Origin of the sequence: Microbulbifer sp. TYP-18, assembly GCF_040932045.1 — a bacterium.
In the GTDB taxonomy this organism is placed as follows: Bacteria; Pseudomonadota; Gammaproteobacteria; order Pseudomonadales; family Cellvibrionaceae; genus Microbulbifer.
The window spans coordinates 1-57,671 of record NZ_JBFRBC010000012.1; the positions used below are offsets into that span (position 1 = coordinate 1).

The window sequence follows — 57,671 nt, forward strand, 5'->3', positions numbered from 1 at the left end:
GGCACGGGTAGATGCCATCGCCAGTGAGGCCCGGGACAAGCTGCCGGGCTATATGTTGCCGGCGTTTTATCAGCCGCTGGAGGCGTTGCCACTCAACGCCCACGGCAAAATCGACCGCCGCTTACTGGTGCAAACTTCGGTGGCCATCGACACTGACAAAACTTTGCCTCGGGAAGAGTGCGAGCATGCGCTCGCCGCTTTGTGGCAACAGTTGCTCGCTGTAGAGACCATCTACCTGGAAGACAATTTCTTCGAGCTGGGTGGGCATTCTCTGCTGGTGGCCCAGTTGGTGAGTGACATACGCAAGAAGTTTAATATCGATTTGGGCGTCCGCGATCTGTTTCGAGTGCAGACCCTGGCACAGCAGGCGGCGCTGATCAGCGAATATATTCATCGGCCGGCATCCGTTAACACTCCAATCCCGGCTGCAGCGGCAGATGAGCGCCGCCCATTGTCTTTCGGGCAGGAACGCTTGTGGTTTCTCAATCAGTTAAACGGTCACCATCCGGTCTACAACATCTTCCTGGCCAGGGAAGTTGATTCTGCGGTAGATGGTGACGCATTGGCCGAAAGCCTACAAAAAGTACTGAACCGCCATAACATACTGACCTCTCAAGTGTTGATCGACGGGGCGGGGCCGCACCTGGTACAGCTGTCATCACCGCTGGTGCGCTGGGAATACTATGAAGATGAGACCGACTTACACCGGCACTGTGTCGAACAGCAGACCACAGGGTTTGATCTCGCCAAAGAACTGCCTTGCCGGCTACAACTGTTGCGCAAGCGGGGAAGTGGCGACGGTCGCCGCGTATTGCTGTTCTGTGCCCACCACAGTGTCTTTGACGGCTGGTCCCTGAATCTGTTGTTCAGCGAGCTGGAACACACCTATCGCGAAATTGTGGAAAACCGGGATTCGTCACCCCAGCCCCTCGCCTTTCAGTACAGCGATTTTTCCCGCTGGCAGAGAGAACGCTGGCGGGAAGATTCTCAGGGGCTCGATTACTGGTGCAAACAGCTCGCCGGATTGCCGCCATTGGTGGCGCTGCCCACAGATAAGATGCGACCCGGTAAGTCTTCCTACCGCGGTCAGTCGGTGCCGGTGATTATAGCCCCGGCTCTGGCCCGCGCCTTAAAACACCTGGCGAAGCGGGAGCAGGCGACCCTATTTATGACGTTGCTGGCGGGCTTTGCCCTGGTGCTGGCTCGCTTCAGTGGACAGCGTGATGTTGCGGTGGGTACCCAGGTAGCCAATCGCAAGCCGCGCGAGTGTGAAAATCATATGGGCTTTTTTGTCAACAGCCTGGTGTTGCGCAACGACCTGTCCGGTGATCCGGATTTTTATGAGCTGTTGCGTCGCACCCGGACCATGGTGGTGGAGGCCTTTGCCCATCAGGACACGCCGTTTGAAAAAGTGGTGGAAGCCCTTAATCCGGCGCGGAGTGAAGCCTACTCCCCACTGTTTCAAACCATGCTGACCTTACATACTCAAAATACGATGCCAGCCAAGGCGTCAGTGCTGCAACCGGCACTAAAGTGGCGCTCCCTGCAGTTTTCCGATCCGGCTTTGGCGCTGGTGCACTCCGTATCCAGGCTGGATCTTTCACTCAGTCTGGAAGAGCGGGAGGCGGTTATCGTGGGTGTTGTCGAGTACAACAGCGATATCTTCATCGCCGGGACTGCCCGCCGGATGGTGGAGGATTTTGTGCGTGTACTGGAACAGGCAACTCAGGATCCCCAGCTAAGGGTGGCCGACTATCCGGCATTATCCGATATCGACCAGGCGCGTCTGCAGGCGGCCTGGATGCCATTTTCCCGGGCAATTGAAGTGCAGGGTCCCGGCGCAGCCATGGATGAGGGCAGGGTGGTGGAACTCCGCTCGACGGACAACTGGCGGTTGCCAGCCGGAGCTATCGGCTGTGTGCACCTGAGGTCCGCCAGCGATACCCGCAATCTGCAGATACGCGCGCGCCTGGAGCCGGACGGGGGACTGAGGTATTGTGGTGAGGACAGTGACTGGGTGTCGGTACAGCAGGTGCCGCTATACCTGCCGGAACTGGAGGCAAAGGTCAGGCAGGCCACCGGTATCGATGACATAGTGGTCAGCCCTCGACCTGGCGGCCCGCAACCGGTGCAGCTGGAGTTACTGCAAACGGCTCCGGTGCCGGCATGTACTGACAATAACGCCCTGGGCTGGCCGGAGGAATACTATATCGCCTGCCGCCAGTCCCTGCTGCCACACGAAATGCCTAGTTATTTTACTGTTTGGAGCGATGATCACAGCGATAGCCTGGCGGTGATTGCCGGTCTGCTGGATTGTGACAGGGAAGTTGCAGGGACTTATGGGCCCAGTGGGGAGACAGAAATACTGCTGGCCCAAATATGGCACAGCCTGTTGCCAAATCTCGACCAGGGTGACAGTTTAAGTCGCATAGACGACTTTTTTGCCGTGGGCGGTTATTCACTGCTGACGGTCAAACTGGCCGCGGAAATCGAAAGTACCTGGCAGGTAAGCCTGGCCATCGTGGAGATTTTTTCCCACCCCAATATTGCCGCCATGGGGCGACTGATTGATAATTTGCGGCAACGATAATGAAAGGCAAATTCCGCCGGCGCCGGAGTCTGTCCCGGACGATCAAAAAATAATCCTTTGGATCACTATGACCTACCAGCAAGCGCTCGATATTCGCGTAGAGAATGTCAGTCACCAGTATCGCCAGGGCATACAGGCACTTAAAAACGTAAGTTTTGAATTGGGCACAGGCCTGCATGGTCTGCTGGGCGAAAATGGTGCAGGGAAAAGCACCCTGATGCGCATCATCTGCTCACTGCTTTCACCCAGTGCCGGCAATGTGTGTATTGCCGGCTTCGATGTTGTCAAAGAACGCCACCAGGTACGCCAGTTGCTGGGATATTTACCTCAGGAATTTGGTGCCTGGAGAAACCATCGGGTTAGCGAGGTATTGGATACATTGGCGATGTTGTCCGGTATGACAGCTTCACGCGATCGCCATAAGCGTATCCATGAAGTCCTGGCGATGGTGGGCCTGGACAAGGTCGCCGGGCGAAAGGTCGGCCATTTATCCGGCGGCATGCTGCGCCGCCTCGGGGTTGCCCAGGCGCTGGTGCACAATCCCAGAATTCTGGTGATGGACGAGCCCACAGTGGGATTGGATCCGGAAGAGCGGCTGCGATTCCGCCAGCTCATTGGCGAGCTGAGCCGCGACAGGGTGATTTTACTCTCGACCCATATCGTGGCCGACCTGGGGGCCAGCTGTGAACAGCTGTGCCTGATGGTTCAGGGCCAGCTGAAGTTTTGTGGCAAACCGCAGGATCTGGTCAACCGGGCCGCGGGGAAGGTGTGGCAGGTGTCGCTGTCCCGCGCCGACGAGGCCTCGGTGCCGGATAGTTTTGAGGTGGTTTCCCGGCAGACCCGCGATGGCCAGAGCCTGGTGCGTGGCGTCTGCCATGATCACCGAATCCCCGAGGGGGCCGCAGCAGCGGATAATATTACCCTGGAAGAAGCGTATCTGGCGTTTACTGTCGACACCGGAAAACACGCAGCTTGAGACTATAAGACTAAATTCAGTCGCCCAGGGCGCAGGCCTGGAATAAACCGCCGCGCAGACTGCGAACTGACAAAAAGGAGCCGCACCATTTTTACCTTCAGCAATATTTTCGCATTTGGTGTATCGGAAAAGCGCTTGACCATGCGCCTGATTCGCTATTGGCTTTTTCTTGTGATTGCCTACTTGGTGGGCCTGGGTATTTATATTTATTACTCGGCCATCCATACTTTTTTATCGTCCGTTTCCGCATCTCTGGGCTTTATGTCGCCACGCTTTTTAATGGCGGCCATCGGCGTCTTATACCTGTTTGTATTTTTGTTTGGCGTCGTATTTTTTGCCTTTGACCTGCGTTCGCGGGACCTGCGGGAGCGGATCTCGGAGGTGCTGGACGCAAAACCCTACAGCAACTGCGATCTGGTATTCGGCCGGTTTTTCGCGCTGGTGGCACTGTCCTGGCTGCCACTGGCGCTGTTTGCCCTATTGCTCCAAGGGCTGGGTTTGGTGTTGCCACTTCTGGGTTCGCCGCTCGGGCGTACCCTTGAACCGGTATCCCTGCTGGGGTTTGTCACGCTTGTGGCTCTCCCGGCCATCCTATTTTGCTGCGCACTGGTGTATTTCATCAGTGTACTGGTGCGGCAGCAATTCGTCGCTTTGGGGGTTTCGCTGCTGCTCCTGGTGGGTTTGTACACCCTTTCCGTGGGCAGGGCGCCTTTCCCGGTCTCCTCCACACTGGATATGCTCGGTGTGACGCAGGTCCCGCTGGGGTCGGACCTTGTGCCCAACATGCTGATCGACGGTTTTGCCTGGCTGCAGCGCCTGGCGGTATGTCTGCTCGCCATCGGCCTGCTGTTTTTTGCCGCCGTTTTGCATCCGCGAATCAACGACCGTTCAAACCTCGGGCCATTGATAGGTGGTGGCGTCTTTGCCGGTATCGCCGTAGCCATGCTGCTGGTGGTTTTCTTTGCCCGCCAAGGGGAGGTTGAGCAATATCTCGCCTGGCAAACGGCGCATCGGGTCGCCAGCGGACCGGCACAAATAGAGATCAAACAGGTTAGCGCGGACGTCGACATTTCTCCGGGTGAACAGATGACGGTGGATTACCGGGCGACCATTGGAATCCTGGCGGATTCGCCTGTGCAAACCCTGCTACTGTCCCTAAATCCCGGTTTTGCGCTGGAATCCGTGGCAGTTGACGATGTCGCCACGGAAAAAACCAGTTTTTCCCAGGGGCTGCTATCGGTGAATCTCGACTCCTCGCTGCCACCTGGTGGGGAAGTGGAACTGCATATTCGCTACAGGGGTCAGCCGGATACCAGGTTTGGCTATCTCGACGAAATTCTCAACCGCTATGCACAGAGTGTTAACAGTGCGGATATAACGCTGCTCGGCAAGCGGGTGGGTCTGTTCGATGGGCGTTTCGTGGCTTTGACACCGGGTCTGCGCTGGTTGCCGGCAGCGGGCAGCGAGTACGGCCGCAGTGATACCCGCATACGCGGCAGGGATACTTATAGCCTGCGTATGAATCTGAGTGTGCCCAAAGGTTGGGATGTGGCGGGCCCGGGCTACGGAAAGCAGCTGGAACAGGATGGCCGGGCAGTGTATCAATTTGTCCCGGCCATCGACCTGTCGGAAGTGGCGGTTGTCACCGCACCCTTTCGCCGATTCGCAACAAAAATTGACGGCATAGAGTTTGCCCTGCTCCTGCACCCGGATCACCTGGACAACCTGGAGTTCCTGACCACCGGGAGCAGCCAGTTGCGGGAGTGGCTGTCCACGCGCCTGGCTCTGGCGAAAGAGGCGGGTCTCGATTACCCATTTCGCGCCTTTACCCTGGTGGAGGTGCCCAATTACCTGCGGGGTTATGGTGGCGGTTGGAGAATGGACTCCATCATGGCCCTGCCCGCTATGGTGCTGCTGAAAGAGACGGGCCTGCCCACCGCGCGTTTTGATTTCGACCCGGTGGCGACGTTTGGCGGTGGAAGGGCCTACGCCGATGCTGAAGGTGGCGCAGCCATTGTGGTGCGCAATCGCTTGGAGGATTTTTTCACCAATGATTTTACCGGCGGCAATGTGTTTACCGGGCTCGCGGGTTCGTTTTTCTCCCACCGGGCCGGGGCTGTGGGGGCCGACGCCCTGGCACTGGATTATGCGCTGGAGCAACTGGCCACACTGGTGATATCGGGACAGCGCAGTTACTTTTCCGCGGCGCGCCTGGTGGATCTCAACAAGGCGCTGGAAGCCTTTATGAAGGTACCCGAAAGGCCCGGTCAGCGATTATCAGATCGCATGTTCAGCGCCCTTGCCTCGGATCCGGAGATACTGGCAAACCTGCGCGATGTACCCCTGGGCGAGGTGGACCCCTGGCAGTCGTCATCCCTGGCAGTGGAGGTATTGGCCCTGAAAGCGGGTGCTTTTGCGGAACTGGTGTACGACCTGCTGGGTCCCCGCGACAGCGGCGTCCTGTTGTCCCGCCTGCTGGACCGAAGCCGCCAAGGCACCTTTTCCCGCGCTGATGTGGAAGCTGAACTGAATGATCTTGCACCACAATTGGCGGACTTGGTGGGGGACTGGTTTGGCAGCAGTAAAATCGCCCGCACGGCCATCACCAACAGTTCTCTCTATCAGCTGCCGGATTCAAAAAACGGTGATCTGCGCTATCAACTCCTGATCGATGTGGGTAACAGCGCTGAAGTGGCAGGCTTTTTCCGGGTGGCCTGGGCTATGGAGAATAATGGTCGCCGGAATTACAGTGAGCCACAAAAAGTGGATGCCGGCGCAGAACTCCGTTTTGGCACTGTGCTTTCGGCACCGCCGGCCCAGGTATTTATTGAACCCTACCTGACGCAGGGAGACGAGGAGGAGGGACAGTTGCAGGTGCTATTGTCCAACCAAAATCTGCAGCGGCGCGATATTGAGCCTGTGGAAGGGACTCTGCAACTCAACCGCGCTGAAGACAAGCCTGTGGCGAGCGCACTGCCAGCTGCGCAACAACCGGTCGCCGCACCGACTCCGGACAACCCAACATAAGATCTTGTTATGCCGCTGAATACATTGCGACGCAGGCGCCAATGCGCACTGCTGGTTTCGCTTTTGGCCCTGTGCGCCTGCCAGCCTCCCGCCGATCCGGAAGTGGTGGACTTCAAGGTGCCGGTCAACGTCTCCGAAGTGCAGGTTAGCACCGTGCAGGAAGTGCTTAAAACGACCGGCACAGTGCGCGCTCCGGAAGTGATTTCCCTCACGGTGCTGACTCCCGGCCTGTTGCAGTTGGGTATCGGCGAAAACGGGCGCCTGGCAGAAGGTGATAGCGTCAAGGCGGGCGATGTGGTCGCCAGTGTAACCGGTGAGGAAGTGCGACTGGCCGCGGCCCTCCAGGTGGCGCGAGAGAAACTCAGTGTGGCGCGCAAGAATCTCGAAGTCACCAGTTCCCTTTACGACAAAAAACTGGTCACCGTGGAGGATTACGGCAGGGCCAAGACTGTCTATGAAGATGCAAAGCTCGCCTATGAACAGTCCATTCACATAGATAGCAGAAACCAAATTGTCACACCTATTGACGGCGTGATCCTGAGTCTGGTCCGCGATCGCCAGGACCGTGTTATGGCCGACGGGCAAATGCTTGATGCGGGACAGGTGGTAGCACAAATCGCCCCCCTGGATACCCTGGTGGTGGACATCGACCTGGTCAGCCGGGACATCGGCCGGGTGCACCCAGGGCTCGAAGCCTGGGCCAGTTACCACGCCTGGCCAGAGCAGAAATTCAGCGGCCGGGTATTGCGCATGGCGCCGACCCTGGACGAGCGCACCCGCGCTCTGCGTGCGGAAGTGGCGATTGATAACCAGGCGGGCTTGATGCGTCCGGGCATGTTCGTTGAAGTCAGCGTGGTAGTGGAACAGCGCGAGAATGTGCCAGTGGTGCCAAGACAGGCCCTGGCGCAAAGGGGTGGCCGGCGGGTGGTCTTCGTTGTGGAGGGCGGCCGCGCCATACGCAGAGAAGTGGAGCTGGGTATCGGCGATGATCACGTCGTTGAGGTTATCAAGGGCGTCAGTGCGGGGGACAGAGTGGTCAGCTTCGGATTGGAGACGCTCGCGGACCAAATGCCTGTACGAGTGGTGGGGAACTAGGCCTCTTGCGTCAAAGAAAGCACCAATCGAGGTACGAGGAGAGAGGTTTGGTTGTTCCAAATGAGCGACGAGCAACGAAGGGTGGCGCCTTTTCGGGCACAACCCGAAGGGCTGCCCTTGGTTTCGCCCCCTGCGGCGTCAGAGATCGCTTGTGTTGGCTAGCCACACTGCGGAGCTTCTGCTTTACAGGCCACAACACCAGTGGCAGTAGGGCTGACTCCACTTGTGTGAGCAGGTCCTAGCCATGCAATACCTGGCAGGACTCGCCATTCGCCGGCCGGTAGCGGTATTGGTGACGGTCATTGTTTTGGCCGTGCTGGGCCTGGACGCCTGGCGCAAGCTGCCGGTGGAGCTGTTTCCCGATTTGCGTAGTCCTACGGTGCTGATTGCGATCACCTCCGGCGATCGTCCGGCGCAGCAAATGGAGAGGATCTACGGAGAGCGGCTGGAACAGCAGTTGTTTACGGTGGCGGGTATCAAAAGCATTACGCAGACTGCCCGCAATGGACGCCTGGTGTGCCGGGTGACCTTCGACTGGGATGTCGATGTGGATATGGCCGTAGTGGATGTCAACCGGGCGGTGGCCCCGATTGCCGGCGACCGGGAAGTGGACCAGCTACGGATTAGCCGCCAGGATTCGCGCCTCAGCCCGGTGATGGTGTTGGGAATCACCGCCGATGCCAGCCAGCTGGATCTGGCGGATCTGCGAAGTCTGGCCAGGAGGGAATTGGCACCGGTGTTGGAACAGCTGCCCGGGGTCGCCCAGGTGCGTGTGGGCGGCGGTCGTGTGCGTGAAGTAAAAGTCAGAATAGATCCGGTCAGGCTCAAGGCCTACGGCTTCACCGTCACTGAGGTACGCAATCAGATTCGCGCCAATAACCTGGACGTCAATGCCGGCACTCTGGAAGAGGGCGGCGAGATGTATCTGGTGCACGGCAAATCCCGTTTTGTGGCACCGGAAGATGTGGCTCAGGTGGTGTTGGGCTATGCCGAGGGTGAAAGGAACAGTCTGCCAGTCAGAGTGTCTGATATCGCCGCTGTTCAGGTGGGCCACGCCGATGTGGACAATACGGTCCGCGTCAATGGCAGCGAAGGTGTGGGGCTGTTTGTTTACAAAGAGGCCGACGCCAATACCGTAGAAGTCTCCTCCACCCTGCGCCAGGCACTCGAACAGCTCAAATCCGATATGCCCGGGTTGCAATTGACCCTGGTGAACGATGAATCCTCCCTGATCCTCGATGCCATTGCCGACGTCGAGGCCGCGGCGCTCATCGGGGTGCTATTGGCGGTATCGGTTCTGGTGGCGTTTCTGCGCAGTGCGGGTGCGGTGGTTATTGTCGCCATCGCGGTACCGGTATCCATGCTGGTGGCTGTACTGGCGCTGGGTCTCACCGGCCGCAGTCTCAACCTGATGACTCTGGGCGGTCTGGCGCTCGGTGCCGGTATGCTGGTGGATAACACTATCGTGGTTATCGAGAGCATTTTCCGCCGCCGCGAGCGCGGGGATACACTTGCGCAGGCGGCGATAACGGGTGTGGGTCGGGTGGGCGGCGCCATCGCCGCCAGTACCCTCACCACCTGCGTCGTATTTTTGCCGCTTATTTTCCTGGAAGGCCTGGCCTCGCGACTTGTGGAAGGTATCGCCTTTGCCGTTGTGATTTCATTGGCTGCATCGCTACTGGTGGCCCTGTTTCTAATTCCGGTGCTGGCATCAGGTCTCTTGCCCCGCGGTGCGGACAGGGTTAGGGATAGTGTGCGCAGCGATAGGGTGGAATTGTGGATCGGCCGTCTGTTGCGCCGGCCGGGCCAGGTAACTCTGGTCGCACTGTTGGGCACAGCAACGGCCGCATTTGGACTGTCGCAGTTGGGGACGGAACTTATACCGCCATCCGACCCCCGGCAGTTTTCAGTCCAGGTCCGCGCTGAAGCCGGTTCTGATCTGGAGGCCACCCAGCACGCGGTGGCGCAGATCGAGAACATCATCACCGCCGCAGCCGATACCGGTGTGGGGGCGATACTGTCGGAAGTGGGGCGCCTGAAGGACGACGATCGCATCATTCGCGAGCGCTACAGCGACGAGCATACTGCGGTAATCCACGTGCGCCTGTTGCCTGCCGAGTCCGCCGCAACTGTGGTGGCAGCGGCCAGGCCGGCCCTGGACCGGCTGCACGGCATGAAGCTCGACTGGCAGCTGGGCAACAATGCCATTGGCCGCGCTCTGGGCACCCAGGCTGCGCCCATCACTGTGGAACTGCAGGGGCGCTCACTGGATAACCTGCGGCGGGCCAGCGGGCAGGTGGTGCAGGCCATGCAGCAACTGCCTGCGGTGTGGAATGTCAGTTCTTCATTTTCCGGGGCCCCCAAAGAGGTGCACCTGCGCTTGAAAAGACCCTTGGCCGACGGCCTGGGGGTGGACCTCGAAACACTGCGGACAGTGATCAGCGCAGCCCTGGATGGATTGCAGGCGACGGAATTTGCGATGGGGGATGAGACCCGTCAGGTGGTGATTGAAATGCCCCATATCAACCTGCAATCCTTGCTGGGACTTTCATTTACTGCGCCCAGTGGCCAACTTGTCAGCGTTGGAGATGTGGTTGACCTGCAAATACGGGATGGCGCCCGGGAAATTATCCGGCGGGATCAGCGAAGGGTGGCTCAGGTCACGGCGCTCATCGCCGAGGGCGCCAATGCACCCCAGGCGCGCGCCCAGGTGGCGCAGGCGCTGCTGCAAATTCCGTTGCCACCAGGCGTTCAGGCCAAGTTGAGCGGTGCGGAACAACAGCGGCAGGAAACCTTTTCCGAACTATACAGCATGGCCGCTCTGGCCCTGCTTCTGGTATTTATGGTGCTGGCCGCACACTTTGAATCCCTGCGGGCGCCTTTCATCATATTGTCAACCGTTCCGATGGCGCTGGTGGGGGTAGCTTTGGTGCTACTGCCACAGGGTCAGCCACTGGGCGTGATGGCGGGGTTAGGACTGGTGATTCTGGCCGGCATCGCCGTCAACGATGCGATTCTTTACGCCCAGAGTGTGCGCCAGCTGTGCGCCGAGGGGCTGCCATTTCCCCGGGCGCTGGCCCGGGCAGTGGCCGTCCGGTTGCGGCCAATTGTGATGACCACCGCCACCACCGTACTGTCGCTGCTGCCGCTGGCCATTGCCGGCGACCAGGGAGCGGAGCTGCGAAGCCCCCTCGCCTGGACTGTGATTGGTGGCCTGATTTTTTCCACCCTGGCGTGTCTGACGGTGGTTCCCTGTTTGTTCCTCCTGGTTAAACCCTTCCCCCATGAATCCCCGCAAGCCCGCCATTAAGGGCCCGGCAAGCACAGTGCTCACACTGCCGATACTGCGCCCGGTTGCGGTATCCATGCTGTTTTTGGCCCTGTCCCTGCTGGGAGTGTTCGCCTGGCGGCAGATTCCCGTGGAGTTGTTGCCCATGCTCTCGGGAGAGCGGTTGCATGTGCAGATTTACCGGCCGGGCGCGCGGCCGGAAGTCCTCGAAGAGGATATCCTGCGGCCACTGGAGAACCAGATTGCCACCCTGGCCGGCGTCACTGAGACATCGGCGGAAATCGTCGGTGACAAGACCAGGCTGACGGTGGAATTTGAACCGGGTGTGGACCGCCGGGTGCGGGGGCTGGAGCTGCGGCAAATCGCAGCCCAGATAGTGCGGGAACAACCCGCCGGGACGGTTATCCGGGTCGCGGAGCAGGATAGCTCCCGCATCAGTCGGTTTGTTATGAGCGTCCAGGTACTGGGGCAGGGGGACGTGGATACATTGCGGGATTTTGTCGACGAGCAGATACGCCCGCAATTGGAATCCGTGCCCGGTGTCAGCCAGATACTTGTGCTGGGGGGCGCCGGACGTGAGGTGGCCATCCGGGTCGACGCGAATCGCTGTGCGCAGTTGGGTATTGAGGTGGACCGGATCGCCGCGGTCCTGGAGCAGGCGATGCCCGGCTCGCGGCGCCTGGGTGATCTGGCTGGTGACGCGGAGCGCCTGAGTCTGGTGTTGGACGGCACACCGGAAGCTGTCACTGCTCTGGGAGAGATTCAGTTGCTCCCGGATCGCCCCGTGCTCCTGCGCCACGTGGCCGATATAGAGCTTGCCCCGGCCCCCAGGGACAGTGTTTCGAGGGTGAATGGAAAACCCGCCGTCACCCTGGTGGTGTTTCAGGAGCAGGGGGCCAATCTGCTGCAACTGGGTGTACACCTGCAGGACCTGGTGCAGGGTATGCAGGTGCGATACCGGCCTCTGGGACTGGAGTTTTACCGGAGTTTCGATGCCTCCGAGGTCATTGATGAGCAATTGTCACAGCTCAAGCAACTTGCCCTGTCCGGCTTTGCCATCGCACTGGTGGTCCTGTTTCTTTTTCTGCGCTCCATGCGGGCAATCGCCGTGGTGTCGGTGGCAGTGCCCACCAGCCTCCTGATCGCGGGGGCTCTGCTTTATCTGGGTGGCTATAGTCTGAATTTGATTACGCTGTTCGGGCTGGTAATTGGCATCGGCATGCTGGTGGATAACAGTATCGTCGTGTTCGAAGCCGTGCAAAGGCAACGGGAGAGGGGCGCGGACATAGCCGCGGCATCGGCGACCGGGATTACCCGGAGCCTGCGCGCCATTGTCACCGCAAGTGCCACCAACGCCATTGTTTTTGTACCGCTGCTGTATATCGACGCAGTGCCGCACAGTGTCCGCCAGGTGCTCAATAACATAGTCCCAGCGATAGTGTTTCCCCTGGCGGCCTCGCTTCTGGTGGCCACTGGGCTGGTTCCTATGCTGGCTCGCCATTTCGCTATCGGCCGTCAAGCGGGGTCATCTACTGGCGGCAATGCCGCCCGGCGCGCGCGCGAGCTTATCCTGGCGCTGCTCAAGGTCAGCCTGCGCCGGCCCAGCCCCTGGGCCCTGGGTCTCGCTCTGGTGCTGGGCCTGACCCTGGTATTGGCAGCCCCCTGGGTACTGGTGCAGTCGATTTCCCAGACGCCGGGTGATAGCGAGCAGTTTCGCATGGAGGTCACCTTTAATAGGCTCGGTTCACTGGAGGCCGCCGGTCTGGTGTTCGAGCATCTGGAAAGCGCGGCACTGTCGACCGAGGCAGTGGAGCGGGTGGAAAGTAGTTTTCGCTTCGATCAGGGCACTCTGACGTTGCATCTGTTGGAGGACACCCAGCGCCCGGCCGGTGTCGATGCGGCCTCAGTGCGCCGGGCACTGTATCGGGCCGCCCGGGATTTGGGTAATGTCCGCCTGTCGCTGCTCAACTCTGCCGGGAATGGTGATGACACCGCGACTGGCGTCCTGGGTGAAGAAAAAAGCTACATAGCGCTGTCCGGCCCGGACAGCGGCCTGCTCAGTCAGATGGCCGAAGATGTCGCCGCTCGGTTGGCGGCGCTGCCCATGGTGGAGAGCGCCGAGGTGGACAGGGCCACCGGCACCCGGCAGTTAAGTATAGCGCTGGATTACCAGAGCCTGGCGGCCCACCGATTGACTGTGGCGGATACCATCGATGCACTGAGCCTGTTAGGCCGCGAAGGGCAGCCGTTAAGCCTCGGGTTTCCCCTGCCAAGCGGGAGGGAATTACCAATTACCCTGCGGCGGGAATTACCCGATGACACCCACCTGAACGCCCGTATCGAGCGACTATTTGCCTTCACAGATCGCGGGACCATTTCACTGGACGAAGTTGTCAGCACGGAAAAGCAGGCTGCACCGGCAGCCATTCGCCGCGAAAATGGCCGGCGCGAAATGCGCGTGGATTTTTCCCTGCGCGACGATGCACCGCGCACCGGGCCAGGCCGCACCCGCCTGGAGGCGGATATCGATCGGGTGATTGCGCAGACCTATATCCCGGATGGATACCGGGTAATGAATACCGGTGGCGGTGAGACCAAATCCTGGTTTATGTTGCTGGCCCTACCGATCCTCTTGCTGTTGTTTGCCGTTCTGGCCATTTCGTTTGAGTCATTTACCTTGCCGGCGCTGATTCTGGCCGCAGTACCCCTCACCCTGTTCGGCGCTGTCTGGGCGCTGTTTCTGACCAACATGGGGTTTGCCCTCACCGCCGTGGTGGGACTGGTGGTGCTATTGGGTCTGACGGTCAACCCGGCGGTCCTGCTGGTGGATCGTATGCAACACTATGTGTTCGCCACCAAGCGCGCGAATCCGGGTGCGGCAGCCATGCTGGCAGTGCGGGAGCGGGTGCGCCCGGTATTAATGACTGCCGCGACTACCATTGCGGGGCTCTGGCCCCTGGCATTGAGCGACGGGGGGGAACTGGACATATGGCCGCCTTTCGCCACGGTGGTTATCGGCGGCCTGGTGGCCTCCACCCTGTTGACTCTGCTGGTTATCCCCATGGGCTTTGTGGCACTGGCTCGTGTTGACCACCGTATCCGACGCAGCCGGGGCTGGACTTTATTAATCCCGGCAATGGCCATAGTGGTGGGCGTCGCCTGGGTATGGCAGCTAATGCCTATGGTGTACCCAGACGCCGCAACTGCCGCGTCTTTTTTTGCCAGCTTGGCGTTGGTGTTGGCCATTGCCTGGCTGTGGTGGCGGGCTACCGCAGTTCCCCAAGAGATGGATCTGGCATCGCGCCCCCTGAGCCTAGAAGTGAAATACCTGAGCAAGTGTTATGGCGCTCCGGGCCAGCTGCTGTGCGCCTGGCGCAATCCCCATACACCGGAGGTGGAGGATCGCCGGCTGGGCACTCTCACCTATCTGCTGTTGGGCGCGGCCTGCATTTATATCGCCATCGGGGCCCAGTATCTGATCTGGTTGCTGGTGTTTGCCTACTTGGCCCAGTTCTTTGCACGGCAGGGCTGGATATATTGGAGTGCCGGTAGGGAGGACAACACAGCGCAGCGGGTAAAGAGACTGTTGCCCTGGCTGACACTGTTGTCCCTGGGGGTGCCGCTAACCTTGTGGCCCCTGCTGCAAGAGGAAACCCTGCGACTGCCGCTGCCGGTATTGATCCTGCTGGCAGCAGTGACATTATTTATCCAGCGGGGGTTGGCGCCAGTTCAAACAGTTGGTGAAATAAGGGGCTGGCGTCGTTGGCGGGCTTCCTGGCACAGGTTTTGTCGACGTCTGTTGAGCCCCGGCCAGGCGCTGGATCAGCATCGGGCACTGCAGGGCCTGAATTTTCTCGCCAACCCCGGCATGATTGGCGTGCTGGGACCTAATGGCGCCGGCAAGACAACCCTGTTGCGCATACTCGCCGGTATCCTCGCACCCTCCACCGGCACTGTGCACTACGCGGGCGTCGAGGGGCGCAAAGTCACCAGACAAAAAGCGGGACTGATTGGATTCCTGCCACAGGAATTCGGTCTCCCCGGCCATATGAGTGGCTGGGAGTACCTGGAATATTACGCGCTGTTGTACGGACTGGAAGACGCCGAGGGGCGCCGGCAGCGACTGCGGCAATTACTGGAGGATGTGGGTCTTCTCGACAAGGCCGGGGCGAATATTGGCAGTTACTCGGGCGGGATGCGACAGCGTCTTGCCATTGCCAGAACCCTGATTCACAACCCATCGATCATCATTGTGGATGAGCCCACGGTCGGGCTGGACCCCCGCGAGCGTATTCGCCTGCGGAATCTTTTGGCGAAACTGGCCACTGGGCGGATAGTGCTCTTTTCCACCCATGTTATTGAAGACGTGGCGGTGTCCTGTGATCGTGTCCTGGTCATTCAGCGGGGCCAACTGGTTTACGATGGCAACACCGAGCGGTTGTCGCGCCTGGCCCAGGGCAGAGTATGGCAGTTGGCGGTGCAGCCGGAGCAGGTGAGTGATATCGAGCAGCGATTCAAGGTGGTTCAGCAAACCGTCGATGGCAGCGGTGGTGTAATACTCAAAATCCTGTCTCCAACATCCCCCGGTGACGATGCCGTCGCCATAGACGCCGGTCTGGAAGAGGGTTATCTGCAATTACTTTACGGTGAAGCCGGGCAGGCGGAGCCAGCCATGACAATAGCGACGGAGGCGCATGAAAGCCGTGAGCCTGTATAAGCGTGTTGGCGCCCGAATACGGTTGTGGCAATTGTCGATTCGCTGGCAACTCGGCATTCCCGCTGGCTGGATATTGGCCATTTTGCTGCTCTGGCCGGGCATGCACTTTCTGGTTGCCAGCCTGTGGATGGAAAATGGATACGACCTCCGACAGGTGCAAAATCAACTCATCGGCTTCCCGGCCTATTTGATCGCGGTGTTGCTGGGGGCGCGCCTGATCGCCCGGGAAGTCGACAAGCGCACACTCGAAGTGGCCTATACACTCCCGCGGGGCATTGGCTTTGTATGGTGGCAAAAAATGTGGGCCGCCAGCCTCTTACTGTGTATCTGTACTCTGTGTCTGGCCCTGGCCGCAGCCTTGCTGCGCCCCTATCCCGGTTGGATTTTACTGCAGGCGCTGGCCGGTACCATCTTCTATTTTATTCTGGCCTGTGTTCTTGGAGCCTGGCTGCGCAGCGAATTTTCCGCGCAGTTACTGGCGTTTGTGGCCCTGGGATTTAATCTGCTGGCGAGCCAAAATCACTGGCTGCCTCTGTTCAACCCACTGCGCCTGGAAGATGTCGACAGTCACCAGCAGTGGACCATGATGTGGCAGAACTTCACTCTGGTGACCGCCGTGGTGTTGATTTGCGGCAGCCTCGCCTGGCTGCGTATCCAGAGCAGCGAAAACACCCTGCGCTAGGACCTGTTCCCTCCCCGATATTGAGCGTCAACCTCTATGCAAACCACCTCCAACTCCAGCACCGATACCGCGCAGCAGTTGAGCCAGGCCCAGCGCAGGCTGTGGCAGATCGAGCGAATCTGTGGGCGGAGATCACTGCCCAATTGTATTTTGGCATTGAGGCTGCAGGGCGAAGGTGAACAGTCCCGACAGGCCCTGTCGGAGCGGATGTGGGAAGCCCTCGAGACTATTGTCGGTACAAACTCTCCGCTCAGGTCCCATCTGGTAGTCGACAGCGAGCCCAGGTGGCAGGAGCAACGGAATTTTTCTCTTCCGATACACCGGCACTTCAACGAAGCGGAGAAATGCATTCACCAACAACATCTGGCGGCCTTCGATCTTGAGACTGAACTGCCATGGCGTGCTTTTCAGATAGATGACCAGGGGGCACAGATTTGGGTGCTGGTATTCCACCCATTGGTGATGAATGGGCAGGGTCTGGACGACTTTTTTACACAGCTCCAAAGTCAACTAATGGATCTGGACCGGCCCCGGTTGCAGCCAGCTGAAAAGGCGCAGGACACGGCGCAAGACAGCCAGTCCTTTGCCGACCTAATGGCTAAAGCCTGCGAACTGCAGGCGATGCCGACAGACTTTGCCCGGGATGCGGTAAAACACTTCGACTGCCGGCAACTCTCCTGTGCGCTGGAGGTGGACCCATCCGTTTCCAATGCTACCTTGGGTGAAGCTTTGCTGGGCTGTTTTAGTCTTTTGCTTGCGCGTTACGGACAGCAATCCGAACTGCTTATCGGCGTGAGCGGATTGGGAGAGCAGAGTCATGGCACAGATGCGCTCGCCGCCCTGCGACCTCTGCAACTCCGGGTTGATGAAGATCTGACAGTGACGCAATTCGGTGCGCACATCTCGGCACAACTGGCTACGATGCGAAGGGATTCACCCCTGTCCATCGAGGGTTTTCTGGCGCCGGGTATCAGCGCCAATGCCATGAGCTTTGTGCCTGTCGCTCAGTATGCCTTTGCCTTGGAGGATGGGTGCGGCAGCGATGACCCGGCCTCCTGTGCAAATGGGGTGAGTAGAATAGCGCTGCCGCAGGCAGAGCGGACACTCGCGCACAGCGATCTGGCCTTGCGGGTTCGTCTCTGCGGGCCCAGGGCCGAATGCACACTGGTGTATGCAAAGCACCTGTTTAGCGACCGACGTATCAAGCGTATGGTGGACCATCTGCAGCGGCTCTGGCAGGCAATGCAGAATACCACCGTGCCTTTGTGCTCCCTGGATATGATGACGGATGAGGAACACCAGCTGGTCCAAAAGCTCAATGCTACGGCCGCACCGGCTATTTCAGTGCGCATCGACGAAGCCGTCGCCAGACAGTGCGACCAGGCGGCGTCGCGGACCGCAATTATCGATGGGGATCGCCAATTGACTTACGGGCAATTGGCGCAGCAAATCGATCAGGTGGCTTCAGGACTTTGTGCTTTGGGTGTGGAGGCGGGAACCCCTGTGGGTGTGTTTATGCCCCGTGGTCTGGAGCTGGTGGTCTGCGCCACGGCAATTTTGCGCTGCGGAGCCGTTTACGTGCCCTTGGACCGCCAGTATCCTCCAGCCCGGATAGCTACCATTGCGAGCAAATTCTCACTGGCACTTATCGTCGCTCTGAATCCTGGCGATAGGGAAGCGTTGCCCGGTCAATGTGTGAGCTGGTCGCAACTGGTGGAGCCGATTGGCAGTTTGCGCAAGCCTGAGAATTCGCCACCCACACCGGGAGACGCAGCCTATCTCATGTTTACTTCGGGATCCACCGGGGAACCCAAAGGCGTGCTGGCCAGCCATGCGAGCGTGATGAACCGCATTGGCTGGGCGGAGTCCAGGCTGGATATCAATGCGCAATCCATCTGTTGCTTTAAGACAAGGCTGGCCTTTGTCGATCATATCAGTGAGTTGTTTCAGGCGTTGGTTTGCGGCGCGACTCTGGTAATCGCCGATGAGGACACAGTACTGGACCCGGCGCGGTTCAGTCGCTATTGCCAGGCGCAGGGAATAACCCACCTGACCCTGGTGCCAGGCTACCTGGATATACTTGCCCGTGCCGATGCCCTGGCCGAAATGCAGAGTTTAAAGGTGTTGATCTCCAGCGGGGAGCCGCTGAGTTTCGGAATGGCGCGGCAGGTCATGGGGCAATTGCCGGCGGTAAGGCTGTTCAATATCTATGGAATGACCGAGGCAGGTGCCGACAGCCTGGCTTACGAAGTACCACTGCACAGTGAAGTCTCGCTGGCCAGCTTTTTTTCCTCCAGCGCAATTACCAGCGGGTTTGACTCCCAGGCCCCGGAGGATGATCTGGTGGAAACCTATACCCGGCCGGGAATCAGCCTGACCTCACTGACGGGACAGTTTACCGATACCAATTGCCCCGCCCAGGGGATAAGTGAAGACGAATACCGAAACTATTTAAACCAACAGGTACTCCCCTATACGGTCAATGTGGGGTCGGGTAAATTTGTTGGTCATATGACTTCCGCATTGCCGGGGTTTATGGCCGAATTGAGCGCGCAGATATCCCAAATGAACCAGAATATGGTGAAGGTTGAGACATCCAAAGCGCTAACCTTGTTGGAGCGGCAGCTGATCGCCACGTTGCACCGGATGTTTTACGGGAAATCGGATGCGACTCAGGTGCAGGATCCCGCCTATGTATTTGGCCTGGTGGCCAGTGGTGGCAGCAGTGCCAATATCACTGCCATGTGGAACGCCCGGCAACAGGCACTGATGGCTCAGGGGTTGAGCAAGGCCGATATAGACCGGCTCGGCGCCTTTAACGCACTGTCCCGCACCGGGCATAAAAAATTTGCCATTGTCGCGTCGCGTCTCGCCCACTACTCCATCCGCAAGGCAGTCTCCTTACTGGGGCTGGGGGAAGAAAACCTGATAGTCCTGCGGCAGCACCGGGATCAGCGGGCGGATCTGGAGCATCTTAAACAGACCCTCCAGCACTGTCGCGATGAATCCATTCTGGTCATTGCGGTGATTGGCATAGCCGGTGCCACTGAAACAGGAACCATCGATCCAATTGAGTCCATGGGGGAAATAGCCGGCCAGTTCGGTGTGCATTTTCACGTGGATGCGGCCTGGGGCGGTGCGCTGGTATTCTCCGACCGCCACCGCCATTTACTGGCGGGAATATCCCGTGCCGATAGCATCACCCTGTGCCCCCACAAACAGCTCTACGTTCCGCAGGGGATCAGTCTCTGCCTCTTCCGCAATCCCAGATCGGTGCATGCGAGTGCCGTGCACGCGGTTTACCAGGGACAGGAGGGCAGTTTCGATATGGGGCAATATACCCTGGAGGGTTCTCGCCCAGCCATCTTCCTGTCCCTGCACGCCATGGTGAATCTAAAGGGACGGCGGGGCATCGGTGACCTGATCGATGAAGGTATCGATAAGACCCGCTACTTTGCCGGCCTGATTGACCGCCACCCGGCTTTTCAGCTGATTGGGACCCCCTCAATCAACATCCTAAATTACCGTTATATTCCCAAGGCGATGCGCCACAACCAGTCATTCAGTGGGGAGGAGATCCGGCAGCTGGACCAAGCGGTGGAATTGATCCAGAAGCACCAATTCGAGGCGGGCAGGACCTTTGTGTCCAAGACCAGAATCCTGCATGGTGAATATGGAGATACACCAATCTCCGTCTTTCGTGTGGTGATCGCCAACCCCTTTACCCGCCGCAGTGATTTGATCGATACGTTGGACAACCAACTCTGTATCGCCGAGCAGCAGATTGAACAGCCGATAACAGCTGGAGCCAGAGAGCCCGGCATTCACCCGGTGAGATTGGATCTTCTGGATCGCCACCAGATCTCCATTGGAACCCCCATCGACAATACCGAGGTGTTTGTCGTTGATGCCAATGGCCGCCCTTTGCCGCCGGGAATAGACGGGGAGCTGGCCATTTGTGGCGCTGGTGTGGCTCTGGAAATATCGCAGGAAAATCCGGGCGAAAACACTTGTTTTCCCCACCCCTATGAGAAGGGAAAAAAGCTGCTGCGAACCGGTGACTATGGTCGTTATGGCGAAGATGGTGTTATCGAATTTCGTGGCCGCAGGGATGCCAATATTAAACTGCGGGGTATGCGGATCAATCTTACCGAAATCGAACACCATATTTCGTCGATCAGCGGTGTGAGAGAATGCGCTGTATTGGTGGGTTCCGGCGGTAAGGAGGCCCTGATACACGCTTTTGTGGTTTTAAATTCAAATGAAGGCGCCAATGGGCATGGAGAGCGCAAATTGCGTCAGCATCTATTGCAGCAGTTACCGGTCAGTATGATGCCAGGGGCTCTCCATTTGGTGGATTTTCTGCCCCGTACTATCAGTGGCAAGGTCCATCGCGCAAAATTAATGGAAAATTTGCGGCCTGCCCAGGTTCGGGCAGGCAATGTCGATGCCGGTACACAGCAGAAACTGGCTGCACTTTGGAAGGAGGTTCTGGAGGTGCCGGTTATCGCAAAGGATGATAATTTCTTTGAGCTTGGAGGTCATTCTATCAGTGCCACACTTCTGCATCAGCGTGTAAAAAAAGAGCTGAAGGTAGATTTGGGGTTGCATACACTGTTTGAATTCCCCACTTTATCCCAGCAGGCCGAATTTATTGATGGTTTTGTGTAATCACTAAATAGCGTTAGCTGTCTCTATTAGCTGCCTGAAATTGGAGGCTTTTGATTTTATATAAATCCGTGTTTTGCGCAGGAGCTTGGCCCGCCCAAAATTTCTCGATCTATAGTCAAAAAATTTTTTAGATGGAATGCGCTATTTCGTAATTGGCTTTATGTTAATGCACAGATTTTAAGGAATTGTATGAATAAATATAGTTTGACATTTTTGGTTTTTGTGTTTTCCCTTTCTGCGTATGCCGAAGATTTTGTAAAGAAACTGCCAGGATTCTTTGAAATTACGAATTCTGAGATTTATACAGTCGACTCCAAAGTGCTGGCACGAAAATATAATGTGTATGTCAAATTGCCGGCTGGGTATTCTGATGAGAAGAATAAAGGTGAATCTTACCCGGTTCTGTATTTAAATGACGGGCCTCATACTTTTAAAGTGGCTTCCGGGGTGACTCATCTTAGGCAGATGAATAAAGCCATTGTGGTCGGTATTGATTTTGCTCATGGGGAGAATGGGCAGTATAGCCGGGTTAGGGATCTAACGCCGGAATTGGATGAGAGCTGGACGAGATATAAAACCGGAGGGGCGACTCAATATCTAAAATTTATTGAAAAGGAGTTGATTCCTTTTGTGGAAAGTCACTATCGTGCCGACCCATCCAGGCGAATTCTTTCCGGACATTCTCTGGGCGGGTTGTTTGGTGCCTGGGTATTGGTCACCAAGCCCGAGTTGTTTTCCAGCTATATACTGACAAGCTCCTCCTTGTGGTTCAAGAGTGAGTTGATCTTGTCCCTTGAAGATCACTATGCAACAAAACATAAGTCTCTTAATGCAAATGTATTCTTGGCAACCGGTGCTTTAGAAACTATAAAGAAAAGCCATATGCTCAATGATATGGTGGATGGACACCAGAGGTTTGTCAGGCGGTTGCGCTCGCGTAATTATCAAGGGCTACAAATTCAGGATGAAGTGGTAAATGGAACAGACCATTATTCAACCTTTCCTGTTGGATTGAGCAAGGGCCTTAGATGGATCTATCAGGACCTGTGGAATCTGGGGCAATGAAAAGTAACTTTGGTCGGCCAGGCTCGCTCATAGAGCTTCCTTAGGTTTATCTAACAGTTTTCTCCAAAATGCACTCCCAGGATTTTTCAGTCCGGGTTTGCGGTGCTTGGCCGCAAACCCCTCACTAAAGTTAATTCTCGACTCCAGCATCCCTGCTGGGGACACCAAGATGCTGGACCTGTTAACACCTGGCATATTGGATATTTTTAGTCGTTGACTGCAAGCCCTGGCGTCTGTAGGTTACCTGGTTGTACCCGCCGCCCCATTTTGCCGTTTATTGATATCACGCAAAACCCAGGCCAGGGGCTGGTCCAGGCCCTGTTTATAGTCCTGTAATTTTTGTTTGATCAATACATCCGGCTGTACCCCCTTCGTGTCGGCATCCTGAAACCGATAGTTTCTTTTCGAGTAAGTGATGGTCCAGTCGGAATTGGGCAGGGAGAATTGATCCATATCCTGGTAACCCACTGGATTGGCACCGGTAGGCTCCCCAACCAATTTGGCATTCAACAGCTGCCGATACTGAGCCGCATTACTCATGCCTGCCGAAAAGGTTTTGTTCCCTATCAGGGTGTAGACACCGTGATCCCAGTCTATCGTATCCACCAACACCAGGCTCCTTGCCATTAGCAGTCCAACAAAAAAGTCGCCACCGCCATTGTCACGCAGGTCAATTATCAGATTCTTTATTTTTCTGTCCTGAAGGTAATCGGCTATATCCTCCGCGAAGTCTTCCATATCCGAATAACTGGGATATCTGCGAAAATAGATATATGCTACTTGTTGGCTGTCGTCTGCTGACATCCAGAGATTTTCCGATTCAATGACGCGCTTGGCCCCCAGGGGGATTTTCTTGGAGACCAAAGAGGCAGTAACCTGCTTGCGGTATCTGGACATGGAGGCAGGCTGAGTGGGTACTACTTCTTTTTCTCCACTATCATTAACAAAAGTATAATTCGCCAGATCTGGCCTACCTGTAATGTTCAGTGCGTACAGGAACTGGGCAATATTGATATGCCAGGCGAGCCGGACTTTGAGTGAGTGCGGGTTTTCGACGCCCTGAGCAACCGGAGATAACTTATCCATAACTTTTTCTATCGGCATAGCATCTATAGCGGCTAATCTATAGCCAAGCAGATGCTTGTGGGCAGGCCCACTACCTGTGAGAAAAAGGGCTCCACCGATATTTACAAAACGAAAAGGGTATAAGTCTATATCCTGTTCCCAATAAGCAACTTGTGTGTGCCCATCCCCAATCAAGCGGCTGATTCTCATCAATTCGACCAATAGCCGCGGCTCATCAATCTCCTCTAAAGAAGCTTTCAGCTGGGTTAACTCTTTCTCGAATTGTCTCTGGGTGATTGTATGGTAAAGATTGATATGCCGGGCTTCCAGCTGCTGTTGATAGTGATCGATGTCTTCGATCCAGTCTGGAATATCGGATTCGGGTAGAGCATATGCAGCTTGGCTGGCAAATAGTAAACATAAAAGCAGCGAAAGCCATCTAAAAAGTACCATTTCCGCTCCTTGAATGATGCCTGGCAATAAGGCGGAGAGTGAGTATTCCAAATTGAGTTTGTTTTATAAAGTGGCCCGAGTATAGATTTGCAAGGGAAAATGCACAATAAGAACTCTATAAATAGTACATCTGTTTTAATTTATAACCGAAGCGTTTTAATCCAGGGGTTCGGCTAAGTGATAGATACTTAGTGAGGTGTCGCCAGACCCTAGGTATTTAGGGGCTGGATTACCGAAGAAACCCTATGGTCGGAAGTCGTCAAGGCAGGGCGGTATGGAATTCGGTTCCGGCTATAGACAGAACTCGATCGGTCGATATGGAGCCAAGAGGCCTACAGTTAAAAGCAAAAAACCGGTAAAAGCCGCAGGGCCTTTACCGGTTTTGTTTGGGGACAAGCTCTCCACATTGCGTGGAGAGGCAAGCCTTTACTGGGTGTTTACCATGATTTCAGTTTCAGCGAACACTTGGGTACCGTCGCCGTGGCTCAGGACTCCAAGGGCGCGACTGCCGGGAGTCAGCCCCATCCATTCCAGGGTGACGTTACCCTGCTCGTTGATTCCCACCTGGGCCGGGGCGTTCAACTGAGTATTGCCGTTGTCGCCGGTCAGGTTGAAATTAAACAGAGTGAAAGGCGTTGGCCCTGCCGCTGAAGCATAGTCATCGACAGCTACAGCGTATTGACCGGGAGCCGGATTGCGCAGGGTTACGCTTTCCGTGGAGCTGGCGTTGCCGCTGCTGCCCACTTGGGGGAAGTTAGGCGCCGGTCCGAACACTCTCAGATCCAGGTCGTCACTGCCACTGCCATCGCCTACGTCGGCATCAAACAGCGCCACACGAGCCAGGTCGGTGCCTGCCGGGATCTCGAAGAAGATTATCTCGGAGTCTCCGTCCGCCACGCTGCCTGGAGTCGCCAAGCCTTCAGCCAAGCCGTTAACAGTTGCCTCGTAGTTGCCGTCGTAACCAAAAGTCACCGGCAGGTCGACACTACCGTCGGTGCCTTCACCATTGACCTCTGCTTGTACGGATACAGCCATAGGGCGCACGGCGATAGGACTGCGCGCTTTGAGACCCAGAGATTTCCAGGTCAGGTCGCCGAAAGCCCAGTCGTTCAGTACCGCGTCTTCAGTAACCTTGAAGGTGACTTCAAACTCGGCCGTTTCCCCTTTGCGCAGGCGCAGATATTTGGGGCTTACGCTCACCTCGACACCTTCCGGGGCATTGACTGAAGCCCAGTACCAGCGGGTGCCGAAAGCGACGCTGGTGACACGGCGTTTGACAGTCTGGGTACCCACCAGCTCACCGATGCCGATTGAAGCCAGGTTGAGGTCACTGGAGTCCAGGGAATAACCATCGCTGACGAGGTTGTCACAAGTCTCACTGTTGATGATTTGTGGCTGATTTTCGGCGCCGCAGAGGAACGCCATATAGTCGTTCATTTCGGCATCGTAGACCAACCCGGGGCGGAAGGCAGCGGCGGGCCTGATGGCACCGGCGCCGATATCAAACGGATCCGCGGCTTCTGGGCCAAAAGTTTTGCGCAGGTTCGTGCGGGCTGTACTCATCAGCGCGGACTTGGCCATGGCGGGCGACCAATCCGGATGGGCCTGTTTCAGTAGCGCCATAACGCCGGCCACATGGGGGCTAGCCATGGAGGTGCCGCTCAGGAGACCAAACAGGTTGCCGCCATTAGTAACCGGTGAAATACCGGCGAGAATGCCGACACCCGGCGCGGCCACGTCCGGCTTGATAATGTCCGGCGCGCCAGCGTTGTGGCCGCGGGATGAGAAACCGGCGATACGGTCCTCCCGGGATATCTGCAGGGCAGGGTCCAGCACGCCGCTCACGTCTTCGCTGCCGGCGATCAGATCACCGTCGGTGTGACTGATCATCACTCCAGGGATGGTGGTGTCCGGTGCGGACATCACAATCGGGTTGATACGGTCGCTGGCGGTGCCGTCGTTGTAGACGACAATCGCTACTGCGCCGGCATCTGCCGCATTGTTGTACTTATCGGTGAAGGAGCAGCCTCCGCGACGTACCAGGGCGATATTCCCCGCTATGGCATCGTTGTTGGTCAGTGCAGAACAGCCTTCCAGCGGCTCGCTGACTACCACAGAGCCTGACAGGGAGCCCGCGCCTTCGAGAGTGGCGGGGCCATTGCCTTCGAGGGCCTCGTAGCTGTTGGCAACTGTCACCGGTGAGGTCACTTCAAACGCCTGGCTGAAGCTCTGGTCATCTTCGGCTGCGGCTACGGTGGTGATCCAGGGCACACCGGAGGGGGTGCCGATAGTCTGGGGGTCGGGTCCATCGTTGCCTCCGGAAGTGGCTACGAAGACGCCCGCATCGGCGGCGCGCAGGAAGGCGATATCGTCGGCACCGGTAAAGATGGTGCTGGAACCGCCCACCGAGTAGTTGATGACGTCCACGCCATCCGCCACGGCTTCGTCAATCGCCGCCATGGAGTCTGCTGAGGAACAGCCGTTGTCGTCGGGGTCCTGGGCATCCCAGCACACCTTGTAGACGGCGACCCGCGCGCGCGGTGCCATGCCGGTGATCATGTCTCCATCCGGGGTAGTTACACCATAGTTGCCTGCGGCGGTGGTGGCGGTGTGGGTGCCGTGGCCGTCCGGATCCCGCGCGGAAAGGAATTCGTGGTCTGCCAGTTCTGTCCTGGAGCGGAAGGCTTCGGAGAAGGACTTGGCTTTGATCAGCTTGTTATTACAGGTGAAAGGGGCATCTTCCGGGTTGAAATCGATGTTACCGAAGTCACAGCCTTCGCCAGTAAAGGATTCCGGCACAGACCCGTAGGGGATAGAGTGGCCGCGGTTGCCCCGGCGGGGAGTGGCTATATCGGCAACACTCGGGTGCTCCGGGTGGATGCCGGTGTCGATTACCCCAACGACCACGTTTTCACCGGTGATGCCCCAAAGCCAGGGGCTGGGAAAACGGGTCAGGCCGAGGAAGTCGGCGGTGGAATCGGTGTGGGGCTTGAGCAGGCGATCTTCCCAGACACCCTTTACGTCTTTGTGGTGACGGAGCGCCTCGGCCTCTTTCTCGCTCATGGTAGCGGCGAAGCCGTTAAAGGCGTTCTCGTATTCGTGAACCATACGAGACTTGGGAAGGGACGACATTACCCTATCGCGACGGGATTTCAAAAAGTTGGCGTAGTGGCGGAAAGCACTGCTGCGCCGGTCCAGTTTGCGTCCCATCGCCGGCTTGGTGGCCAATACGCCGGGAATGTTGCCGCGGTAGGAGGACAGGGGTTCTCCATCCAGCTGCACAATATAGACTTTTTTACGTTTTTCTAAACCTTGAGCGACTTGGTCTGAGACCGAGTCGGCGATGCTGCTGCCGGAAGTCAGCAGCCCCGCCAGGATGGTGGAAATGATCGTTTTTTTCATTGAAATACCTTTTTTTTATGTGTGCCGGGTAGAGATAACACTATGCGGATTAGAGAGAGGGGCTGAGCAGGTTTTGCCACTTTGTTGGAAATTGTAAAAAACCCCAAAAACGGCTTACCGCCTCACTCCGCGAAGGTTCAATGATATGGCTGCAGTCCCAGTCATAAAAATCAAACCGGATTGCCCGACGCGGCACAGTTATAAAAGAATCCGAACTACAATTCAATGGCGCTATGACAACTTTTGTTATCGGGTCGAGGAGTCGCACAAACACAGAGAATGAAAGACAGCTAAGTCGGTAATTCGCAGTTTGATCTGTTTTGGCTAAAGGTGACAGTGCGGAATTTTTCGTTATGCTCGACTGTTATGTGGCTCGGGAGTCAATTGGCGCTGGGATGCCATCCGTCGAAATTAAGATGCAAGGTTTGGTTTCCCCCGGTTAAGCTCTTACTAGCCGTCACAATAGATCAGCGTATATCGGGCTAGCTAAATAACGCTTAAGCTGAGGCACCGGCAGCACCAATATCCAGCTCTCCCAGTTTATGCAAACCTATTGGGGTTGTCTCCAATTCAGATGTGACCTGCATCTCATTTTGGAGATAAAAGTATTTTGTGTCGCTTCTAAAGCTGTCCAGTAATTTACCCTTTGCCTCTATAAAGATTCAGCCTGGTAGTATCGGAAGTATGTCAGATTCGGGATACCCTCTTTTTTATGACCAGGATACAAAGCTGACGCCGTTTGGTGCTCGGGGCTACGACACGGAGGCGGGAAGATGGACCGCCAAGGCCCCGATTTCATTTGCAGGTGGCGATCCGAACTTGTACGGGTATGTTTTAAGTGACCCTGTAAATAATCTCGACCCAGACGGAAAACTTATACTCAATATTATTGGTGGAGTAACTGGTGCAATTATAGGCGGAGTTTCTGCCGCTGCTACTGAGGGAGATATTGCTGCCGGTGCTTTGGCCGGAGGGCTATCCGGGGCAATTTCTGGTGGTCCACTGGTTAATGTGCTGATCGGTGCAGCAGCAAACCTTGCGCAGCAGACTAATAATCTATGCTTTAGCGGGTTCAATTTCGGAGAAGTTGCGGCTGCAGGAGTGCTAAATACAATTGGGCTAAGGGATAAATTCCCACAGTTCACTCAGCCAAATCTTATAGGGAACCTTCCCGGGCAGGTCGCAACAGAAGCGGGTGCTCAAGCCGCAGCCCAGATCATAAATGGTGAGGCTGTCGGTGCTATTGGGAAGGTGTTCTAGCGTTGGAGAGAGAATGTGAATTTAGAGAATAAGGCTACCTTTTTATTAGGGCTAGGGCTTTTAGTTTATTTTATTTCCTCTGCATTTAAGGGTGAGATTGTCGGAGCTGGTGCATCTGGTTTGACCCGCTCAATCACTCCTATAGAAAGCCCTATACATTTTTGGTTTTCTGTGTCGTTAGGGGTTGTAGTTGGAGGTCTTCTTATTATGGGAGCTTGGGAGCGCCGTTCAGGCAGAAAAAACAAGAAGCCGAGGAATCCCTTTGACAAGGATATTCGTTGATTTTTTGAAGTTGCTTTCTGGGCACCCACAATGAGGCTCTGGCAGGGGTAATCAGCCGGGGCTTTATCGCTCTAGAAATCTCACTTCTCGGTGCTTTCCTGTCCAGGCAGGTCGACGGTCAATACCCGACCACCCGCGCATAACGCGCAAGCGCACCGGTGTTTTTATGTTGAAATTGATTTGGCTCTTTAGTATTTGAATCTGAAATAGAAAGTCCCGGCTTTCCTGTGGCAGCAGGAAGTGGTTAAGGTTGCAGGATATACAAAATTTTTGGTGGATATAAGATGTTGGGTAGGTGGAGGTATCTATGATATTACTCACTAGTGAATTTGGGTGAGTCACTTCCTATGACCTTTGCGGCGATGGTAATTTTGGTGATGTTTATTTTTGCATGGATAGAGTCCAGAGATTCATTGTGGAGGAGCCTTGCATCGAATTATTCTACAAAGGGGAAGCATCACGGATGGCGCAAGGTGGAAACCCTTTCTATCTGGAGTGATGATGGTTCTAGAAGTTGGTTTAATCATGTTTATATTGAGATTTTAGAGGAGGGAGTTGGAATTTTTTCTCCTTTTTATAAGTGTTATCTGCCTTCTCTCTTGATTCCATGGGCGGATATTGAGGTCGGAGCCAAGCTGTCGATTCGCTCAAGATGGCCATTTAGTTTAGGTGCCTTGTCTAAACAAGAGTTATATATTTCAAGCAAAGGTATTTACTTGGCGATTTTCTATTCCCATAGAGCCGCTATAGAGCGCGTGGTTAAGCAGATACAGTAAGTAGTCGAGGGGTGGGGCGCAGCGGTCGAAACTTTTGCACAGCCAAATAGCCTCATAAACTGATGTATTTTTCGAGTCGATCCGGGAAGTAGGTCGCTAGCTATGCCGGCCTGCTAGTTTCCGCCCGGGGCGGCTGGGTATTCCCCGACGCCGCTGGCCCCGGGTGTCCGGATCAGGGCAGCAGCGCCCGGATCTGCTGATCGTTGAGGCCAAACAGATAGAGCGCAGCGTCCAGGCCGAAACGGGAGATCGCCTGCGGCGCCTCCAGGCGCACCTTGGGCTTGGGGTGAATGGCGATCCCCAGGGCCCCCAGCGACAGCATGGGAATGTCATTGGCACCGTCGCCCACGGCGATCACTCTATCCAGTTCCAGTCCCATTTCCCCGGCCATCCCCTCCAGCAGGGCTCTTTTGCCCATAGCGTCCACAATGGGCTCCACCACTTCGCCGGTAAGTTTGCCCCCGGCAAACTGCAACTGGTTGGCGTGCACCAGGTCCACCGGCAGCCGTTCGGCTTGCAGGAAGTTGGCAAAATAGCTGAAACCTCCGGAGAGAATGGCAGTTTTACATCCCAGCGTCTTCAGCGCCCGCAGTAGTTCACCGGCCCCGGATTTCAGCGGCAGTTGGCGCGCTATCTGTGCCAATTCTGTTTCGGGGAATCCCCGCAGCAGGCCCATGCGTTTTTTGAAACTCTGGCGGAAATCCAGCTCCCCGCGCATGGCCGCCTCCGTAATCGCCGCCACTTCAGCGCCGACCCCGGTTATTTTTGCCAGCTCGTCGATGACCTCCGCATCGATCAGGGTGGAGTCCATGTCGAAGCCTGCGAGTCGGGGCGGGCGCTGGCTGTGACCCGGTTGCAGCACCAGGTCTGCGTTCAGCTCCCCTGCCAGGTGCAGGCAGGCGTGCTTTGCCGCGGCGAACTGGAGTGGCTCCCGCGGCTGTAGCTGCCACCGCAGCACTGTGCGGTCCGGGCGCTGCGCCAGGGTGTCGACGTCGCCGGTATCCCAGCCCTGTGTTGCGAAGAACGCCAGCAGGCGCCGCAGTTGGTGCAGATTGACTTCCGCGCCCAGCAGGGTTGCGCACCAGGGGGCCGTGACCTCGGCGGGCATTGAATTGGCCCCGGCTTCCGGCGTCCGCGTGGCATTAGCCAGCTGCACACCGCCGCTTTGCTCCAGCTGGATATGGGCCATTCCCCCCCTTACCCCCAGGGCGCGTACACGGGCGTCGCCGGATGAGCGCAGGATGCCCTCCAGTGGCAGTTTCAGGGTTTCGGTGGGTCTCTCAGCACACATGGGATCGATTCAAACCAGTGGGAATAAATGGGCGCGCATTATAGCCTCCGGGCGCTAATTCGCTAAAATCCGCCCAGCAGCTTTTAATTCGATCATTTATAAAATGGCCGCCTTATGTCCTCCGGTAAACAATATTTCGCTCAACTTTCCACCCGGATTCCCCTAAGGCTGCGCCAGCAGTTGCTGGCAGCGGTGATCTGGCTGGCACTGGCATTTTTCTGCGCCATCGCCCTGAACCACCACCACACCCAGCAAAAGTCCGCCACCATTGCCCGCGATCGCGCCGAAGCGGAAGTGGCGGCTGCGCTTATGGCCCGCCAGAGCCTGGAAGGCATCGTCGCACGCGATCCGATCAGTTTGCAGCTGCTGGCACAGCAATTGCTGGCATTGCCTGCGGTGACGGGTGTCACTGTGCAGGATGTGGAGGGCAAGCCCCTGGCGCAGGTGGGCGATCTGGAGCACGGAGAGGTGGTCACAGCGCCGGTGGTGCTGCACGACAGCCTGGCGGGCAGCGTCAGCGTCAATCTGCAGCCTGGCAGCGACAGCGGCTATCCCTGGGGCAGCCTGCTGTTGAGCCTGGCATTCGCGCTGCCATTCAGTGCCGCAGCCGCGCTCGCGGCCGGCAATCTGACGTTTCGGCGCGCACTGCCGGTGGTTGAGACGAAAGCTTCCCCGTCCCGGCCGGAACCAGAGCGGGAAGAGCGCGTGGGCCTCTATTTGCGGCCACTGAACTGGGCGCAGCTGTCGAATCAGCTCAGCCGTGCGGCGCTGGATAAACTGCAGCGGGATCTGGACGAGCGGCTGCAGTTGTTGTGCCGCATATATGAGGCGCGGCCTGTGAGGGACGCCGGCCCGCAGCAGGGGCTGGACTTCGGTGGCGAGGATGCGGCGTTTCGCGCAGTCTGCTGTGGATTGCTGTTGTTCGCCCTGCAGCGCGCCAGTCGCTCTACCGGACTGAAGCTGGCACTGGCGGTGGCTCCGGCCGGGGTTGCGGAATTCGATTTTGCCGGCGAGCAGTTGCTGGGTCAGTCAACGGGGCTGGCACTGCACCCGGCGCTGGAACAGGATGAGTCCCTGGACCGCAAGGTGTTACTGCACAGCGCCGGTTGGGGACTGGAGGTGCGGGGGCTGGCACAGGGTTACCAGCAGCTGCTGGACAATCAGTTACGCCAGCTGACCAGCGCCTGATCCCCAACGGTCCCGCCCGACCTCTGTGACTATGGGGCGCTGTGCCCCGCCAATTCACATCCATTGCCAAGCCGCGTCCCCCTTTGGGTGCTAAGGTTAGGTTTACCAGGGTTACGTTTACGTTAACGTAAATCTCTGCTAGGCTCGTCGCCCTGAAGAGGAAGCAGTCATGAAGCCCGAGCAATCCGGGGCCGAATCCCGCAGCTACGGCATATCCGAGCTGGCGCGGGAATTCGGCATCACCACCCGCACCATTCGTTTCTATGAGGACAAGGGATTGCTGTCCCCGCGGCGGCGGGGACAGACGCGGATATACAGCTCCGAGGACCGGGTGCGGCTAAAACTGATCCTGCGGGGCAAGCGCCTCGGTTTTTCCCTCGATGAGAGCCGGGAAATCATCGACATGTACGATCCGGCGCACGGTAATGTCGAGCAACTGCAACGGTTGCTGTCGCACATAGAACAAAAGCGCGCGCAGTTGCAGCAGCAGCTGCGCGACATCCACAGCCTGATGAGTGATCTGGACGAGGTGGCGGTGCGAGCGCACGCCGCGCTGGCGGACAGTACCGACAACTGAACAAAAGACGGAGTGAAAGAGTTCCTATGAATACCTCCTATCGAACCCTGAATTTCGATCTCGGCGAAGAGGTCGAGATGCTGCGCGACATGGTCTACAGGTTTTGTCAGGCGGAAGTTGCGCCGCGGGCGGCGCAGATTGACGAGGACAACCAGTTTCCCGCGGATCTGTGGCAAAAGCTGGGCGGACTGGGTCTGCTGGGCATCACAGTAGAAGAGGAGTTCGGCGGTTCCGATATGGGTTATCTGGCACATGCGGTGGCGATGGAGGAAATATCCCGCGCGTCCGCTTCCGTAGCCCTGTCCTACGGTGCCCATTCCAACCTGTGCGTGAATCAAATCCGCAAGAACGGAACCCAGGTACAGAAGGAAAAGTACCTGCCCAAACTTTGCTCCGGAGAGCATGTGGGCGCCCTGGCCATGAGTGAACCCAACTCGGGTTCGGATGTGGTCAGTCTGCAGCTGCGGGCGGAGAAAAAAGGTGATCGCTATATTCTCAATGGCAACAAGATGTGGATCACCAATGGCCCCGACGCCCACACCTTCGTCATTTATGCCCGCACCGAACCGGGTATCAGTTCCGGCGGCATCACCGCGTTTATCGTTGAAAGGGATTTTCCCGGGTTTTCCCGCGCGCAGAAGCTCGACAAGCTGGGTATGCGTGGATCCAACACCTGCGAATTGGTATTCGAGGATTGCGAAGTACCGCAGGAAAATATCCTGGGGGAATTGAACGGCGGTGTGCGCGTACTGATGAGCGGTCTGGACTACGAGCGCACTATTCTCGCCGGTGGACCTGTGGGTATTATGCAGGCGTGTATGGACCTGGTGGTGCCCTATGTGCATGAGCGCAAGCAGTTCGGCCGGGCCATCGGCGAATTCCAGTTGATGCAGGGCAAGCTGGCGGATATGTATGCAGACCTCAGCGCCAGCCGCTCCTTCCTCTATTCGGTGGCCAAAGCCTGTGACCGGGGTGAGGACTCACGCAAGGACGCCGCTGCGGTGATTCTGTTCACCGCCGAGCGGGCCACACAGATGGCATTGCAGGCGATCCAGACCCTGGGCGGCAATGGCTATATCAACGAGTATCCCAGCGGCCGTCTGCTGCGGGACGCCAAGCTGTATGAGATAGGCGCCGGTACTTCCGAAGTGCGCCGGATGCTGATTGGTCGCGAACTGTTTAACGAAACCCGTTGATCGAACCCATGAGCCAGATACAGAGCAAGATAAACTGCCGCGATGCGGACTTCTGCACCAACCGGGAGCAGATGCAGGCGCTGGTCGCGGACCTGCGTAAAAAGGTCGAAAAAATCGCCCGGGGTGGCGGTGAGCGGGCCCGTGAAAAACACCTGGCGCGAGGCAAGCTGCTGCCCCGGGACCGCATCGACACGCTGTTGGACCCGGGCAGCCCCTTTTTGGAATTTTCACAGCTGGCGGCGTACGAAATGTACGGAGAAGAGGTGCCGGCGGCGGGGATTATTACCGGGATCGGCACCGTTGCCGGCCAGCCCTGTGTCATCGTTGCCAATGATGCGACGGTGAAAGGCGGTACCTACTATCCGCTTACGGTGAAAAAACACCTGCGCGCCCAGGCCATTGCCGAGCAGAACAACCTGCCGTGTATTTATCTGGTCGACTCCGGTGGCGCCAACCTGCCGCGCCAGGACGAGGTTTTCCCCGACCGGGAGCACTTCGGCCGTATCTTTTACAACCAGGCCAACCTGTCTGCTCAAAATATTCCGCAGATCGCCGTGGTGATGGGCAGCTGTACCGCCGGTGGCGCCTATGTGCCGGCCATGGCAGACGAGTCCATCATGGTCAAGGAGCAGGCCACAATATTCCTCGCCGGGCCGCCGCTGGTGAAAGCGGCCACGGGCGAAGTGGTGTCGGCGGAGGAACTGGGTGACGCCGAGGTGCATTGCCGCACTTCCGGCGTGGCCGACCACTACGCCAACAACGATGTGCACGCGCTGGAATTGGCACGGCGCTCCGTAAGCCGTCTCAACCGGGTCAAGGTGCCGGGGCTGGATATCCGCCCGGCGCGGGAGCCGCTGTACCCTTCCGAAGAGATCTACGGTGTGGTGCCGGCGGATTCGCGCCGGCCCTACGATGTGCGGGAAATAATTGCGCGCATTGTGGACGCCTCGGAGTTCGACGAGTTCAAGGCGCTCTACGGCACGACTCTGGTGACCGGCTTTGCACGCATCAACGGCTACCCGGTGGGCATAGTGGCCAACAACGGCATTCTGTTTGCGGAGAGTGCGCAGAAGGGAGCCCACTTTATCGAGCTGTGTGCGCAGCGCAGGATTCCGCTGGTCTTTTTGCAGAACATCACCGGCTTTATGGTGGGTCGCCAATATGAAGCCGGAGGCATCGCCAAACACGGTGCCAAGATGGTGACCGCTGTGGCGACAGCGAATGTGCCGAAGATCACCATCCTGATCGGCGGTTCCTTCGGCGCCGGTAATTACGGTATGTGCGGCCGCGCTTACGACCCCAATTTCTTGTTTATGTGGCCCAATGCCCGTATCTCGGTGATGGGCGGTGAGCAAGCTGCCGGTGTCCTGGCCCAGGTGAAGCGGGATCAGATGGAGGCGCGCGGCGAGCGCTGGAGTGAAGCGGAAGAACAGCAGTTCAAACAGCCGATCGTCGAGACCTATGAGCATCAGGGCCACCCCTATTACGCTTCCGCCCGGCTGTGGGACGACGGCGTGATCGACCCGGCGGATACGCGCCGGGTACTGGCTCTCTGCCTGGCAGCCGCCAGTCACCGCGAGCCCCGGGAAACCCATTTCGGTGTATTCCGCATGTAACTCCGAAGACAGTGTTCGAGCCCGTCGCGGGGCGGACCAGTGCCCATTCCAACACAAGGACAGCCGTATGAGCGAAAAGATGTTGTGCGAAGTCGATAGCCAAGGCATCGCCACCGTGACCCTGAACCGTCCCGATGTGCACAACGCCTTCGATGATGATTTGATCCGCGAGTTGGGGGAGACCTTCGACGAGCTGGCTCGCAACCCGTCGATCCGGGCACTGGTGCTGGCTTCCACGGGCAGAAGTTTTTCCGCTGGCGCCGACCTCGGCTGGATGAAGCGGGTGGCGGAATACTCCGAAGAGGACAACCGCCGCGATGCCGCCACACTGGCGGCGATGCTGCACAAGCTGGACACCTTTCCAGTGCCGACCATAGCGCGGGTGCAGGGTGCCGCCTTCGGCGGCGCCGTGGGCCTGGTCAGCTGCTGCGACCTGGCTGTGGCCAGTGAACGGGCCAGTTTTAGTCTGTCGGAGGTTCGGATAGGGCTGCTGCCGGCTACCATCAGCCCCTACGTCATCAACGCCATTGGCGCCCGCCAGGCGCGCCGCTATTTCGTCACCGCCGAGCGTTTTTCCGCTGCGCGGGCGCGGGAAATCGGTCTGGTATCAGAGGTTTGCGCGGAAGGCGAGCTGGATCAGCAGGTGCGCAGTCTGGCACAGGCCATCTGCGGCAACGGGCCGCGGGCTGTGGCCATGGCGAAGCAGCTGGCCATGTCCATGGCCAATCGGGTGGTCAACGAAGAGTTACAGGGGCAGACCAGTGCACTGATCGCCGCAGTGCGGGTTTCACCGGAGGGGCAGGAGGGGCTGAGCGCATTTTTGCAAAAGCGCAGTCCCAACTGGGTGACTGACACCGACGACTGAGAAGCCTGTTAACCCCACAGCCGGACAGCTTGCGGGGCCAGTGGGTTGCAGGAGGGTGCCGCCTTCCATGGCGGACCGGCGCAAGCTGTTCAAATACAAGTTATCCCACTTTATTGTGCGGAATTTCCAGGGCGATAATCCAACCGGTGAGAATTCACCTGTTGGATTGCCGAGTTAATATACGAGCCAAACATGATTCGCAAACTGTTAATTGCCAACCGTGGCGAAATAGCCTGCCGTATCATCAAGACTGCGCGCCGCCTCGGCATCGCCACCGTTGCGGTCTATTCCGATGCCGATGTCAATGCGCTGCATGTGCAGCTGGCCGACGAAGCGGTTCACCTGGGGCCCGCGCCGGCGAGGGAATCCTATCTGGATATCGACAGGGTTGTCGGGGCCGCCCGCAGCACCGGAGCGGATGCCATTCACCCGGGTTATGGTTTCCTGTCAGAGAATGCGGAGTTCTGCCGCGCCTGTGACGCCGCGGGGATCCTCTTTGTGGGCCCTCCCGCCGGCGCCATAGAGGCAATGGGGTCCAAGTCTGCCGCCAAGCGGATTATGGAGGATGCCGGAGTCCCCCTGGTGCCCGGTTATCACGGTGCCAACCAGGACGCGGATCTTCTCGCCGGCCACGCCGAGCGCATAGGCTATCCGGTACTGCTGAAGGCGGCTGCCGGTGGCGGTGGCAAGGGCATGCGCCGCGTCGACAGTGCGAAGGATTTCCACCCGTCCCTGGAGGCGGCCAAACGCGAAGCCGTCAATGCGTTTGGCGACGATCAGATGCTGGTGGAACGCTATGTGGTGAGTCCGCGCCATGTGGAGATTCAGGTCTTCTGCGACCAGCTGGGTGCCGGCGTCTATCTGTTTGAGCGGGACTGTTCGGTTCAGCGCCGCCACCAAAAAGTGGTGGAAGAGGCACCTGCCCCCGGAGTGGATGAGGAGTTGCGGGCGCGCATGGGCGAAGCCGCTCTGCGCGCGGCCCACGCCATCGGCTATGTGGGGGCCGGCACGGTGGAGTTTCTCCTGGATGCCAACGGCGCCTTCTATTTTATGGAGATGAACACCCGCCTGCAGGTGGAGCACCCGGTCACTGAAATGATCAGCGGCCAGGACCTGGTTGCCTGGCAGCTGTCAGTGGCGGCGGGGGAGCCGCTGCCGCTGACACAGGACCAACTGAAAATCGACGGCCATGCGGTGGAAGTGCGCATTTACGCGGAGGATCCGGACAAGGATTTCCTGCCCGCCACCGGCAGGCTGTTGCGCCATCGCCCACCCCGCGAAACCGACTCTGTGCGGGTGGATACGGGCGTGCAGACCGGTGATGAAATCAGTGTTTACTACGACCCGATGATCGCCAAGCTGATCTGCCACGGCCGCAGCCGCCGCGAAGCGCTCACCAGGCTCGACCGCGCACTGAGTGACTACCAGATTGCCGGGGTGCGCCACAATCTCGAATTTCTGCGCCGGGTGGTCAACCACCGGGCATTTGTCGCGGCCAATCTGTCCACGCACTTTATCGACGATTACGAGGCGGAAATTCTGCAGCAGGAGCGCCAGCTGACAACGCTGAAGTGTGCCGCCATCGCCGCCTGCCTGGCTCAGCGTGAGTGCCGCCACCTGTCTGCCAGCGCCCCGGCGGCGGATAGGGGCTCGCCCTGGCACCTGGGCGATAACTGGCGCGGCAACCTGACGGCTATGCGGCTGCACACGATTGATTACCACGGCCGGCATACACAAATTCACTTTGCCTGGCGCGGCGATACGGTGGAATGGCAATGCCGGGACCTGGCCGACGCCGGGCGCGGTGAGATCCGTATTTTTGGTGAAGGCGCGCTGGTCCTGGTGGCGGGCCGGAGAATGCGTTTTTCCTGTGTCGACACCGACGACGGCGGAACAGTTTTCATCGATGACCTGCAGGTGGATTTCAGGGTGCTGCCACCGGATCTCGGTGCCAGCGAAGACAGGGCCCAGGGGTTGGAGGCGCCCATGAACGGCACCATTATCGCCCTGTTGGTGGAGGCCGGAAGCAGCGTGGACAAGGACCAGCCGCTGTTGGTTATGGAGGCGATGAAAATGGAGCACACCCTGCGCGCTCCCAGCGCGGGCCGGGTGCGGGATTACCTGTGTGCCGAGGGGGAACTGGTGGATGGCGGCAGCCTGCTGATCGACTTTGCGGTGGAGGAGTGATGGTGAACCTGCCCGGGCGTGTAAAGATGGTGGAAGTGGGCCCCCGCGACGGCCTGCAAAACGAGCAGCGGGAAATAGCGGTTGCGACGCGTATAGAGTTGATCGACCGGCTCGCCGACAGCGGTCTGCCGGTCGTAGAGGCGGGCAGCTTCGTCAGCCCCAAGTGGGTGCCGCAAATGGCGGCCAGCGGCGAGGTGTTTAAGGGTATAGAGCGTCGATCCGGCACCGTTTACAGTGCCCTGACCCCCAACCTAAAGGGCTATGAGCGTGCTATTGAAGCGTCGGCGGATGAAGTGGCGGTGTTTGCGGCCGCCTCCGAGTCCTTCGCGCAAAAGAATACCAATTGCAGCATCGACGAGAGCCTGGCGCGTTTCCGGCCCTTGCTGGAGCGGGCGCTGGAGGAGGGTGTGCCGGTGCGGGGTTATGTGTCCTGTGTCCTGGGCTGTCCCTACGAGGGCGACATTGACCCGGCCAGGGTGGCGCAGGTGAGCGCTGCCCTGTTGGAGATGGGGTGCTTTGAGATTTCCCTCGGCGACACCATCGGTGTGGGTACGCCGGCGGCGGCCCGACGCATGATCGATCAGGTGGCTGCGAAAGTGCCGGTGGAAAAACTGGCGGTGCATTTCCACGATACCTACGGTCAGGCACTGGCGAATATTTACGCCGCCCTCCAGGCTGGTGTCGGCGTGGTGGATTCCGCCGTGGCGGGGCTGGGCGGATGCCCATACGCCCCCGGTGCCTCCGGCAATGTCGCCAGTGAGGATGTGCTGTATATGCTGAACGGACTCGGCATTACAACCGGAGTGGACTTGAAGCGCCTGGTGGAGGCGGGGAATTTTATCTCCGGGGCCCTGGGGCGCCCCAGCAATTCGCGGGTCGCCCGCGCCATGACCAACTGACAGACCCGCTCGTGTTGGGTTGAGGTAACGAGAATCTGCTACCATCGGCGCAGATTCGGCAAAAGTTTATCCCGGATGAAATTACTGCGTCTCACTGCCATCATCGTCGTCGCCCTGGCCGTCGCCATTACCCTCACTGCCCCTGGTTTTGTGGGCGCCAAAGTTGCGGAAGTCTGGCAGCAACAGCTGGCCCGGTTGCGCGGTGGCGAAATGGCCGGCTATGAACGCGGCTGGTTTGGCGCCAGTGCCCGCACCCGTGTGGCCAGTGGTGACGACCCCACCGAGCTGCTGAGCCAGATCCAGCATGGCCCCCTGCTGTTCACCGCCGGGGGGCCGCGTATCGGGGTGGCCTACAGCCGGACCCGCCTCTCCACCGAGCATTTGGCACGGCCCCTGCGCACCCAGTTGGAGCAGTTCTACGGCCGACTGGAACACAGCCCGGTAGTGCTGGAGTCCCTGATCGGACTCGACAACCGAGTGCGCAACACAGTGCGCCTGGAGCCTTTTACCCGCAGTGACAGGGGTGGGGAGCTGATATTCGGCGGCGCCGAGCTGGTGCTGGATACGGATTACAGCGGCGCCGTGATCCAGGGAGTTCTGAAGGTGGGGCAGCTGCGGCGCAAGCGCGGCGGACGGGAGGAGCTGGTGACGGACAATGTCACCGGCGACATCCGACTGGTGCCCAGGCAGGGAGACACGGAGCTTTCCCTTTATCTCCCCCTTTTGCGGGCGGAAACCGAATCCGGTCCGCTGGAATTACGGGATCTCGTTCTGCAGATCGATGGCCAGCTGTCACCGGGCGGCAATCTGCAGCTGTCCAGTGAGCTGAGCCTGCCGCAGGTACAATCGGCCACCCCGGTGACCTCCGTGTTGCACCGCTTGAAACTGGCGGATGTCTCCATGGCGGATCTGGGGCACTATATTTCCGCGCTGGCGCTGACACCGGCGGGGCGGCGGGACTGGCGGCAGATTCTGGTGCGGCCCTTAAAGCTGCAGCAGCAACTGGTGGTGGAGTCGGTCAATGGCCCCATACTGATGGACCTGGATGCCGACTGGGCCGGGTTCGCGGCTGGGAGCAGGCGCTCCGCGACAAGCGCTGCGGATCAGTGGCTGGCTCCGCTGGTGGGTAGCGTCACCTTTTCCGCCAGTGAGAAGGCCCTGTTGCAGTCACCCCTGGTGGCACAGGCGATGTTGCTGCGTCGCTATGGCCTGCTGCTGACAAGCGGTGACGAGCTGCAGATGCTGGTGCAGGTAAACCGGGGGAAACTAATGGTCAATGGGCAGCAGCTGCCGCCGGAGGCGCTGCTCGCAGCCCTGCTGGGCCGCCCGGGCTGAGCCGGCGATAAGGCACCCGGTCGCTGGCCGCGGCGACTTCCAGCAGGGTGCTGAAACAGACCTCCCTGGCTCTGGGTAAATCCTCCCAGGCAAACCAGGAATACACGCTTGATTTGTGACCCGAACATCCCTGCCCGGGACAACAGGTTGCCAGCTGCTGCCCACCGCCTCAATAGGCCGGGCGGTGATCTGCCAGCACCAGCCAGCCGCGAATCACCCGGTATACCACCCACACCCAGCTGATCCCCAGGATCAGAAAGCCGATGCCGAAGACCCACACCGTTGCCCAGCCCACCACAATCCACAGCAGGCTGAACCAGAAGGTGCGGATCTGCCAGCGAAAATGGGATTCGGCCATGGTGCCGCGCACGTCGCCGCGCTTGAAGTAATTGATCAGTACGCCAATAAAAAAGGGAATGGCTGTAAATAGGCTGATGGCCTGGATGACGTATACCAGAGTGGCCAGGTCGCGGCCGGCCTGCTCGCGCGTTTCTTGACTCTTATCGGGAAACTGCTCAGACATATTATTATCTCTCGGGTAGGGGATGCACCTATAGTGGGGTCACCGGAGGGATTTGCAAGCGACTTGCGGTGGAGTGTTACTATTGCAGGGACCATTCGGTGTGGACGTTTTCCTCCCGCCACCGGTTGAGTTCCCGCATAGAAGTCCGCATCAGGTTCAGCATTTCCGTGCGCTGTTGACGACAGGCCTCCCGCTCTTCGCTGGCGGCCAGGCGGGCACCGAGATCCTTCAGTGCGGCGGCGATGGCTTCCAGACCGGCCTCCTCGGCCGAACTGCTGAGGGATTTCGCCAGCTCTTCCGCATCGGGCCAGTGGCGCGCTGTGAGCAGGCGGGTCAGCTCCGTCATGCGTTTCGGCAGAGCGGCGGAAGCTGCGTTCAAATAATTGGCAAATGCCTGGTGTCCCAGCCGGTCGCGCTTTTGTAGCAGCCTGTCGATATTTAAAAAACGCCGCCGCTGGCCGCCGGCTGTCTCTTCGGGACGCGCCCTGTGCGCTGCCCAGTCCAGCAGTTTGGCAAGGCTGGATTCCCGCACCGGTCGCGGCAGTATGCCGGTAAACCCGCGCTCCAGAAATTCCTCCCTGTCCCCGGGGCGCGGCGCCGATACCAGCGCGAAGGTAGGCAGGTCACCGCCGTGGCCGCGCTGGATTTTTTTCACTACATCGGCACTGCTCGCCAGGGACAGCTCAGTGTCGATCAGCACCAGATCGAACGCCTTTTGCGCGTCTGTAGCGAAATCATCAGTGCCACTGCTTTCCCTCTGCACCCGGTGGCCCCGGCGCTCCAGTGCCCGGGCGATGGGCTCGCTTCCCTGATCCGCAAGCAGCAGTATCGACAGGCTATGTTTTCCGGTGGTCGCCGTGGTTGCGGTGTCCTCTGCGCGATTTAGATGGAAAGTGTCCAACTGAGCCAGATTCCGTACCTGCTTGAGGGATGCTTTGAGCCCTTGCAGCTGGCGCACTGCATCCTGCAATTGCGCACCGCTCGCCCACCCCTGTTCATGCAGTGCCGTTTCAAGCGTGTTCAGCAGAGAATCCACCGGTTTGCTGAGATGGTGCAGTGCGATGCCCCGCAGGTCGGAGTTTTCCTGGCGCAACAGCTCTATGGTTTCCTGGGCTTGCCCCAGCGTTTTGTCCCTGGAGGACGATTTGCTGTTCAGGGCGCACAGGCGCCGGTAGATATCATCCCGCTCCTGGGAGAGCCGCGCTATTTCCTCACCGTGCTCAGTGTTGGCACAGGATCGCTGAACCCGCAACATGGCGGCATAGCTGGCGGCCAGCACTATGCCAATGGTGGCCAGGAGCAGCCATGAAATAGGCACCCAGGTGTTGGCGTTAAGTGACAGGGGCAGTGAGTGTGCCATCGCCGGCGCAGACACGGCTCCGGCGAGGGGCGGGACCAGTTTGGTCCAGAGCCGCAACCCTGGAATAAAGCTGCCCGGAAAGTGGCTGGCTATCGTCATCCTTGTGCCCACTTATCAAAACCTGGGCCAAATCCTGCGACCCGATGCTCGTTGTTGGGGCGGAGGCCCCGACCGGCCTCAAACAATTGTTTCCGCTGAGAGGCTGGCCCGGCTCCGGCTGGCGAATCCATTGCCGGTCAGTGCGGTCTCCGGACATACAGCCGGCCGGTGAAATAACTGCAGTTCCCGCTACCCCCCGTTGGCAGCGTTATTTCTGCAGTCATAGATACTGCAATCGACCTCTTCGCTCAAGGAGAATGTATCCAGATTCCGCGAGTCAGGGCTCAAAAGGCGCCAGGAATTACTTTATGGCGTGAGAATAAATGAATGGCCTGCTCCGACGGTCATTGCTGCGGCAAGCCGCTCACGCTCTGGTGGCCGTGTGCCCGCCCCTGCCCTGGGTTACCATGGACTCTATCGCACGCCTGATTCGGAGGAACAATGTCACTGCGGTTTGCTGTTCTTACCTTGCTGGATATGGAGCCGGGCAGTGGCTACGACCTGAAGCGCCGGTTTGAGCGCAGCGTGTCCCATTTCTGGAGCGCCAGCCATCAGCAGATGTACCGGGAGCTGCGCAAGCTGCACCAGGATGGATTGTTGGATTGCAGTGTACAGCCCCAGGTGGGCAAGCCGGATAAAAAAGTGTACCAGCTCACCGATGCCGGCAGAGAGGCCCTGCGGGACTGGGTACAGCAACCGGCGCCCGCACAAAAAATCCGCGAGCCTTTTTTAGTGCAACTGTTCGCAGGCCACCACCTGGACCGGGAGCAGGCCCGCGCGCTCATCCGCCGGCAACTGGACCAGCACCGAGCCCTGCTGGCGGCTTATCGCGAGCAAAAACAACGGGTGCAGAGTCGCGATATAGAGCTGCAGCAGCGTTTCTGGCTGGCTGGCCAGACGCTGCAACTGGGCATAGAGGTGGAGGAGACCCGCCTGCGATGGGGCGAACGGCTCTTGCGGCAGCTGGAAGAGGGCCCCTAACTCGGTTGTTGAAAAATATTTTTCCGCAACCGGCAAGCGCCGGCATCCCCGGCGGTCACAGGGCAATTTTTTCCAGCACCAGACTGCCCACGGAATAGCCGGCACCGAAGGAGCAGAGAACCCCGCGGGCACCGGGGGGCAGATCGTCGCTATAGAGGTTGAACGCAATTACCGAGCCGGCGCAGCCGGTATTGGCGTAGCGGTCCAGCACTATGGGTGCCCGTTCGATACTCGCCCCACTGCCCATGAGTTTTTTTGCGATCAGGTTGTTCATATTGATATTGGCCTGGTGCAGCCAGTAGCGCTGTACCTCGGCCGGCTCCACACCCAGCTCGCGCACATGGGATTCGATGTGCGCCGCGGCGATGGGGCAGACTTCCTTGAACACCTTGCGGCCGTTCTGGTGGAACAGCTTGCCGGGGCCGAAGGGGTCCACGTCGGCGGCGCGGGCGGTATAGCCGAAGTTGGAGCGGATGTTGTTGGAGAACACTGTCTTGGCTTTGGTACCCAGGACTTTCCAGGCGGTGTCTGTGTGACAGTCGTCGCACCGCTCGACCACACTGGCCACCGCCACGTCACCGAAAATGAAGTGGCTGTCGCGGTCGGTGTAGTCGACCTGCGGCGAAGCCAGTTCCGGGTTGATCACCAGGGCGGTGCGGGCGGCACCGGAGCTGATGGCGTCCACCGCCCGCTGCAGCGAGAAGGTGGCGGAAGAACAGGCGACTTCCATATCGAAGGCAAAGCCGTCGATACCCAGCGCAGCCTGGATTTCTATGGCGATGGCTGGGTAGGCCCGCTGCAGATAGGAAGCGCCGACAATCACCATATCGATGTCGCGCGGGGTTTTGGCCGCTTTTTCCAGCGCCAGCCGCGCGGCCTTCAGACCCATTTCCGCCTGCATACAGAGTTCGTCGTCGCGCCTTTCCGGTAGGTGTGGGCGCATGCGTGTGGGATCCAGAATGCCCTCACGGGTCACCACATAACGGCTTTTGATCCCGGATGCCTTCTCGATGAATTCCGCCGAAGAGGGCGGCTTCGCGGCTAGGGCGCCGGCCTGGATCTGTGCCGAGTGGGTGTGGTTGTACGCCTCGGCATAGGTGTTGTACGCCTCCACCAGTTCTGTGTTACTGATGGTTTCAGGGGGCGTCCACAGCCCCGTAGCACTGATCGCCACGGCCCGCGGCAACTTATTTTGGCTCATTGCAGTGTTCCCGGCCCGCGTCCGACGGCGCGCGGGCGTCTTTCAGTTGAGTTCACCTGTTGGCGCGGCGGTCGCCGCACCGGAACTATTGAGTTGCCGTCCTTGAAATACTGGCGCAAGCAGGCGGGTTCGTGGGGAAAATACTGCTCCAGTCCGTGTCGCTCCGACTGCCATGCGGCTGGCGGACTGACATAGGTGCAGAATTGTGCGGGTAATCTATCGGCCGGTCTATTTGTGCTCGAGACGCTGAGTCAAGGGGTTCTGGCCAGGGCGTAGGCACTGACCCGGGCCGCCCCGGCCCGCCGCAGCACATCTGCGGCGGCATTGAGTGTCGCGCCAGTGGTTATCACATCGTCCACCAACCCCAGGTGCAACCCGGCCACGGGATGCCGCACGCGAAAACTGCGGCGCAGATTGCGCAGCCGCTGGGCCCGGCTCAGCTGTTGCTGGGCTGTGCCCGGCGTTAACTTGCCCAGCAGCCGCGGCGCGACGGGAATCCGCCAGTGGCGGCTGAATTCTGCCGCGATCAGCTGTGCCTGGTTGAAACCCCTCTGCCACAGGCGTCGCCAGTGCACGGGAATCGGCAACAACAGTTGTGGGCGCAGTTCGCCCCTGGGTTCCAGGCACCCCGCGGCCACAAATGACAGTGTGCGTCCGGCCGCCAGATCGCCCTGATATTTAAACCGTTGCAGTAGCTGCGCCACCGGATAGGCGTAGTGCCAGGCGGCCTGGGCGCTGGCGAAGGCCGGAGGGTACTGAATGCATTGAGGGCAAATGGCCGCCGCCGGTGGCAGCGGCAGCGCACAAACACGGCAGCCTCGGTCCAGTGTGGGCAGCTGGTCCCGGCAGTCGGCGCAGAGCCCACTGCGCGCGGCACGGGCAACCCCGCACAGCAGGCAGTTGCTCAATTGTTGTGACAAGAACTGTGCTATGGCTCGGTAAACCATTCTCAGGCCTTTTGGTTGACAGCTCGGCGAGGGTCGCTAGACTGACGACGCCCGGGTCCTTTTGACCCCTCACAAACCCCCACCCCGGATTTGCCAAAGTGTCATCAGCATTAGGGAGACTAGCGCCCGTGACCGCCGCCCAGCAACTAGCCGCCACCCGCCACGACTGGACCCGTCGGGAGATACTCGATCTGTTTGCGCTGCCTTTCAATGACCTGATGTTTACCGCACAGGGGGTTCACCGGGTGTACTTCGATGCCAATCGGGTACAGGTGAGCACCCTATGTTCCATTAAAACCGGTGCCTGCCCGGAAGACTGTGCCTACTGCCCCCAGAGTGCCCGCTACGATACCGGGCTGGAACGGGAGAAGTTGATGCAGGTGGACAAGGTGTTGCAGGAGGCCCGCGCGGCCAAGGCCGGGGGTGCCACCCGTTTCTGTATGGGCGCGGCCTGGCGCTCGCCAAAGAAAAAGGACATGCCCTATGTGACGCGGATGGTCCGCGAGGTAAAGGCGTTGGGAATGGAAACCTGTATGACCCTCGGCATGCTGGACGATGACCAGGCCAGTGCGCTGGCCGACGCCGGCCTCGACTACTACAACCACAACCTGGATACCTCGCCGGAATACTATGGCGAGATCATCACAACCCGCACATACAGTGACCGCTTACAGACACTGGAGCGTGTGCGGGCGGCGGGTATGAAGGTTTGCGCCGGTGGTATTGTGGGCATGGGGGAGGAAGTGGGGGACCGCGCCGGGCTGCTGATGCAACTGGCGAATCTGCCGCAGCATCCGGAATCGGTACCCATCAATATGCTGGTCAAAGTGGCCGGTACACCGCTCCAGAATGAGGCGGACCTGGACCCATTGGAATTCATTCGCTGTATCGCGGTCGCCCGTATCACTATGCCCAGATCCCATGTGCGCCTGTCCGCCGGCCGGGAGCAGATGAGTGATGAACTGCAGGCCCTGGCCTTTCTCGCCGGTGCCAATTCGATTTTCTACGGCGAAAAGCTGCTGACTACCGCCAACCCGCAAACCAACCGGGATATGCAGCTGTTCGGCCGCCTTGGTATTCAGCCGGAGGAGTACCGGCAGTACGCCGACGAGGCGCAGGTGGAGGAAAAACTCTCGGCGCAGATAGCCGAGCGGGAGTACGACCCCTATTTCTACGATGCCGCCCGATGAAGCCCGCTATGGCGCTGCGGGAAACCCTGCGTCGGCGCCTTCTTGAGCGCCGCGAAAAGGGCCTCTACCGGGAGCTGAGAACCCTCGCTGCGTCACCCACACCACTGGCAGAGGTGGATGGTGAGCCTCTGGTGACCTTCAGCAGCAACGATTATCTCGGCCTGGCCACCCACCCGGAAGTGATTGCCGCACAGCAAACCGGGGCCGCACTGGGGGCCGGTGCCACAGCTTCCCACCTGGTCAATGGCCATCTGCACATTCACACGGCGCTGCAGGAAAAAATCGCCAGGCTCACCGGGCGCGAGGCGGCGCTGGTGTTCTCCAGTGGCTATATAGCCAATGTGGGTACCATTTGTGCGCTGGTGGCGCGTGGTGACAGTGTCATTTCCGACAAGCTCAACCACGCCTCCCTGATCGACGGTGCCCGCCTGTGTCGCGCCAACAGCCTGCGCTTTGCCCACAACGATCTGAGCGCGCTGGAGCGCCGGCTGCAGCGGGCGACGGCTTCTGTCGGTAATACCCTGGTGGCGGTGGACGGCGTCTACTCCATGGATGGGGACTGCGCGCCGGTGGCGGAAATCGCCCAGTTGTGCCGTGCCTATGGCGCCTGGCTGATGGTGGATGAGGCTCACGGTTTCGGTGTGCTGGGCAGTCAATCGCTGCCCAGCGCGGGCAGCGCCTCCAGAGCCGGTCTGTGTCAGGATGCCGTGCCGGTGCTGATGGGCACCCTGGGCAAGGCGGCGGGCAACGCCGGCGCCTTTGTGGCGGGTTCCCGGGAGTTGATCGATTATCTGGTGCAGTTCGCACGACCCTACATATACACCACTGGTATGCCGCCGGCCGTGGCGGCCGGGTCACTGGCGGCGCTGACGGTCATGGAGCGGGAACCGCAGCGTCGGCGGCGGCTGCACAGCAATATCCATTATTGCCGCACCCGGGCGCAGTCCCTGCAGTTGCCATTGAGCCCCTCCGGGACCGCCATTCAGCCGCTGCTGCTGGGCTGCGAGAGAGAGGTGCTGTCCGTGGCCGCGGGACTGCGGGCACAGGGTTTCCTGGTGGGCGCCATCCGCCCGCCGACGGTGCCCGCCGGCACTGCACGGCTGCGAATCACTCTCAGTGCCAGTCACAGTGAGGGGCAGATAGATGCACTGCTGCAGGCGGTGCGGGCGCTTCTGCCCGGCTCCCGCACCGGGGAGTCTGGGGCCCCGTGAGCGCGGTGCAGTCTCTGGTGTTGCTGCACGGCTGGGGCGGCGACTGCCGCTTGTGGCAGCCACTGCTGGAGGTTTTGCAGCCCGGCCTGGCGATACCGGTGATGTGTCTGGAGCTGCCCGGCTTTGGTGCCCGCTCGGCCGATAGCTGGCCCGAGGACCCTCTGCTGGATGAGTCGGTTCTGGCGCAGCTGCCGGCAGACTGTGTACTGGTGGGACATTCCCTCGGCGGTATGCTCGCCACCCGCCTGGCTGCGTCGGCCGGTGAAAGCAGGATTCGCGGTGTGATTACCATCGCCGCCAACGCCACCTTTTTGCAGCGGGACGACTGGCCGGGCATGGCGGAGACCACCTTTGACGAATTCCGCCGCGCTCTGGCCACCGACGGCCCCAGGACCTGGAGGCGTTTTTGCGGCCTGCAGGCCAGTGGCGATGGGGCTTCGCGCCAACTGTTGAGCCAGTTGAGACAGTGGCGCCCGCCCGCAGTGGGCGCGGCCTGGGCCGGTGCGCTGCAGAGTCTGGGGCGCTGGGACAATCGCCCGCTGTTGCGGGTGGCAGAGGGATTGCCGGTGCCGGGGCTGCATATTTACGGGGAGCGCGATGCGCTGGTGCCGGTTGCCGCTGCGACACAGTTGCAGTCCCACGGTGCGGCGGTGGAACTGTTGCCGGGCTGTGGCCACACTCCGCATATTTCCCGGCCGGAGAGGGTGGCGACGCTGGTCGAAGGGTTTTTAGGCAGCATCGGGCAGCCGGGCGCAGAGGATAGCCATTTGCCGCAAAAGGCACCTTTTGCCAAGGGCGCAGTGGCGCGGTCCTTTGGGCGCGCGGCAAAAAACTACGATGCCGCTGCACATCTGCAGCGCGCCGTATGTCGCCAGTTGATGGCCGGCGTCGGTACCGGTTGGCAGCCGGAGCGGATTCTGGATCTGGGCAGTGGCACCGGCTACGGCAGCGCCGGGCTGCGCCAGCGGTTCCCCCGGGCCGAAATCATTGCCCTGGATATCGCCGAGGATATGTTGCGACTGGCCCGAACCCAGCGCCCGGCGGCGGACTTCCATGTGGGTGGGGACGCGGAACAGCTGCCACTGGCAGACGGCAGTGTCGATCTGATTTTTTCCAATATGGCCCTGCAGTGGTGCTGCAACCTGGAGCGACTGTTCGCGGAATTGCGGCGGGTCATGGCGCCGGGAGGCCTCTGCCTGGTGTCGACCCTGGGGCCGGGCACCCTGAGCGAACTCAAGCACAGCTGGGCTCAGGTGGACGGCGGGGTGCACGTCAACCGTTTTTCCTCCCGGGAGGAGTGGCTCGGGGCGGCGTCCGCGGCGGGGTTAGCGGGCGGCCTCCACAATGAGCAGCGGCTTCTGCACTTTGCCAGCGCGCTGCAGTTGATGCGTGAACTGAAGAGCATCGGCGCCGGCAATGTAAACCGCGCTGCCGGGCGGGGATTAACCAGCCGCGCCAAGCTGCAAAAGGTGCTGGACGCTTATGAAAATTTCAGAACAGGCGCCGGCCTGCCCGCCAGTTACGATATCTACTACCTGAATTTGCGTGCCCAGAGCGCCGGAGCTGTCGGTTCCGCTTTGAGCGGGGGAATTGAGCAGGCTGCCCCTCAGGGGTAGATAGTGATGGGGGTGGGTGTTCGCACCAGCGACCAGATCTCGTCCATTTGGCGGTTGGTCACCGCAATACAGCCATCGGTCCAGTTCATCCGTGTAAGCTGTTTTTCGATCCCCGCCCACTGTGGCTTCTGACCGTGGATCATGATGTCGCCGCCGGGATCCACTCCCAGCCGGCGGGCGCGGGCGCGGTCGGCGGCGTTGGGGTAGGAGATATGGATGGAGCGGTAAAAGCGGCTCTTGGGATTTTTCCAGTCCAGCGTGTAGCGCCCCTCGGGTGTGCGTTCATCCCCCTGGCGGACCTTGTGTCCGCGAGGATTGTCGCCAAAAACAACTTTATAGCTTTTGACCACACGGCCATTGCGCTTCAGCTGCATCAGCGATTTGGATTTGTAGACCACTACTTCGTCCACCGGCTTGACGGTGGCGAAGGACAGCAGCGGGGCTAGCATCAGGCAGACAAAAGCAAGGTATCGCATGGTCTTGGTAAAGCGCGGGTTGAAATAGTACGGCATTGGCCAGTTTCGCGCCGGAGGGTTTGGCTGACAGCTTTGTCCGATATCGGTGGCCGGGTTTATGCCCGGGTAAGCTGCGCCGCATTATCAGCACCCCGGGTTATAGGGGCGCTCCGGCTGATCAATAATTGATCTAAGTGGGCAATTTATCAGTAAACTGGTGGCGTTGAAAGAGGCGACAGTAAAAAAGAACCCGGGGGAGGGTTGTTTGTGACCAGAACATTCTTTGTGGCCGGGACCGATACCGAAGTGGGCAAGACCTTCGTTACCGGGGCCCTGCTACACAATGCCGCCAGGCGGGGGCTGAGCACCGGGGCGGTCAAGCCGGTGGCCTCCGGCTGTGTGCCCAGCCGGGAGGGGCTGCGCAATGCCGACGCCGAATTGCTGCAGGCGGCGATGACACTGGAGCTGCCCTACCAGCAGGTCAATCCTGTGGCGCTGGAACCCGCCATAGCGCCCCACATAGCGGCCCGGGAGGCGGGCATCACCCTGGGTGTGACGCCCATGGCCGGGGCCTGCCAGGAGGTGATGAACACCGGTGCCGACCTGGTATTGATCGAGGGTGCCGGCGGCTGGCGCACCCCGCTGGGGCCGGGCACCTTCCTGTCCGATTTGCCGCGGGAGCTGGATATTCCTGTGATTCTGGTGATCGGCATGCAATTGGGTTGTATCAGTCACGCCCGGCTGACCGCGGAGGCGATTCATTGCGACAGCCTGCGGCTGGCGGGCTGGGTGGCCAACTTTGCCCGGCCGGGTATGGCCCGCCCCGATGAAAACCTCGACACACTAAAGGGCCTCTTGGCGGCGCCGTATCTGGGCACTCTGCCCTATGATGAAACTGGAGATTATCGCGCCAACGCCGCCTGTCTGGATTTGGCTCCACTACTGGGCAGTGAACCGGAGGCGCCCGGAGCCACATAGGTCGCCCACCAGTCCCCACCCTGTGGTTGACACAGGATCGCTTCCCGCCTAGATTCAAACGATCGTTTGAAACGCTTGAATGAGGGGGCGGAGGCATGGCTGACTACAAGGCGCCGTTGCGGGAGATGCACTTCCTGTTGCACGAAGTTTTTGCTGCGGATCAACTCTGGGCACGACTGCCCGGGCTTGCGGATACCGTCGACCGCGACATCGCCGATGCAATTCTGGCGGAGATGGCCAAGCTCGCCGCCAATACCCTGGACCCCATCAATCGCTCCGGTGACGAAGAGGGTTGCCAGTGGCAGGATGGTGCGGTTTCCACACCCGGGGGCTTCAGGGAAGCCTATGCCACCTTTTGCGAGGGCGGCTGGGGAGCGCTGCTGGGCAACCCGGAATACGGCGGTATGGGCATGCCGAAAATGTTGGGTGCCCAGGTGGAGGAAATGATCAATGCGGCCAATATTTCCTTCGCCCTTTACCCGGTGTTGACCAACGGCGCCTGTCTCGCCATCGATACCCACGCCAGCGAAGCCCTGAAGGCGCAGTACCTGCCAAAAATGTACCAGGGCACCTGGGCCGGGGCCATGGACCTGACCGAGCCCCATGCGGGCACCGACCTGGGGATCATCCGCACCAGGGCGGAGCCTCAGGATGACGGCAGCTACAAAATCACCGGCAACAAGATTTTCATCACCGGCGGCGAGCAGGACCTGGCGGAAAACATCGTTCACCTGGTATTGGCCAAGCTGCCGGACGCACCCCCCGGGCCCAGGGGTATCTCCCTGTTCCTGGTGCCCAAGTTCCTGCCCGACGACCAGGGCAATATCGGTGCGCGCAACGCTGTACACTGCGGCTCCATCGAGCACAAGATGGGCATCAAGGCGTCCGCCACCTGCGCCATGAACTTCGACGGAGCCAGGGGCTGGCTGGTGGGTGAGGTGAACAAGGGCCTGGCGGCCATGTTTACGATGATGAATTACGAGCGCCTGGGTGTTGGTATTCAGGGGCTCGGCGGCGCCGAGCGCTCCTATCAGAATGCGCTGGCCTATGCCCGTGAGAGACTGCAGAGCCGCTCGCCGGCTGGGCCCCGGCACGGCGACAAGATTGCCGACCCGATTATCGTGCACCCGGATGTGCGCCGCATGCTGCTTACCCAGAAGGCGCTGATCGGCGGGGGCCGCGCACTGTCCACTTATGTGGCGCAATGGCTCGATATCGCCAAGTACGGGGAGGGGGAGGAGCAGCGCAGGGCCGAGGCGCTGGTGGCGCTGCTCACCCCGGTGGCCAAGGCGTTTTTTACCGACAAGGGCCTGGACTGTACCCTCATTGGCCAGCAGGTGCTGGGAGGCCACGGCTATATCCGCGAGTGGGGCCAGGAGCAGCTGGTGCGCGATGTGCGTATCACGCAGATTTACGAGGGTACCAACGGTATCCAGGCGCTGGACCTGATCGGCCGCAAGACGGTCGCCAACGGCGGCGCCCTGTTTGAGGTGTTCGCCGAGGATGTGCAGGAGTTTATCGACCTGCATGTGGATCGGGAGTCCCTGGCGGAATTCATCCAGCCCCTGGCGACAGAGCTGCAGAGGTTGCGGGATGTGACCGGACGTGTCGTCACTGCGGCCGCAGAGGATCCCCATGCGCCGGGCGCCGCCTCGGTCGAGTACCTGCACCTGTTCGGCTATGTGGCCTATGCCTATATGTGGGCGAAAGTGGTCGCAGTGGCAATGCCGAGCAGTGAAAGCGATGGCTTCTATGCCGCCCAGGTGAAAACAGCGCGGTTCTTTTTTACCCGCCTGCTTCCCCAGACACGGGCGCTGGCGGCCAGTGTCGATGCGGGCAGCGACAGCCTGATGGACATAGATGCGGAGCTGTTTTGAGTTCCCTGATCCCACGGGGTGATTTCCTCCGGGGCTTTAGCGCTGCGATGCTATTTGCTTGCAGGTTGCTGCAAAGACCTTCACGACCAATGAAGTAGTTGCACACTTGATTTGCGGCTCGAATCTCCCCGCTCGGAGTGAGGTGCGGTGCGGCTCAGTTGAGGTCCACCGCATATTCGCGCAGCAGAGCCAGGGGTATTACCTGCAGGGCTTTGATGTGGGTACACTGCAGGTAAACCCGGGGTGCGGCGTCCCGCTGGTAGGCTTCCAGCCAGCGGGGTGCGCACAGGCACCAGCGGTCGCCGGGATTGAGTCCGGGAAAACCGGATTCCGGCACCGGGGTGCTGAGGTCGTTGCCGCGCTGGCGGGAGAACTGTAAAAATTTCTCTGTGACCGCCACGCACACCGTATGGGATCCGAGGTCCTCGGGGCTGGTATTGCAACAGCCGTCGCGAAAAAAACCCGTCACCGGACTGGTGCAACAGGCCAGCAGTGGATCGCCAAATACATTTACCGAAATGTCTTTTTGCATCGCATTGTCACTGGGGCCCTTCCCCCTCCAGTAGTGCCATATCCGTCAGCAACCAGTGCCAACCCCGACGGGAAAAAAACAGCCGCAGGTGGGGGTCCTCCGCCTGACCAAAATCCACAGCCACCCTATCCAAGGCCAGGTAGCGCCAGCGCTGCAGTTGCCAGTGCCGGGTCTCGTCCGCCGAAGCTTCAGCAGCGTCGTCGTTTGCGCTTGGCGGTGGGTATAGCTCCCGCTCAAATTGGTGCAGGCTGTCACCGCCGGACAAAATATCGGCGATACCCGCCGGTGTGATCAGGCCCCGCAACACGGGGGTGATAAACAGGCCGGAGCCGGCGGTGACCAAGTCGCCAAACTCCGGGGGGAAAGCGTCGCCCACGGAAGAGCGCAGTTGAGCCTGCAGCCTCTGCTTGAGATTTTCACGCAGGCGGGGGAAGTCCACCAATTGCTCAACCCCCTGTGTATCCTGCAGCCTGGCTGCTTCCACCAATTGGCCCGCGGCATAGCGGGGCATCGCCATATAAGTCACGGTGACGATGGCCAGTAGCAGCAACAGGCCGACAAGCAGTTTTTTCATGGACTCCGATTTCCGTAAAATGGGATTTGCAATTCTATCGTGGGCGCCTGCAGGGCCCAATTGCCACGGGCTAGTGGCGCGCCATTGTTCACGGTCAGTGAGTGTGCCATAGTCCCGGCTGGGGAATCGATAACAATCACAATTTGCGCATAGGACATCGAGTCATGACAGATATTTATAAGGCGCCGGAGTCTGATCTCACTACCGGCGAGGAAAGCGACAGCTTTGGCTCACTGGAAAAGGGGCTTGCGGGGGACTATTCAATCGAAATCGGTGCCGTCTTTGGCGAGGCCTGGCAGCGCACCAAGGGCCACAAGGGCCGTATCTTGCTCGCGGTGCTTTTATATATTGTGGCTTTGGTGGCAGTGAGTTTTGTTGCGGGCGCCATCACCGGTTACAGCGCCTTTAATCCAGAAACAGCCGGCGATGGCCCTGTTTCGGGCCTAGTGGGCGGGGCGCTTCTCTACAACCTGCTGGTCACTGTGGTGACGGCGCCGTTGACCGCTGGTTTCATGATGATCGGGGTCAAGGTGGCGCGCGGCGAGAGCGCCGCACCCACGGAGGTGTTTGCCCATTTCGACAAGCTGCTGCCCCTGGCGGTGGTCAGCATCCTGATGACTATTCTGGTTACCCTGGGCATGCTCCTGTTGGTGCTGCCGGGTATTTATCTGGCGGTGTCCTATTTACTCACTCTGCCATTAATCGTGGAAAAAGGCCTGGGACCCTGGCAGGCGCTGGAGACTTCCCGCAAGGCGGTCACCAAGCACTGGTTTGCCTTTCTCGGTTACATCATCGTCAGTATTCTGCTGTATATCGCCGGTGCGCTGCCGCTGCTGCTGGGCCTTATCTGGGTGCTGCCGATGCTGGCCATCGCCTACGGCGTGGTCTACCGGAATGTGTTCGGCGGTCCTGAACAGCAGGCGTAACAAACCGGGGGCCAGTGTTGCTGGACACCATCTGCGAGGTCGAGACTCCTGAGGGCATCGATTTGCGTGCGCGGGTCGCCGGGCCGGTACCGCGCATGCTGGCCTTCGCCGTGGACCTTTTGTACCGCAGCCTGATACTGATGGCCCTGTCGATCGCACTGGCATTTGCGGGTCGCGCCGGCTGGGGGATCTGGTTGCTGTGCTTCTTTCTGTTGGAGTGGTTCTACCCGGTTTTCTTTGAAGTGTTGCGCGGCGGCCAGACGCCGGGTAAAAAAGCTTTCGGCCTGATGGTGGTCAACGACAACCTGACCCCGATCTCCTGGGGCGCTTCAATACTGCGGAATCTGCTGCGCTTCGCGGATTTCGTGCCCTTCGCCTACGTCGCCGGCATTGTCAGTATGACCCTGAGCCATCATTTCCAACGCCTCGGCGACATGGCGGCCGCTACCCTGGTAGTCTACCGGCAGGTGGATGCCGCCCCGCTGCCGCTGCCGGAGGTTGTACCCCTGGCACCACCGCGGGGACTGCAGCAGCAGGATCAGCGCGCGATCATCGACCTGCTGGAACGGCACCGGGAACTGAGTGAGGCGCGCCAATATGAACTGGCCAACCTGCTGCAACCGCTAACCGGAAAGAGGGACCGCGCCGCACTTAATTATTTGCGCGCCGTGGGTAACTGGTTGCTGGGGGCCCGCTAGGGGTATGAAACAGCGCGACTTTGAACATCGCCACGGTGCAACCTGGGAGGCACTGGAGGAGTGGCTGCGGCTGGGCAAGGATCCGGAGCCGGATCTGCCGGCGCTTTATCGCGGCCTGTGCCAGCAGCTCGCCATGGCCAAGGAGCGCAACTACACCAGCCAACTGGTGGACCGGCTCGATAAACTGGTGCTGGCGGCGCATCACCGCCTCTACCGCCAGCAGACCCTGCGCCGCAATATCTGGGCCTGGTATCTGTTGGCGGGTTTCCCGCGCGCAGTTCGCGCGCAGATAAATTATGTATGGCTGGCAGCCCTGCTGTTCCTGTTGCCATCCCTGGTGATGGGAGTGGGCAGTTACGTCAGTGACACGCTGATCTATACGGTGATGTCCCCCGCACAGGTGGTGGGGACAGAGGCCATGTATGACCCCGCCAACCGCGTGCTGGGGCGCGAGCGGGGTTCGGATTCCGACCTGCTGATGTTCGGCTTCTATATCCAAAACAATATCGGTATTGCATTTCGGACCTTTGCCGGCGGAATCCTGTTGGGGCTGGGTTCGATATTTTTTCTGGTGTTCAACGGTATTTATCTGGGTGCTGTGTTCGGCCATCTCAGCCGAATTGGCTTTGGCGTAACCCTCTACCCCTTTGTGATCGGTCACGGCGCTTTTGAGCTCACCGCTATCGTTTTCGCCGGCGCCGCCGGTCTGCGCCTGGGACAGTCGCTGATTGACCCCGGTGCCCAGTCCCGCCTGGATGCCCTGCGCAGTGCCAGTGTGGAGGCGATGCAGATTGTCTACGGCACTTTTTTAATGCTGGTGGCGGCAGCGTTTCTGGAGGCCTACTGGTCCTCGTCCACAAGTATTGCCACCGCCATAAAGCTGGGCGTGGGTGGCTTCCTGTGGCTGTTGGTACTGGGCTACTTTATGTTTGCCGGGCGCGGAGAAGTTTCCCGTGCAACTTGAGCGGCTGGTGGTCCGCGCGCGCCTGCGCTCGCCCTGGGAGTCTGTAGATCTCGGTATCGCCCTGGCGCGGGAGCATTGGTGGCCGCTGTTCGTGGTGTGGCTGCTGCCGGCTTCGGTGGTGTTCGCCGGCGCCGCGCTGCTGCTGTGGGATTCACCAACCTGGGGCCTGCTACTGGTGTGGTGGCTGAAACCGGTATTCGACCGGCTGCCCCTGTATATCATCAGCCGCGCCCTGTTTGGCGAATCTGCTTCGGTCGGCGGGGCACTGGGGCAGTTTTGGGCGCAGAACCGTCGCGATTGGATTGCCTGGCTCAGTTGGCGCCGCCTGAGCAGCACCCGCTCCTTTGATATGCCGGTTACCCTGTTGGAGCAGAGCAGTGGCAGTGCGCGGACTGCGCGTCTCGCCCTGCTGCATCGAAAACACGCAGGTGCTGCCGGCTGGCTGACCCTGGCTGGTGTTCACGTGGAACAGTTCCTGTCCCTGGCTGTGGTGGTATTGATTTTCCTTTTTATTCCCGCTGAGTTGAAAGCCCAGTTTGTACCCGAGGAGCTGGATGTCCAGTGGTGGTACCTGCTGACCAGTGATCATCTGCTTCTGAGGTGGTGTTTGAATTTTGTGTCGCTGCTGGCGATGGCGACTGTAGCGCCTTTTTATATCGCCAGTGGTTTCTGCCTGTATCTCGGCCGCCGCGTCGAGCTGGAGGCCTGGGATCTGGAGATACAGTTTCGGCAGTTGCGCGCCCGCGTACTGGACAGGGGGGCGCGACGTCGCTCCTCCGGGGCGACAGTAGCGCAGCTGTTGCTGCCACTGTTGCTGGTAATGGGGCTGGTGGCAGAAGTGCCGACGGTGCGGGCGGCCGAATCGCCAGCGGAGGCGCGGGAACAGATTGACACCGTCCTTGCCGGCGAGGATTTCCACCGTATGGAGGAGGTTTCCGGCTGGCGCTTCAAGACTGCTGAGACCCGCTCCGAGCAGTTTCCCCAGTGGCTTATCCAGTTGCTGGAATGGTTGGAGAACCTCTTTTCAGACAGCGA

General features: G+C 59.3%; 40 protein-coding genes (1 of these 40 running past the window's edge). 30 read left to right on the plus strand and 10 right to left on the minus strand.

Annotated elements, in window-relative coordinates; translation table 11 throughout:
* From ABVT36_RS11115 to ABVT36_RS11155, 9 genes are all read left to right on the plus strand, one after another.
* The coding region (locus tag ABVT36_RS11115) for a condensation domain-containing protein (protein ID WP_368456642.1) at window positions 1–2,590 on the plus strand (2,590 nt) is incomplete at its 5' end.
* 67 nt (window positions 2,591–2,657) lie between these two features.
* Window positions 2,658–3,566 carry an ATP-binding cassette domain-containing protein gene (locus tag ABVT36_RS11120; RefSeq protein ID WP_368456643.1) on the plus strand — a complete coding sequence of 303 codons (909 nt, stop codon included), beginning with the start codon at window positions 2,658–2,660 and terminating at the stop codon, window positions 3,564–3,566.
* Between the two features lie 135 nt (window positions 3,567–3,701).
* Window positions 3,702–6,593 (plus strand): hypothetical protein, encoded by a 2,892-nt coding sequence (locus ABVT36_RS11125; protein ID WP_368456644.1) that lies wholly within the window; start codon window positions 3,702–3,704, stop codon window positions 6,591–6,593.
* Window positions 6,594–6,602: 9 nt separating this feature from the next.
* Window positions 6,603–7,688 (plus strand): efflux RND transporter periplasmic adaptor subunit, encoded by a 1,086-nt coding sequence (locus ABVT36_RS11130; protein WP_368456645.1) that lies wholly within the window; start codon window positions 6,603–6,605, stop codon window positions 7,686–7,688.
* A gap of 244 nt (window positions 7,689–7,932) precedes the next feature.
* Entirely contained in the window at window positions 7,933–10,998 is a 3,066-nt protein-coding gene (locus ABVT36_RS11135) for an efflux RND transporter permease subunit (RefSeq protein WP_368456646.1), read from the plus strand.
* A complete protein-coding gene (locus tag ABVT36_RS11140) occupies window positions 10,973–15,694 on the plus strand; it encodes an efflux RND transporter permease subunit (protein ID WP_368456647.1) in 4,722 nt (1,573 codons plus the stop codon). Before ABVT36_RS11135 ends, ABVT36_RS11140 begins: the two co-directional genes overlap by 26 nt.
* On the plus strand, window positions 15,672–16,376 hold the full coding sequence (locus ABVT36_RS11145; RefSeq protein ID WP_368456648.1) for a hypothetical protein: 705 nt from the start codon (window positions 15,672–15,674) through the stop codon (window positions 16,374–16,376). Before ABVT36_RS11140 ends, ABVT36_RS11145 begins: the two co-directional genes overlap by 23 nt.
* 36 nt (window positions 16,377–16,412) lie before the next feature.
* Window positions 16,413–21,047 carry an aminotransferase class V-fold PLP-dependent enzyme gene (locus tag ABVT36_RS11150; RefSeq protein ID WP_368456649.1) on the plus strand — a complete coding sequence of 1,545 codons (4,635 nt, stop codon included), beginning with the start codon at window positions 16,413–16,415 and terminating at the stop codon, window positions 21,045–21,047.
* A gap of 189 nt (window positions 21,048–21,236) precedes the next feature.
* On the plus strand, window positions 21,237–22,112 hold the full coding sequence (locus ABVT36_RS11155) for an alpha/beta hydrolase (protein WP_368456650.1): 876 nt from the start codon (window positions 21,237–21,239) through the stop codon (window positions 22,110–22,112).
* A gap of 240 nt (window positions 22,113–22,352) precedes the next feature.
* Here ABVT36_RS11155 and ABVT36_RS11160 read toward each other — a convergent pair whose 3' ends face one another.
* A complete protein-coding gene (locus ABVT36_RS11160; protein ID WP_368456651.1) occupies window positions 22,353–23,681 on the minus strand; it encodes a S41 family peptidase in 1,329 nt (442 codons plus the stop codon).
* A gap of 375 nt (window positions 23,682–24,056) precedes the next feature.
* Complete coding sequence (locus ABVT36_RS11165) at window positions 24,057–27,032, minus strand: S8 family serine peptidase (protein WP_368456652.1); 2,976 nt, start codon at window positions 27,030–27,032, stop codon at window positions 24,057–24,059.
* A gap of 612 nt (window positions 27,033–27,644) precedes the next feature.
* Here ABVT36_RS11165 and ABVT36_RS11170 point away from each other — a divergent pair.
* The 3 genes from ABVT36_RS11170 (at window position 27,645) to ABVT36_RS11180 (ending at window position 29,350) form a co-directional block, all read left to right on the plus strand.
* Entirely contained in the window at window positions 27,645–28,292 is a 648-nt protein-coding gene (locus ABVT36_RS11170) for an RHS repeat-associated core domain-containing protein (protein WP_368456653.1), read from the plus strand.
* 15 nt (window positions 28,293–28,307) lie between these two features.
* The gene (locus ABVT36_RS11175) at window positions 28,308–28,574 is read left to right on the plus strand and encodes a hypothetical protein (RefSeq protein WP_368456654.1); all 267 of its coding nucleotides are present in this window, start codon (window positions 28,308–28,310) and stop codon (window positions 28,572–28,574) included.
* 347 nt (window positions 28,575–28,921) lie between these two features.
* Complete coding sequence (locus ABVT36_RS11180; protein ID WP_368456655.1) at window positions 28,922–29,350, plus strand: hypothetical protein; 429 nt, start codon at window positions 28,922–28,924, stop codon at window positions 29,348–29,350.
* 172 nt (window positions 29,351–29,522) lie between these two features.
* Here ABVT36_RS11180 and serB read toward each other — a convergent pair whose 3' ends face one another.
* The gene (serB, locus tag ABVT36_RS11185; protein WP_368456656.1) at window positions 29,523–30,641 is read right to left on the minus strand and encodes a phosphoserine phosphatase SerB; all 1,119 of its coding nucleotides are present in this window, start codon (window positions 30,639–30,641) and stop codon (window positions 29,523–29,525) included.
* A 114-nt stretch (window positions 30,642–30,755) separates the two neighbouring features.
* Here serB and ABVT36_RS11190 point away from each other — a divergent pair, with 114 nt between their 5' ends.
* The 8 genes from ABVT36_RS11190 to ABVT36_RS11225 all read left to right on the plus strand — a co-directional run bounded on the left by ABVT36_RS11190 (window position 30,756) and on the right by ABVT36_RS11225 (window position 40,504).
* The gene (locus ABVT36_RS11190; protein ID WP_368456657.1) at window positions 30,756–31,829 is read left to right on the plus strand and encodes a hypothetical protein; all 1,074 of its coding nucleotides are present in this window, start codon (window positions 30,756–30,758) and stop codon (window positions 31,827–31,829) included.
* Between the two features lie 169 nt (window positions 31,830–31,998).
* Window positions 31,999–32,406: a MerR family DNA-binding transcriptional regulator gene (locus ABVT36_RS11195; protein ID WP_368456658.1), complete on the plus strand. Its 408-nt coding sequence runs from the start codon at window positions 31,999–32,001 to the stop codon at window positions 32,404–32,406.
* 26 nt (window positions 32,407–32,432) lie between these two features.
* Window positions 32,433–33,602, plus strand: coding sequence for an isovaleryl-CoA dehydrogenase (locus tag ABVT36_RS11200; protein WP_367149501.1), 1,170 nt, complete (start codon window positions 32,433–32,435; stop codon window positions 33,600–33,602).
* Between the two features lie 8 nt (window positions 33,603–33,610).
* The gene (locus ABVT36_RS11205; protein ID WP_368456659.1) at window positions 33,611–35,218 is read left to right on the plus strand and encodes a carboxyl transferase domain-containing protein; all 1,608 of its coding nucleotides are present in this window, start codon (window positions 33,611–33,613) and stop codon (window positions 35,216–35,218) included.
* Between the two features lie 67 nt (window positions 35,219–35,285).
* Window positions 35,286–36,083 carry an enoyl-CoA hydratase/isomerase family protein gene (locus ABVT36_RS11210; RefSeq protein WP_368456660.1) on the plus strand — a complete coding sequence of 266 codons (798 nt, stop codon included), beginning with the start codon at window positions 35,286–35,288 and terminating at the stop codon, window positions 36,081–36,083.
* Between the two features lie 192 nt (window positions 36,084–36,275).
* Window positions 36,276–38,270, plus strand: coding sequence for an acetyl-CoA carboxylase biotin carboxylase subunit (locus ABVT36_RS11215; protein ID WP_368456661.1), 1,995 nt, complete (start codon window positions 36,276–36,278; stop codon window positions 38,268–38,270).
* Window positions 38,270–39,169, plus strand: coding sequence for a hydroxymethylglutaryl-CoA lyase (locus tag ABVT36_RS11220; RefSeq protein WP_368456662.1), 900 nt, complete (start codon window positions 38,270–38,272; stop codon window positions 39,167–39,169). Before ABVT36_RS11215 ends, ABVT36_RS11220 begins: the two co-directional genes overlap by 1 nt.
* A 75-nt stretch (window positions 39,170–39,244) precedes the next feature.
* Window positions 39,245–40,504: a DUF945 family protein gene (locus ABVT36_RS11225; protein WP_368456663.1), complete on the plus strand. Its 1,260-nt coding sequence runs from the start codon at window positions 39,245–39,247 to the stop codon at window positions 40,502–40,504.
* A gap of 169 nt (window positions 40,505–40,673) precedes the next feature.
* Here the strand turns inward: ABVT36_RS11225 and ABVT36_RS11230 are convergent, their stop codons facing one another.
* Window positions 40,674–41,027 (minus strand): DUF4870 family protein, encoded by a 354-nt coding sequence (locus ABVT36_RS11230; protein WP_368456664.1) that lies wholly within the window; start codon window positions 41,025–41,027, stop codon window positions 40,674–40,676.
* A gap of 79 nt (window positions 41,028–41,106) precedes the next feature.
* The gene (locus ABVT36_RS11235; protein ID WP_368456665.1) at window positions 41,107–42,486 is read right to left on the minus strand and encodes a response regulator; all 1,380 of its coding nucleotides are present in this window, start codon (window positions 42,484–42,486) and stop codon (window positions 41,107–41,109) included.
* A gap of 441 nt (window positions 42,487–42,927) precedes the next feature.
* On the opposite strand from ABVT36_RS11235, the gene ABVT36_RS11240 reads away from it, so the two are divergent.
* Window positions 42,928–43,467 (plus strand): PadR family transcriptional regulator, encoded by a 540-nt coding sequence (locus tag ABVT36_RS11240; protein ID WP_367149513.1) that lies wholly within the window; start codon window positions 42,928–42,930, stop codon window positions 43,465–43,467.
* 55 nt (window positions 43,468–43,522) lie between these two features.
* Here the strand turns inward: ABVT36_RS11240 and ABVT36_RS11245 are convergent, their stop codons facing one another.
* Window positions 43,523–44,668: a beta-ketoacyl-ACP synthase III gene (locus ABVT36_RS11245; RefSeq protein ID WP_368456666.1), complete on the minus strand. Its 1,146-nt coding sequence runs from the start codon at window positions 44,666–44,668 to the stop codon at window positions 43,523–43,525.
* Between the two features lie 251 nt (window positions 44,669–44,919).
* The gene (locus ABVT36_RS11250) at window positions 44,920–45,588 is read right to left on the minus strand and encodes a ComF family protein (RefSeq protein WP_368456667.1); all 669 of its coding nucleotides are present in this window, start codon (window positions 45,586–45,588) and stop codon (window positions 44,920–44,922) included.
* A gap of 155 nt (window positions 45,589–45,743) precedes the next feature.
* Between ABVT36_RS11250 and bioB the strand changes: the two genes are divergently transcribed.
* The 3 genes from bioB to bioC are packed head-to-tail and all read left to right on the plus strand — an operon-like array spanning window position 45,744 to window position 49,632.
* On the plus strand, window positions 45,744–46,805 hold the full coding sequence (gene bioB / locus ABVT36_RS11255) for a biotin synthase BioB (RefSeq protein WP_368456669.1): 1,062 nt from the start codon (window positions 45,744–45,746) through the stop codon (window positions 46,803–46,805).
* Window positions 46,802–48,016: an 8-amino-7-oxononanoate synthase gene (bioF, locus tag ABVT36_RS11260; protein WP_368456670.1), complete on the plus strand. Its 1,215-nt coding sequence runs from the start codon at window positions 46,802–46,804 to the stop codon at window positions 48,014–48,016. The genes bioB and bioF overlap by 4 nt, the downstream gene beginning before the upstream one ends.
* Window positions 48,013–49,632: a malonyl-ACP O-methyltransferase BioC gene (gene bioC / locus ABVT36_RS11265; protein WP_368456671.1), complete on the plus strand. Its 1,620-nt coding sequence runs from the start codon at window positions 48,013–48,015 to the stop codon at window positions 49,630–49,632. The genes bioF and bioC overlap by 4 nt, the downstream gene beginning before the upstream one ends.
* Here the strand turns inward: bioC and ABVT36_RS11270 are convergent.
* On the minus strand, window positions 49,623–50,144 hold the full coding sequence (locus ABVT36_RS11270; protein WP_367149519.1) for a murein L,D-transpeptidase family protein: 522 nt from the start codon (window positions 50,142–50,144) through the stop codon (window positions 49,623–49,625). The two genes, bioC and ABVT36_RS11270, sit on opposite strands and share 10 nt — an antisense overlap.
* A gap of 210 nt (window positions 50,145–50,354) precedes the next feature.
* Between ABVT36_RS11270 and bioD the strand changes: the two genes are divergently transcribed.
* Together bioD and ABVT36_RS11280 are read left to right on the plus strand one after the other, a co-directional pair.
* The gene (gene bioD, locus ABVT36_RS11275; protein WP_368456672.1) at window positions 50,355–51,065 is read left to right on the plus strand and encodes a dethiobiotin synthase; all 711 of its coding nucleotides are present in this window, start codon (window positions 50,355–50,357) and stop codon (window positions 51,063–51,065) included.
* 95 nt (window positions 51,066–51,160) lie between these two features.
* Complete coding sequence (locus ABVT36_RS11280) at window positions 51,161–52,942, plus strand: acyl-CoA dehydrogenase C-terminal domain-containing protein (RefSeq protein WP_368456673.1); 1,782 nt, start codon at window positions 51,161–51,163, stop codon at window positions 52,940–52,942.
* A gap of 154 nt (window positions 52,943–53,096) precedes the next feature.
* Here the strand turns inward: ABVT36_RS11280 and ABVT36_RS11285 are convergent, their stop codons facing one another.
* Together ABVT36_RS11285 and ABVT36_RS11290 are read right to left on the minus strand one after the other, a co-directional pair.
* A complete protein-coding gene (locus tag ABVT36_RS11285) occupies window positions 53,097–53,474 on the minus strand; it encodes a DUF2237 family protein (protein ID WP_367149522.1) in 378 nt (125 codons plus the stop codon).
* A 7-nt stretch (window positions 53,475–53,481) separates the two neighbouring features.
* A complete protein-coding gene (locus ABVT36_RS11290) occupies window positions 53,482–54,048 on the minus strand; it encodes a DUF2939 domain-containing protein (RefSeq protein WP_368456674.1) in 567 nt (188 codons plus the stop codon).
* A 164-nt stretch (window positions 54,049–54,212) separates the two neighbouring features.
* On the opposite strand from ABVT36_RS11290, the gene ABVT36_RS11295 reads away from it, so the two are divergent.
* The 4 genes in view from ABVT36_RS11295 to ABVT36_RS11310 are tightly spaced (at most 17 nt apart) and all read left to right on the plus strand, a layout consistent with a single transcriptional unit that may run on beyond the window.
* Window positions 54,213–54,974: a hypothetical protein gene (locus ABVT36_RS11295; protein WP_367149524.1), complete on the plus strand. Its 762-nt coding sequence runs from the start codon at window positions 54,213–54,215 to the stop codon at window positions 54,972–54,974.
* Window positions 54,975–54,991: 17 nt separating this feature from the next.
* Entirely contained in the window at window positions 54,992–55,672 is a 681-nt protein-coding gene (locus ABVT36_RS11300; protein WP_368456675.1) for an RDD family protein, read from the plus strand.
* A 4-nt stretch (window positions 55,673–55,676) separates the two neighbouring features.
* A complete protein-coding gene (locus ABVT36_RS11305; protein ID WP_368456676.1) occupies window positions 55,677–56,636 on the plus strand; it encodes a stage II sporulation protein M in 960 nt (319 codons plus the stop codon).
* Window positions 56,626–57,671: the 5' portion of a DUF4129 domain-containing protein gene (locus ABVT36_RS11310; RefSeq protein ID WP_368456677.1), read on the plus strand. It continues 538 nt past the right edge of the window; only the first 1,046 of its 1,584 coding nucleotides appear in the window; it begins with the start codon at window positions 56,626–56,628; its stop codon lies off the right edge, out of view. The genes ABVT36_RS11305 and ABVT36_RS11310 overlap by 11 nt, the downstream gene beginning before the upstream one ends.

What these genes read in the sequence shown, in the direction of transcription:
- ABVT36_RS11120 (WP_368456643.1), top strand. Translation starts at nt 2,658, where the DNA reads ATGACCTACCAGCAAGCGCTCGATATTCGCGTAGAGAATGTCAGTCAC.
- ABVT36_RS11130 (WP_368456645.1), top strand. Translation starts at nt 6,603, where the DNA reads ATGCCGCTGAATACATTGCGACGCAGGCGCCAATGCGCACTGCTGGTT.
- ABVT36_RS11135 (WP_368456646.1), top strand. Translation starts at nt 7,933, where the DNA reads ATGCAATACCTGGCAGGACTCGCCATTCGCCGGCCGGTAGCGGTATTG.
- ABVT36_RS11140 (WP_368456647.1), top strand. Translation starts at nt 10,973, where the DNA reads ATGAATCCCCGCAAGCCCGCCATTAAGGGCCCGGCAAGCACAGTGCTC.
- ABVT36_RS11145 (WP_368456648.1), top strand. Translation starts at nt 15,672, where the DNA reads ATGAAAGCCGTGAGCCTGTATAAGCGTGTTGGCGCCCGAATACGGTTG.
- ABVT36_RS11150 (WP_368456649.1), top strand. Translation starts at nt 16,413, where the DNA reads ATGCAAACCACCTCCAACTCCAGCACCGATACCGCGCAGCAGTTGAGC.
- ABVT36_RS11155 (WP_368456650.1), top strand. Translation starts at nt 21,237, where the DNA reads ATGAATAAATATAGTTTGACATTTTTGGTTTTTGTGTTTTCCCTTTCT.
- ABVT36_RS11165 (WP_368456652.1), bottom strand. Translation starts at nt 27,032, where the DNA reads ATGAAAAAAACGATCATTTCCACCATCCTGGCGGGGCTGCTGACTTCC.
- ABVT36_RS11180 (WP_368456655.1), top strand. Translation starts at nt 28,922, where the DNA reads ATGACCTTTGCGGCGATGGTAATTTTGGTGATGTTTATTTTTGCATGG.
- serB (WP_368456656.1), bottom strand. Translation starts at nt 30,641, where the DNA reads ATGTGTGCTGAGAGACCCACCGAAACCCTGAAACTGCCACTGGAGGGC.
- ABVT36_RS11190 (WP_368456657.1), top strand. Translation starts at nt 30,756, where the DNA reads ATGTCCTCCGGTAAACAATATTTCGCTCAACTTTCCACCCGGATTCCC.
- ABVT36_RS11195 (WP_368456658.1), top strand. Translation starts at nt 31,999, where the DNA reads ATGAAGCCCGAGCAATCCGGGGCCGAATCCCGCAGCTACGGCATATCC.
- ABVT36_RS11200 (WP_367149501.1), top strand. Translation starts at nt 32,433, where the DNA reads ATGAATACCTCCTATCGAACCCTGAATTTCGATCTCGGCGAAGAGGTC.
- ABVT36_RS11205 (WP_368456659.1), top strand. Translation starts at nt 33,611, where the DNA reads ATGAGCCAGATACAGAGCAAGATAAACTGCCGCGATGCGGACTTCTGC.
- ABVT36_RS11210 (WP_368456660.1), top strand. Translation starts at nt 35,286, where the DNA reads ATGAGCGAAAAGATGTTGTGCGAAGTCGATAGCCAAGGCATCGCCACC.
- ABVT36_RS11215 (WP_368456661.1), top strand. Translation starts at nt 36,276, where the DNA reads ATGATTCGCAAACTGTTAATTGCCAACCGTGGCGAAATAGCCTGCCGT.
- ABVT36_RS11220 (WP_368456662.1), top strand. Translation starts at nt 38,270, where the DNA reads ATGGTGAACCTGCCCGGGCGTGTAAAGATGGTGGAAGTGGGCCCCCGC.
- ABVT36_RS11225 (WP_368456663.1), top strand. Translation starts at nt 39,245, where the DNA reads ATGAAATTACTGCGTCTCACTGCCATCATCGTCGTCGCCCTGGCCGTC.
- ABVT36_RS11230 (WP_368456664.1), bottom strand. Translation starts at nt 41,027, where the DNA reads ATGTCTGAGCAGTTTCCCGATAAGAGTCAAGAAACGCGCGAGCAGGCC.
- ABVT36_RS11235 (WP_368456665.1), bottom strand. Translation starts at nt 42,486, where the DNA reads ATGACGATAGCCAGCCACTTTCCGGGCAGCTTTATTCCAGGGTTGCGG.
- ABVT36_RS11240 (WP_367149513.1), top strand. Translation starts at nt 42,928, where the DNA reads ATGTCACTGCGGTTTGCTGTTCTTACCTTGCTGGATATGGAGCCGGGC.
- ABVT36_RS11245 (WP_368456666.1), bottom strand. Translation starts at nt 44,668, where the DNA reads ATGAGCCAAAATAAGTTGCCGCGGGCCGTGGCGATCAGTGCTACGGGG.
- bioF (WP_368456670.1), top strand. Translation starts at nt 46,802, where the DNA reads ATGAAGCCCGCTATGGCGCTGCGGGAAACCCTGCGTCGGCGCCTTCTT.
- ABVT36_RS11270 (WP_367149519.1), bottom strand. Translation starts at nt 50,144, where the DNA reads ATGCCGTACTATTTCAACCCGCGCTTTACCAAGACCATGCGATACCTT.
- ABVT36_RS11280 (WP_368456673.1), top strand. Translation starts at nt 51,161, where the DNA reads ATGGCTGACTACAAGGCGCCGTTGCGGGAGATGCACTTCCTGTTGCAC.
- ABVT36_RS11285 (WP_367149522.1), bottom strand. Translation starts at nt 53,474, where the DNA reads ATGCAAAAAGACATTTCGGTAAATGTATTTGGCGATCCACTGCTGGCC.
- ABVT36_RS11290 (WP_368456674.1), bottom strand. Translation starts at nt 54,048, where the DNA reads ATGAAAAAACTGCTTGTCGGCCTGTTGCTGCTACTGGCCATCGTCACC.
- ABVT36_RS11295 (WP_367149524.1), top strand. Translation starts at nt 54,213, where the DNA reads ATGACAGATATTTATAAGGCGCCGGAGTCTGATCTCACTACCGGCGAG.
- ABVT36_RS11305 (WP_368456676.1), top strand. Translation starts at nt 55,677, where the DNA reads ATGAAACAGCGCGACTTTGAACATCGCCACGGTGCAACCTGGGAGGCA.